Genomic DNA, 57671 nt, shown 5'->3' with positions numbered 1-57671 from the left:
GAGCGCACCGGTATCCGGCCCACCCTCGAGCTCAACGGCATCTGGGGTGGTTACATCGGCGAAGGAGCAAAAACGGTACTCCCTTCAAAGGCGCATGCCAAGATTTCCATGCGCCTGGTACCCAACCAAGATTCGGATACCATCACCAAACTCTTCACCAAGCACTTCGGAAGCATCGCGCCGGATTACGTATCGGTGAAAGTAACTCCTCACCACGGTGGGCAACCGGCGGTAACGCCCACCGACAGCACTGCGTACCGTGCGGCGGAAAAAGCCATCGAAGAAGCCTTCGGGAAGAAGCCCATCCCCACACGGGGCGGCGGAAGCATCCCCATCGTGTCGCTATTTGAAAACGAGCTGGGACTGAAAACGGTATTGATGGGATTCGGGCTTGATAGCGATAACCTGCACTCGCCCAATGAAAAGTACGACATCGCGAACTACCTCAAGGGAATTGAGACCATCCCGCTGTTTCATAAATATTTTGCGGAGCTGAGTTAATTCCGCTACTTTACTCTTTAACGGATAGAAAGGCACCTCTTAAATTATGCTGAGGTCCTTTCCTATTAGCTTTTATGCGCACATCGCATTCATACGGATCGATTTGAATCGACGTCCCCTATAATTGACTTCCTTGTCCCCTCTCGATTTTACGTCGATTCCTACCTTTGTCCACATATAATAACCAATTAATCTATATACTTATGCGTATATTTATATTTTCAATAACGAAGTTATGTAATCTATTTCTACTATTGCAACTTCTGCTATTTACAAGCGCAGCCTACTCACAGGTGACGGTTAGGGGAAGGGTTATCGACGCCTCTGACAATTCTCCCCTCGCAGGGGTAAGTGTCACAGAAATCGGGACCGGAAATGCAATGCTAACCGATGACCAAGGCACTTTCACTTTGGCGGTCAAGGGCGGTCAAAGCACCTTGCGTTTTTCTTTCGTTGGTTACCAATCAAAAGATGTGGCCATCGATGGTCCGGCAAATCTAACAGTCTCCCTAGCTGCTTCCAAAACGGAATTGGACGAAATTGTAGTAGTCGGCTATGGTACGCAAAAAAAGGTAAACCTCACGGGTGCCGTCCAAACGCTCCAACTGGATAGTGTGGTTAACACACCGGTGAGTAACTCTGCCCAATTGATGTATGGTCGCTTTTCAGGGGTCCAGCTCACGCAGGGAAATGGACTTCCTGGAACTGATGGCTCAACCATCAATATCCGCGGGCTGGGGACATTCGGAAATTCAGTGCCATTGGTTGTGATCGACGGAATGCAATTTACTGGGCTTGCCGAGTTCAACAGGTTGGCTCCTGCCGACATCGAAACGATTACCGTCCTTAAAGATGCGTCTGCGGGGGCAATCTACGGCGCACGTGGAGCTAACGGGGTAATCGTGATCACAACCAAACAGGGACAGGCCTCCAAATTCAAGGTGGAATACAACAACTACGTGGGCTTCCAGCGGCCTACAATAATGCCTACCTTTTTAAATGCGATAGCGTATGCGGAATTGATGAACGAGAAGTACGAAAATGAGGCTGATGGAAGGCCCTTCAACCCCCGCTATACGGAAGGGCAGTTGCAGCAAATCCGGGACGGCTCCAATCCAGATCAATTTGCAAATACGGACTGGGCGGCAGAAATAATGCAAGACGCGCCCATCCAGAATCACTACCTTTCCTTGTCGGGAGGCAACGAGAACACCCTTTACAGGATTTCGTTGGGCTATCTAGACCAAGGCGCAATCGTGATAGGTAAATTCAGGTCGAAGCGGTACAACTTCCGAGCAAACGTCCAGTCGGACTTAAAAGACTGGCTTAGCATTAGTAATAATCTTAATGGAACATTGAATAAGTTCGTCGGGCCGTCGGGTGGATCAGGGGTGGTGAATAACATGATTTATTCCTTCCGTAGGAACCCACCTACCATTCCAGCCTATTATTCTCACGGCGGCTATGGGTTTGTTGATGGGGCGTGGCGAAACGTCAACCCGTCATTAGGAACCGAGTTTCAGCCTATGCAAATCGGTGAATTGGGTGATTTCGTTTCACACGACTATAACATCAATGATCGCCTTAGCATGAAAGCAACCTTTAAAGGGTTCAGCTTTGAAAGCGCAGCAACACTTAATCTGAACTTTTTTGACGATTCCAGCTTCCGCCCGACCACGGAACGGAGAGACTACGATGGCAATCTCATCAGTGCAAACGACCTCAACTCGTTATCAAACAGCTTTAACAAGCACTACCGGGTGATGAGCGAAAATCTTTTACGCTATCAGGCTGCCCTTTCGGATCACCGGCTGCAAATCCTTGCGGGCCATTCAGTCATCTATGACCGGAATGATAACTTCAACGGCTCACTGCAAAGTTTCCCTTCCGACAACCTGCATGAATTTAACGCCGGCGGGGTTGCTAACCCCACTGTAGCCGGGGGTGCGAGCGAACAAAGCATGCAATCCTTTTTCGGACGGGTAAATTACGATTATCTTGAAAGGTATTTGTTCGAGGCCAACATACGGCGTGACGGATCCTCTAAATTTGGTCCCGGCAATCGGTACGGTACATTCCCCTCGTTTTCCGCAGGCTGGCGGATATCCGAAGAGCCTTTTATCAAAAACATGTCTTCGTCCGTGTTATCGGACCTGAAACTGCGCGGAAGCTGGGGACGTACCGGCAATAACGGTATCGATAATTACATATACGACCAAACGTATAACGCAGGACTTGACTACGTACTTGGTGACGGTGTTGTTGTCGGTGGCGTTGCCTTGACGAGCCTCGCAAACCCGACTATCCTGTGGGAAACCACCGAGCAATACAACATCGGGCTGGACCTCGCTTTGCTTAATAACCGGCTAACCCTGGAAGCGGACTACTTCAATCGTCGGAGCTACGATATCCTCTACACCAATTTCCCAATTCCCGGCACGCTGGGCGTCAACAGCCTGGCGGCTCAGAATGCTGCGGAAATGGTTAATAAAGGCGTTGAATTGAACTTGAATTATACCGAAAGAAATGGGGAATTTAACTATGCCGTCGGACTCAACATGACACGCTTTGCCAAAAACAACGTAACAAGCTTAGGCTCCGGAGTTCAAACCATTGATGGCAACACCATCACGCGTGCTGGAGATCCCTTTCAAGCTTACTATGGCTATGTGATGGAAGGGATATTTCAAACGGCCGAAGAAGTAGCCGCGGCACCTATTCAGTTCGGTAGTCCACGGACAGCCGCCGGCGACATCCGCTATGCCGACTTAAGTGGACCTGCGGGAGAACCCGATGGCATTATCGATGCGTTCGATCGAACTGTAATCGGCAATCCGTACCCGCTTTGGCTATTTGGTCTCAACGCCAATTTTAACTATAAAGGTATTGACCTTGGTATCTTATTACAGGGTATTGCGGATGTGGACCGCATCCTGATTGGAAATGGCCAACAGCCATTAAATGACGAACGAAGTAATTCGCTTAGCCATTGGACGTCGCGCTGGACTCCTGAAAACCCAAGCACTTCGCTGCCGCGTATGGGAGGGGCTAACAACCATGTGTTGTCTACATTCTATGTCGAAGACGCCTCTTACCTCCGCCTCAAAAACATCGAACTCGGCTACACATTGCCGCGCACACTGTTGCAAAAAATCCAGGTGAGCGGCATTAGGCTTTTTATCTCCGGCCAGAATATGCTGACGTTTACCAAAATGAAAAATTTCGACCCCGAACGTGCTGCCGGCAATACCAACGCACGGAGTGTCCCATTATATCAGGTAATTACGGGTGGCCTTAACGTAAGTTTCTAAATAAAAAGAAAACACCATCATGAAAAGAATATTAACAATCATCATTGCCCTCCCCTTAACGTTTATAGGATGTTCGGAAGGCTTTTTGGACCGACACTCGCTGACCCAGTTGGCCGCCGACAACTTCTGGCAAAATGAAAAGGATGCTTTGCTTGCAATAAATGGCATTTACGACGTACTGCAAACGCGTCAGCTTTACAGCGGCAACCTCAACGGCGATGCCGGCATCCCGATGTACGACAGTTTTACCGACAATTCCTTTAACTTATGGAAATATGAAGGCCCGGGGAATTACGTGGAGGGAAACGTGTCTGCCTCAACAACTGGGATGTTCGAGAATTTCTGGCTGGCCAATTACCGGGGCATTGTGAGAAGTAACCAAGCAATCACAAACCTCCCCAAGATGACCGAAGACCAGATCAGCACGGCAGCAAAGGACAACTTCATGGGACAATCGCTTTTTTTAAGGGCTTTATTCTATTTAAATCTCGTTACCTATTATGAAGACGTGCCGCTAATCACTGAACCCCAAACACTGGAAACAGCACAGGTGGCAAAAACACCCAAACGGCAGGTGCTAGACCAAATCATCGCTGATCTTCAACAAGCTGCCGACCTTCTTCCGACCACACAATCCGCGGATAGGTACGGACACGCCACCAAAGGTGCTGCATACGGCTTGCTTGCCCGAGTGTACCTTCTCGATCAGGATTGGAAAAAAGCCGCCGCCGCGGCGCAAGATGTCATTGCGCTTGGGCAATATGATTTGAGTCTGCCCTACGATGTGCAATTTACGGAAGACGGAGAAAATTCCAAAGATGTGGTTTTCTCCGTACGATTCGTAGAAACCCCGGGCTTCTCAGCCAACGAAACGTTCTCGTCTACCTATGTTGGACAGCCAAAGGTCGATAAACAGCCCCTGCCCAATCTCGTGGCTGATTTTTATTGTACGGATGGCAAGCCAATTACGGTTTCCGATCTGTACAATCCCAGTAATCCAAAAGAAAATCGGGATCCGAGGCTGCTCGCGAGCGTATGGTTTAAAGGTGATATCTATATTACTGATGTAGGAAACGCCTTTAATGGCAATAATGTAACCGGTTATGGCCTAAAAAAATACATACGCACGAGGACATCGGATGCGGGCATTGGCCCTGCTGGAAACGGGGGCCAGGATTTTTACATATTGCGTTATGCAGACGTGTTGCTTATGCGGGCAGAAGCGCTGATCGAAGATAACCAGATCGGTGACGAGGTGTATTCGCTCATCAACCAGGTACGGCAACGGCCAGGAGTAGGTATGCCCACCGTACAGGAAGCAGAGGGCACGGGGCTGTCACAACCGCAACTACGGGACATCATACGGCACGAACGCCGCGTGGAATTCGCTTTTGAAGGGCTGCGGTTCTTCGACCTGATACGCTGGGGAATAGTAAGCGAGGCTTACGAACGCATGGTCGCCGACAACCTGAATGGTTACAATCCGCGATACCAAAACAAGCGCTCGGAAACGTTTCCTATTCCGCTCAGCGAACTGGATGCCAACAAGGCGTTGATACAACACGATGCCTGGAAATAGCATGAAACCACACCTTTTAGCGATGCTGTTGGTGGTGTTGCCCGGGCTTTCTTTCTGCCAAAACGGGCAACACCCCAACATCCTGTTTATACTGAGTGATGACCATAGTGCACCGCACCTAAGCTGCTACGGCGACCCAAACATCCATACGCCGAACATCGATGCGATTGCCCACCACGGTGTGCGGTTCACACAAATGTATACCGGCTCGCCGCAATGCGTGCCTTCCCGGGCTACGCTAATGACCGGCAGGAATGCCGTTGACATCCGGATGACCCGGTTTTCCGCACCGTTGCCGGCGGATATCGTAACGTTTCCAGAGCTACTCCGGTCTGCAGGATATTATACCGGCATCCAGGGCAGGAGTTATCACCTAGACGGTTCCGGCCGGCAATCGCCCGAAGCGGCAGCGGTCTTTGACGAGTTTCAACTGCGGACCTTCCATCGACGGGTCGATTTCCTTCAAACCGGCCCCGACGAAGAAAACCTCAACGTGATGCGGTCATTTCTCGAAAGCGTACCGGATAGCAAGCCCTTCTTTCTGTGGGTCAACTACAGCAACCCGCATCGTCCATACACGGCACCTGCCGAATTTTTACCCGCACCGGGTAGCCTAGTCCTCCCACCCGACTATCCGGACACCGAGAACCTGCGAAAGGATCTTGCGGCCTACTACGGAGAAATCCAACAACTGGACGAACAGGTAGGACTCCTCCTCAACGAACTCCGAGACCGCGGACTCATGGAAAACACGTTGATCATCTTCATGGGCGATAACGGTGCAGCCCTGCTGAGGGGCAAAGGTACACTTTACCAAGCCGGCCTACGTGTACCGCTCATCTTGCGTTGGGACAAGGGCATCAAGCAGGGAACAGTAAGCGATGCCTTGCTGTCCGGTGAAGACCTCGCGCCTACGGTACTTACGATAGCAGGCGTGCCACCCGACAAGCAAATGTCGGGCCGCAGCTTTAAGGAACTGTTACACGGCGGCGACTACGCGGCAACTGATTATATCTTTGCGCAACGGGGTGCTCATGCTGACATGCTGCCGACTTCGACAAACGCATTTGACCTTTCGCGCAGCGTTATGGGGAAACGTTATAAATTGATTTATAATGTGCTGCCTACCCTTTCCTATACGCCGACCGACATGAACGGCCAAGCCTTTTGGAGAGAACTTGTAGCCCTAAACAACGACGGGGCGTTGGACGCGTCCTTCCGTCGATTAATTTTCGCGCGACCCCGTCCCATGTTTGAGCTATTCGATCTGGAAAAAGACCCTTATGAACTAAATAATCTATACGGCAACAACGAATTAGCCAGCCAGCAACAACAGCTTCTGGCGGCACTGAACAAGTGGATGATACGCTACCAGGACTTCGTACCATTGCCCATCGATTTGAATAACGTAAAAAAATGATCCGTTTATTTCTTGCTACGTGCCTCGCACTGACCATCGCTCCCAAAGGCTACGCTGACACACGACCCTGTATGACCAATGTCGCCGGCCGGAATGCCATGAGCCTGAATGGCAAATGGCAAGCCATCGTTGATTGGTATGACCGCGGTGAGCAGCGGCGGATTCACTTGGATGAACCGCCAAAAAACAAAAACAGTTTCAATGAATATAGTTTTGGTGATGCCACCCTGAACATCCCCGCCGATTGGAACTCGCAGCGGCCCAACCTGGAATACTACGAAGGCGTGATCTGGTATAAAAAAGAATTTGAAGTGGCTCCCGAGCCCGGTCAACGGCAATTTATCCATTTCGGTGCCGTAAACTATGCCGCCAAAGTATACCTCAACGGTAGCTTGCTGGGTACCCATGAAGGTGGGTTTACGCCCTTTCAGTTTGAAATAACGGATCAGCTCCACCCGGGGAAAAACAAACTGATCGTCAAAGTGGATAACCGCAGGTCGGCCAATGGCATACCGGCCTTAAACTTCGACTGGTGGAACTATGGTGGTATCACCCGTGATGTCAACCTAATTACAACCCCCGCAAGCTATATCGCCGATTATTTCATCCAATTAAAAAAAGGGAGTAAAGACACGATAGCGGGATGGCTTCAACTCAATGGCGTTACGGGTAGTGAACCCATCACCATTTCCATACCGGATGCCGGCATCAAGCACACCTTCATGGCAGCGGCAGATGGTTACGTGTCTTTCGCATTCCATACGGCAGTGGAACGTTGGTCACCTTCGAATCCGAAACTATACCACGTAGAAATCAACTCGGATCATGATCAAATCAGTGAAAAGATAGGATTCCGAAATATTGACGTAGCGGGCGATGAGTTGCTGTTGAACGGCGAACCGATATTCCTGAAAGGGATCAGTATCCATGAAGAGATTCCTCAACGCAAAAGCCGGGTTGCTTCGGAAGCCGATGCTATGCAACTGCTGCTGCAAGCCCGCGAACTGGGGTGCAATTTCATCCGTACATCACACTATCCACAGCACGAATTCCTAATCCGTAAAGCAGAGGAAATGGGATTTATGCTTTGGGAGGAGATTCCCATATGGCAAGGGGTCGACTTCACCAGCTCCGAAATTACAGAAAAAGCACAAACCATGCTTAAGGACATGATTTCGCGCGATAAGAACAGGTGTGGCGTTATCATCTGGAGCCTATCCAACGAAACTCGGCCAACACCCGATCGGAATCGCGTGCTGCGCGCACTGGCTTCCTTTTCGAGAACGCTGGATCCAACGCGTTTAATCGCTTCTGCCTTTGATCAATTCAAGTATTCAGGTAATAAGATCATCATTGACGACCCGCTGAGTGAAGACCTCGACATCCTGGCCGCAAATAAATACATGGGTTGGTATACCCCGTGGCCTGCCGGGCCCGGAAATATACAATGGGAAACGACTTACAAAAAACCGCTCATCATTTCCGAGTTTGGCGCCGAGGCCGTGTATGGCAATCACGGTACAGCCGATACGGCCAGTTCATGGACAGAGGAATACCAAGCGAAAGTGATGGAAGACAACATCCGGATGTTCCGTTCGAATCCGCAGCTACGTGGTGTATGTCCCTGGGTACTTGCCGACTTCCGAAGCCCCACCCGCATGCACAGCAGCTATCAGAACGGGTGGAACCGGAAGGGATTACTGTCCGAACATGGCGAAAAAAAGAAAGCCTGGCATGTAATCAGGGATTACTTCGCAGATCACTGATGCATAGCAAACCTACCTTATCGGCCCAAAATTTGTTTGCCGACTAACAGGCGTTCTTTCAGGCTATCGTAGCTGATATCCTGTACCGCTACGCCGCCGTCAATGGCTAAGCAGGCGGCAGCAGCGGCACTCTGCCCCAATATCATGAACACCGGCTCCATCCGGATGGAGCCAAAGGCAATATGCGAACTGGACACACATACGGGCACCAACAGGTTTTTGCATTCCTCGCGTTTTGGTGTTATTGCTCCATAGGCAATTTGATAAGGCCCCTTGGTGTGTACACCAATATCTCCTTCATTCTGCACATAACCATCCGCTTTCACATACCGCTGTACATTGTGCGAATCGAGCGTATAAGAACCCATGCCCACAGCATGTGGGACATTCCTTGTACTGAAAACATCGTGTTCGGTCATCACGTAAGCGCCGATCATCCTGCGTGCTTCACGAATATACAGTTGATGTGGCCAATGGCCGTTGTCTATAAATTCATCTTTAGCCAACCCCCACTGCGCCATCTCTTGCCTCACCTCCTCTGGTACGCGGAGATCATTGGCTAGGAAGTACATCAGTCCTTTCTGGTAGTCCTGGTGTGCTTGTATGATCGCTTCCCGGAGCTCATAATCCGCCTCCGGATAATCGTAATTCATGCCGATGAAATCCGTGCTGAATGGCCCATGGTTATTCGTGTCCGTCTTCCGGTTGGGGATGGGGTCAAACTTCCTGAATGTCTGGCGCCACCCTGAAGCAAATACGCGTGCCAGCAGTTCGTAGTGTTCCGGCTGATAATTATCAGGCTTCGCAAAGGGTACACGGTTATCCGGGTGGTTGCTCAGGCACATCCTGAAACAATAGGCTTGGACTTTCTTGTCCTCCGTCCCGTATTCACCGGGAGGTTCGGGCGAGACGCCGAAGACCAGGCCGCTGGTAGAATCGCCGGGTATGTTGAAGGGGCTAATGGGCGCCCTGAACCAATGGCCATGATGGAGCACGCCGACCTGTACGCCGTTCCACCTTTCACCATATATGCTATTGGCCTCCCTGCCCACATGATAACGGACTCCGGCGGCAGCCATCAGATCGCCTTCGTAGGTGGCGTCGATGAATACTTCCCCTTCAAACCGTTTCCCGTTCAGGGTGCGGAAGGCGCGTATGTAACCGTCTTCAACCTCCGACCCACCCTCGCGGTCCAGCCATTCATCCCGATAGACGGTAATATCGTTTTCAGCAATCAGTTCCTCAAATATTTTTTCAGCCACATGGGGTTCAAAAATCCACATGGTTCGGGCATCGCCATCGATCGCGGGAGTTCCCTGCCCGCGATTGCCATACATTTCCTTCAACTGCCAGCGCCAGGCGGCATCTTGCTGATAGTGTAAAAAGACACGGTGGTAAAAGTCTCGGGCAAGCCCCCCGATCACAGATTTATCGCCTGTATCCGTAAAACCAAGCCCCCCTGAGGATAGCCCGCCAAGATGGCGGTCAGGAGACACAATGATGACAGATTTGCCCGCCTTTTTTGCCTCCACGGAAGCGATGACGGCCGCCGACGTGCCGCCATATATGACAATGTCTGCCCGGTACTCCTGGCTGTTGCAAGGAATAGAACCGCAGATCAATGTCAGCGCCAAAAATGGCCCGGATAGTATAATCAATAGCTTCTTCATGATCGCAAAGTAATTGTTAGGGTATATCAAAACTATAAATTGATATAACACTTATGTTAGATGTTATATCGTGTATTGTAAATCGTTCTTTTATTCTATCCCTGTGGGTGACTGCACACGATGTGATTCTCCCTCATAAGGAATAGCTCCATTTCTTGGACTGACCGTATAGCCCCACTTTTCGATGTAATGAGCACGCGGTAATAGCTCATCTCCCGTGGCGCGAAGCAGCTTGTTCAATTCCCTGTCCAAACGCTCCTGAAGCCCCTTTTTCCCGGGGGTATTTACCAGATTATTCAACTGGTAAGGGTCTTGCTGATTATCGTACAGCATCCACGGCCCTTCCAGATTCCGCACGTAAGTATAGCGGGCTGTCCGTATTCCCCTGTATTCGTGGCCGTCTTTATAGTCCGCGAAAGGCGCCATATTCATGATCAGGGCCGCGCGGTCGTCCATCACCTGTTCCCCGGTTATCAGGTCCGACAGGTCGTCTCCCTCCAGCACCTGGGGTTTGTCTACCCCAGCCAAGCCAAGAAGAGTTGGCAGGATATCCGGTGTGTTGATGGGCACGTTGATCTCTTTTCCTTCGACGCCTAACCGGGCAGGATAGGAAAGCAGAAAAGGCACCCTAATTGACTCCTCCCAGGGACGCTGCTTGGTACCTGAACCGGCCCCATGTGACCCCAGCATTTCACCGTGATCGGATGTAAAAACAAAAATCGTATTTTCATGGATACCAGCCGCCTTTATTGTCCGTTGCAGCGCACCAATACAGGAATCGATCGCTGTACAGTTAGCATAATACCCAGCCGCTTCTTCCCTTACCCTTTTTGCCATCCTTTCCGGCACGTTGGGACTCAGTTTAATGGACTCCACAGGATACATTGCTTTATACCTTTCAGGAACCTCATGACGGGGAGTATGGGGAGGTCCGTATGACAAAACCAAGATAAACGGATTATCCGACGCTGACCGACCGTTGATATACGCTTCAGCAGCTTTGGTCTGCGCAAAAACATCATAATCATCCCAGTACCGGGCTGTGGTATCTTCACCTGCATAATAAATCGATTGGTAATATTCATGTGAACATTCGTTCCCCATCCAGAAATCAAATCCCTGCCTTCTTTCCTTGGGGATATAACTCGATCTGCCATGGCCATCGAGGTGCCATTTGCCAATATAAGCTGTCTCATATCCGGCCTCCTTGTAAATCTCAGCCATGGTTAATTCAGCTGCGGGCAGGTATAGGTCGTTCAAAAACATCCCCGTATTTGCCGGGTAGCGACCGGTCAGCAATGCTGCCCGATAGGGCGTACAGATGGGCATCACGGATACCGCGTTAGCGAAATTAACGCTTTTAGCAGCTAATGCATCGATATTCGGTGTCTGCACGTTTGGGTCACCGGCATAGCCGGTTGCCTGGGCGCGCCACTGATCGGCAAATACGTAAATAATATTGGGTCTGCTTTGCGGGCCGATGGGTTCCGACACGCTTTTATTACTATTCAGGAAAACCAGTGGTATCAACGGCAGCAGTATACAGATCGTTCGCTGCCTCATCGCTTTAGTATTCATAATAGGGGGATTTTACGTTCTGTTTCGTGTAAGAAAATGCGAACGTTATCAAACAAAAGAAAAGAAGTAGTCTATTTAGCATGTCACTATAATCAGTTAGCCGTGCAGTCCGCCCTAAGTTCTCCAGATACAAGTCCCTGGCTTGCTGCACGGATAAAAACTTCACCCGTTTTTCCGTTGCTTTGAACGATGGCTACGCATTTCCCGTTGAATGCGTTGCGGTATTGCGCCTGGAAGGGCTCGGTGCTGGCGGGGTTCCCATTATCCACCGCCCGGAGAAAACCACTTCCCTCAACGAAAAAATTAACGGGATGATCCGCATGGGGACACAGGTTTCCCTGCCGGTCCTGCACTTCAACGGTGACATAGATCAAGTCTTCGCCATCCGCAGTCAGGGTGTCCCTATCAGCTGTGAGCACCAAACGGAAGGGTGCCCCCGCCGTTTCCGTCACGACCGAATCCGCGATTTCTCCCTGCACATCATAGGCAATTACTTTCAGTTCACCGGGTTGGTAGACCACATCTTCCCACCGCAAGCGGTAGCGATCGAGCATTTCTTGGGGATTGAACCGTTGCCTCCCCTGGCTTTTGCCATTAATAAACAATTCGGCTTCGGGATAGTTGGTGTAGACATAAACCGGGACGTGCTCGCCCTCCTTTTCAGGCCATGTCCAGTGTGGGAGCACGTGTAGGGTGGGACGATCGCTCCATCGGCTTTTGTAGAGAAAATAGCGATCTTTCGGGATGCCCGCCAAATCCAGGATGCCGAAATAGGAGCTCCTGCTTGGCCAACGGCTGTTATAGGGGGTAGGTTCGCCGAGGTAATCCACGCCGGTCCATACAAACTCTCCCGCCACAAAGGGATGGTCTTCCAAGGCCTTCCATTCCTCATCCGGCAATTGCGACCAATTGCAATGTTCCAAATCATAAGCGGAAGACTGGTTATCTTCCCAGGCTTTCATTGATAAACGCTGAGCGGGGAAATGATAGCTTCCCCGGGAACTGACGGTGGAAGCCGTCTCGCTGCCATAGATGGGCCAGGTGGGCTGGAGCTGCCGGATACGACCGTAGAAAGCAGGCTTATAGTTGAATCCGGGTATGTCCACTTCACCGGCCAACCCGTTGTCGATGGCGGGCTTCCACTGGTTGAAGCCTGCGGTGACCGGCCGATACGGATCTTCGCGATGACAGATCGCGGTGAGAAAGCGGGCGACACGATAGCCTTCGGGCTGTTGCTGCTCGCGCACCTCATTGCCGATACTATACATAATTAAAGCGGGATGATTACGGTCGCGCCGGATCATATCCGTTAAGTCACGTTCGGCCCATTCGTCAAACCACTTACTGTATCCGTTTGCTGTCTTCGGAAGCTTCCATTCATCAAATGCTTCATCAATGAAATAAAAACCCATTTCATCGCACAATTCAAGCATCGCGGGATCATGGGGATTATGCGCCCCCCGGATGGCGTTGCATCCCATTTGCTTGAGCAACGTGAGGCGGTGTCTCAGTGCCGACTTATTGAAGGCGGCCCCCAGCGCTCCGAGATCATGGTGCAGACAGACACCCTTCAGTTTTTCCCAACGGCCATTGACCAGCATCCCGCTGTCTGCCGTAAACCGGATGGTCCGGATACCAAATACGGTTTCCATCACATCGAGGGTCCTTCCTCCCGCCTTGATACGGGAAACCGCTTTATATAGCCTTGGGCTATCCGCAGACCAGAACCGGGGATCTTTTAGCCGCAGTTGCTGTGACACGGTATTACCGGTAACGGGCGAAAGATCCTTTTTCAACGAAGCGACGACCTTTCCCGAGGGGTCGATGATATCGGTTTCCAACCGGATATCAGAGGGAACGGGCGGCTTAGTGGCGATTTCCGTCCGGATATTAACCAACGCTTCCTGATGAGTTATTTCCGGTGTGGTCACCCACACCCCCCATTGCGGGATATGGGTGCGGTTGAGCACGAGTAGCCTGACGGCCCGGTACAGTCCGGCGCCCGGGTACCACCGGGCTGATTCCGGCTCGTTCTCAAGCCTCACCGCCAGCACGTTGGTACTGCCCCACCTTATGTAAGGTGTCAGCTCAAACCCAAAAGATGAGTAACCGTAAGGACGCCCGCCGACCCATTGTCCATTCAGGTAGACCTTGGCGTTGCTCATCGCTCCATCAAATTCAATGAACACCCGTTTATCGCTCGCCGTCCCGGAAAAAGACAACTGCTTGCGGTACCAGCCTACTCCCATATAGGGAAGCCCTCCTGTACGGCCGGTCCGTATGCTGGGCACCCGTTCGCCGTCTTCAATAACCGTGACTTCCTGTTTATCATGATCTTCATCAAACGGCCCGGCAATCGCCCAATCATGGGGTACATCGACCCGGTCCCAGTGACTATCGTCATAATCCAGGCGCGCACCATCGGGCACCTCCCCTTTCATAAAAAGCCAGTCCGTACGTAATGTCTTCACAACCCTCGCCGTGGTATCCTGCGCAGACAACGGGGCCGGACCCGTCAACAACATCACCAAACCGAGCAATAGCATCCGTTTGCTCCCCATCTTCGCCCTATTCATGGTTGGCCAAACCGGTCTTTTCGCTGTTCACTGTATTCTTTATCCTGCAGCAGCCCCAAAAAAGCAGGGTCCTTCAGCTCCGACGCCCATTTTTGCCATTGCTTATGCAAACCGTCGACCGTGGACGCGTGGCCGGTGAATAGGTTATTTTTTTCAGCCACATCATCCCCGATCCGGAACAGCGACGGGGTGTGGCCATCCTGCATGACCAACTTGAAATCTGTACTTCTCAATGCAAGCATTTTTTTATCGAAATTGCGCCAGAAAAACAGACGGCTTCGTGAAGCGGTATCCGCATTGTTCAGTACGGGCAATAAATTGATACCATCCAATTCGTTTTTCGGCGGATGCGTCTGATCGATCGTTGCAACGACCGTCGCCGCGATATCCAGCGAGATGACTGGAGAATGACAAACCGTTCCACGCCTGATGTGATCCGGCCATTGTATGGCAAAAGGCACCCGCAATCCCCCGTCAAAAAAGCTGCCTTTCCCTCCCCGCAGTGGCCCGTTGTCCGAAGCATTCGCGGCTTCCGGACCGCCGTTGTCCGACAGAAAGACAACCATGGTATGGTCAGTTATGCCCAACGCGTCCAGCTCATCGAGTACCTGCCCGATCCCGTCGTCCATCGCGCTTACCATCGCTGCATAAGTCCGCCGCTTTTCATCCGCAATGTGTGTAAACCTATCGAGGTATTTGGACGTGGCCTGAAGCGGTGTGTGCGGCGCATTGTAGGCCAGGTACAGGAAAAAGGGCGCACTGGCGTTGTCTTTGACAAAGCGCACAGCTTCTCTCGACAATGCATCCGTCAGGTATTCGGATTCATCCACGGCATCTGAATTCCGTAAAAGTTTCGTCCGATACCCATCGTATTGGGACCGGGCATCAAACTCACTGTTCAATGTCCATTGTTCGGGGAAATAATGATGCCCACCGCTGAGGAAGCCAAAAAAATCATCAAACCCCCGATTATTGGGATGTAAAGAAGCATGCGACCCCAAATGCCATTTTCCAATCGCCATCGTACGATAGCCGGCGGGTTTTAACAGGTCTGCCAGTGTCTGTTCAGACAGCGGGAGTCCCATATCGGGATCGTTGGGAGCCAAAAGCGGATTCCTTCCAAAACCAAAGCGGTCCTGATACCTACCGGTAATCAATCCGGCGCGGCTCGGGCCGCATACGGCATAGGTGACATATGCATCGGTAAATTTCACGCCATTCCGCGCAATGCGATCGATGTTGGGCGTGGGAATGTCCTCACAGCCATTGAAGCCCACATCTCCGTATCCGAGGTCGTCTGCCAGGATAATCACGACATTCGGATTCATTGCCGTGACCTCGCTGCCCCACCAGTTGTTTCCGGGATCAAATTCAGGTGACAGGAACTCCATACGCTGTCTTTCCAGTTGGGGAAGTTTTTCCGTGATTACCCGCTGCAAATATTGCCGTTCCTTATCCGCGTCGTACTCGGGATCGGGCTGCGGGTAACGGGCGCCGGTCTGCTTCAGGTATCCATCCAATGTGGCGCACAGTTCCATTACTTTCCGCCGATGATGCTTCGCCACATCCGTTAGCTCACGCGGATCGGCATCCAGCTTATACAATTCATCCCGTCCATCCTCATAGTAGTGGATAAGTTTCCAGGGCCCCTGGCGGATGATGGAAGAGGGTTCTCCCCCTTGGTTCCCATAATGTGGGTAATGCCAGATCAGGGGTCGCCCGGAAAGCGTATTGCCTTCAAGCAACGGCAATAGACTCACCCCGTCCTCGTGTTCCTGTGGCTTCAACCCGGCACCGGCCAAATCCAGCAGTGTTGGATAAAAATCCGTACCGATAACCGGTGTATGATAGACTTCGCCGCCCTTCGTCAGGCCGGGAACCTTCATGAAGTAGGGTACCCGGACTCCTCCCTCAAACTGATATCCTTTACCGCCGCGCAGGGGTAGGTTGGAGGTTGAATAGGCATCACCTGCCGAGACACCGCCATTGTCCGAAGTAAAGACCACAATGGTATTCTCCGCCAATCCCTGTTCATCGAGCGCACGCAGTACCACACCGACGGCATCATCCATTGTTTCCACCAAGCCTGCATATATCGGGTTATCCTGAACCTGCCGCATGGGAAGAAAATGCTCCATTTTGAAGCCCTGTTCTGCAATACCACTCCGATCAGCTTTGTCCCGGTACTTTTCCCATTTTTTCCGGGTGGTCTGTATCGGGCCATGCACGGCATAGAATGACAGGAACGCAAACACCGGTTGCCCGGTTTCCTGCGGGTTATTTTCTTTCAGGAACTTGACAGTCTCTGCGGCCAGCCGCATGGATAGGTTTTCGCCGGGCACTGTATTTTCCAGGTTGGGGTTTTCCCAGGGCGAGAAATAGCCCCCGCTGGGACCACCCTTTTCCCAGCCACCCCGGTTGATATCAAAGCCGTGGTCCTCCGGCCACGATCCCCGGCCGCCCAGGTGCCATTTCCCGGCAAAGAATGTCTTGTAACCCGCGGCTTTCATGGCTTCCGGCAGCGTAGTGTATGCATGGCGGAGTGCCGTATCATAGGCGGCTGGAAGCAACTGGTTGTGCCGCCCCTGTTTACGCCAATCCGTCCCGTATGGCGCACCGATATAGTCTGTGATACCGTGTCGGGCGGGGAATTTCCCCGTCATAATACTCGCCCTTGAAGGACTGCAGACCTGACACGCGGAATAACCCTCGGTAAAAACAGCCCCTTCCCGCGCAATACGGTCGATGTTTGGCGTTTCATAATAACTACTGCCCGTACAGCTGAGGTCATGGTATCCCAGGTCATCGGCTAAAATAAACAGGATATTCGGTTGCCGGGGCCGTTTATCTTGCGCGTAATCACACAGGGGGATTAAAATGAATACCAGAAGGAGTAGCTTAACGATTTTAAATTTCATGATAAAGAATTAGGATAGCGATGGTTTTAAGGAGTTTCTATCGTTATCGGTGTCGATCCATTATCGGGGTGCACCGTTTCGGTTGTCCCCCATTCTCCGTTGCTACTTGTAAAGAGGGCCAGTTGACTGCCGTTGATGGATACATATCGGATAGCGCGTATGCCGGATGTCAGGTAATTCGGAATAATAGCTCCCCACTGGCCCTCGCTTGCATTTACGGTGCCATACCAGTTGGTATACGGCTGTGGTATGCCGTCATCTTCCGTAAACGAGGCATACAAGGGCCTATCGTTCATCGCAGTATCTGAATAGAGTACAACGATTTTCTCATCACCCACCGCAGAAATACCTTTCACCGCAGAGGCACCACCAATATCCTCGGTAATGGTGCTGTAATCCAACATGGATATCGTTGATTGGGTCCTGAAGGTGTGGTTGAGGCTGGTGCCCCCTGATCCATTGTTTACCTGCACAAAAAAGTAAACATTCTTCCCTGCTTGATGCTGTTCCTGATTGGTCGGCACTACAGCAAACCACCCTGTATAGTTCCCGGACGCATTGGTGGTGAAGGTCGAAAATTTAGAGCCGGTACCGGTATAATTTTCATTGTTGTCCAGACGGGAGCCTCCAACGGATTTATTGGAAGACGACATGCCAACAATATAACCGGCCGGGGAAGTGCTATTTTGGATAGCCAACAACCATCCCGGCGTCTGTGTCGTTCGGTATGCCTGATCCGAAAGGCCTGTGAAATACCTATAGGTCGCATTCGGAGCCAGCCCGGTCAGTCGTAACCTACACACATAATGGAGCCTTGCAGTTGTTTGTTGGCCGGCGTAAGCGTATTGCGGCAATATCAGTTCATTGGTCAACGGGATAATGCTCATGTTCTCGGGAATTTCCTCGCCTCCGGACCCGTCACCGTAAATGATATTACCGGTAATGGAAGGGGTGGAAACGTGATCGCGGTAAATCCTACCGACTTCCGTGAGTGTGTCGTTTTCCATTGCAGGCACGGTGGGCGGAAAGAAATACGCATAACGCTCGATAAAAGGCTGCGCGTCCAGCCAGGGCAGTGCCAATTCCATGAAGCGTGCATGCGTCTCCGGGGTCGTATTCCGATTTGCATTAAACTCTGTAATCCATATTGGCTTTTTATAGAGATTGTAGATCCGTGTGAGGTAATTTTTAAACCGATTGAACACATTCGCCGGATTGGGCGATGCATTATGAGTACTACTCCAATTCCCCCAATCGTACCAATGCAGGGCCATAAAATCCACCCTCACGGTATCCTGATCGGCTTTGTTCATGAAATTAAGCAGCCATTTGTCTGCATTCCCTTCCTCGGGAGCCGGCGATCCCATCCGATATCCGGTACGTAAAAGCAATTTATGCAGCGACACGGCCTCTGTATAGGGGATATTGGATTGACTGGCATTATCAGGTTCGTTGAACGAGAGCAGGTGGGTTACGGTATCTTTTTCAATATAAGCATCTACCCTACTCGGATTGTTGGCAGCACCCCTGCCCCAAGCCATGGGTACATATTCCCGCGTAGGTGTGGAATGATCTAACGGCCCCCAATCGTAAAACCAGGAGACATTCAGGCTATCTATCAGCGTATTGTTTGTGTTACCCACTCCTTTTTTCAGCACATTTTGCACAGGCAGCACCCGGATGAATGAAACCTTGTTGGCCAATTGGGCCGGAAGGTTTACCGTTACATCACTGCTTCGTGCGACATACGAAAAACCGAATCCGGTACCATCTTCGTGCTCTGCAAATGTAGCCATGAATCCCTGCAGGAGATGGAAAGAGGAAAAATTGTCGTTCATTCCGTCCGGAATCGTGTCTCCGCGAAAAACTGTACGTGACGGAATTCCGGCTTCGTCACCTGTATAATCGTTGTACTGAAAAACCGTTAAAGGAAGGGTTTCGGTGGATTGCATGTCCGCATGCTGCATCGGATACCGTTGGCATGAACTGCCAGCACCGAACAAGCAAAGAAACAGACAGATTGTCCTGCCAGTCCTTCCATGTAGCCTGTATTGTTTCATTTTATTGAATTTAGTTTACAAATTGGTACGGATCAAAATTACGGCACCCAGACAACGAGCATAGGGCAGATTCTTTCAAAATGCGGGTGGAATAGGTCAATCGTTTGGTCATCCTACAACGGCGGTTAAGGGCAAAAACTGAAACGAGCCTCCCCATTTGTGAGCGCCAGACCCCCAAGGGTTCGTTGAAGACGACTTACCTTTGGGCATGAAACGGATAACGATTACAGAATGGGTTATTTACGCAATCATCGTAGGATTATTCATCTTTCTGATTTATATATGATAAATTAGCCCATCAAAACGACCAAATTATGAATCTTAGATCGTGGTATACCATCGCCCTATCGATTGCTCGTATTGTCAAGCTGTTGCTGGCTTCGATGGGCATATGGGGGTTTGTTTATGCCCAAAGCGAACTGGTTTCATCGCTCGCTATCGAGCAAGGGTTGGTGAATAATGAAGTTACCTCACTGTGCCAAGACCGATATGGTTTTTTATGGCTGGGCACGCGCGGCGGGCTCAACCGGTACGATGGTTATGCGTTCAAACTCATCCGGAATCATCCCAAATCGGGCAACAATTTTACCAGCCAATACGTTGAGGTAATCCATGAGGGCGAAAACGGCAATCTTTGGGTCGGCACCAAAACGACGGGGTTAAACCGCTACGACTTATCACACAATACCATATACCACCAAATACCGCCGGATAGCCTGCAGATCAACATCCAAAATATACAGGCCCTGCATGAAACCGATGGCTATCTCTATATCGGCGCATCCAGCGGGTTATTCCGTTATGAACCCGCCACAGATACCTATAGCCCGGTAACAAGAAAACGCAACGTATTGTCTTTGTTGTCGTATGGTGATGGCCTTTGGGTGGGTACAGACCTGGGGCTTTTTTCCTACGAGTTCTCCAATGGGAAATTCAAACAAGTTGTCTGGGATTTAGGAAGCTCCGCACAGGTCACCTCCATCGCGCGGGATCCGGTGTCGGGGTTACTTTATTTAGGGACATGGAAAATGGGTGTACTGGTGCTCGACCCAGCAACGGGCCGCATTGTAAGGCAATACCGGCATGAACCCGGAAATGAATATTCATTAAGCAATAATAACGCCTACCGGGTGTTCATCGATGCGGCACGCAACGTTTGGATCGGAACCTGGGGTGGCGGACTCCACCGCCTCAACATCGAAGGGCAAACCCTGCAACGCTATCGTCTCGATTCCGAGGATGATGGGGCATCCCAGCGTTGCATCGTATTATCCATTATGCAGGACAGGTCTGGCATTCTTTGGATCGGCACAGATGGCGGTGGCATTTATAAAATTGATCCCGGCAGAAAGCGGTTCAATAATATCGAATTTGCGTTCCACACCGATTTCTCCACCATAGATACCTACGTACAATCCATATTCATGAACGAGGAAGGACTTTGGGTCGGCACGAGGGCAAGCGGGGCGTATTTATTCACCAGCCAGGGCGGCTTGAGGAAAATACCCACTCCTGCGGGTGTCAATTCGGTGCGGGGTTTTTTCGAATATGGCGGGGACTTATGGATGTATACCAATCGGGGAATCGTCATTATCAAAGGCAAACGTTATGGGGGAAACCAACGCACGGTAACATCCGACAGGGGAGATCCGGAAAGCCTGAGCGGACCGAAAATAAATTCAATAACCCGCGACCGGCGGGGCACCGTCTGGGTGGGTACACAGGAGTCGGGGCTCAACAAAGTGATCGGCTTCACCGATAGTGGCAGACCCCGCTTCAGGCGGTATTCTGCCCAGCCCGGAAAAGACGGCGCACTACAGAACGAGCGCATAAGCTGTATGCTGTCTGACTCGAAGGGACGATTATGGATGGGCACCTACAACGGCTTACACCTTTATGACCACGACCGCGACCGATTCATCGTTTACCGCCAGCAAAACAACCTGCCTGCCTGCCTGACTAACAATACCGTCCTGTGCATCACAGAAGACCAAAGCGGGGGTATTTGGATCGGCACGCAACACGGTTTCAATAAATTAATTGAAGATGAATCCGGCAAATACACCTTTGAGAATCACTTTGCCCAAAATGGATTCCCGAATGATTACGTTCATGCCATACGGCCGGACAGGCACGGCAACATCTGGATGAGTACAAATAACGGCATCGTCAAATACGATACAAAAAAAGGCGAATTCCAGCATTTCGATACCAGGGATGGTCTAATCAGCAATGTCTTTTCCGAAAACAGCTCCTTCATTTCCAGCCGGGGAGAACTATACTTCGGCAGCATCAAGGGCATTACGTCTTTCTTCCCGGATAGCATTACAATGAACAAACGAGTTCCCCAAGTATACATTACAGGCCTTGCCGTGAACAATGAAGATGTCACTGTGGGCGATACCATCGCTGGCCGCGTAGTGTTATCCAATGCCCCCTTCGCCACCCGTACCATTACGTTATCTTATAAACAAAACATTGTAGCCCTTATGTTTGCAGCGTTGGACTACCATGCACCGGATAAAAATCAGTATGCTTATAAGTTATCGGGATTTGACCAAGATTGGGTATATGCCGGTGACCAACGGCAGGTCACCTACACCAATTTACCGCCGGGCAATTACCGGTTCACGGTGATGGCTTCAAACAGCGACAAGGTATGGAACGAAGAAGGCACGTCCATAGCGATCCGGATCTTACCTCCACCCTGGAAGACTTGGTGGGCTTATAGCATTTATGTAGCGTTGCTGATTGCGTTTCTTTGGTTGTCCCGCCATATCGGTATCAGCAGGATCAAACTGCGCAACAAACTTGAAATCGCAAACTTAAATTACCAACGGGAGCATGAAGTTGCGCAGGTACGGTCAAAGCTATTTACTAACGTGTCGCATGAATTCCGCACACCATTGACACTCATGATGGGGCCGCTGTCCGAACTGTCAGCGGCATCCCAATTGGATGGCGGGACGAGGGGCACGCTAAGCCGCGTGCTGAACCATACCAGGCGCCTGCTGCATCTCGTGAACCAATTGCTGGCCTTCCAGAAAGCGGAAGCCAGTAGCCTTGCGCTCCACGTCAACACGCATGACCTGACGTCAATCGCTAAGTATGTCGCTGACTCATTTGCCGATGAAGCCGAACGCAGGAATATCCGTTTTTCAGTGGACTGCCCCACGCAGCTATACTTTTCATTCGATAAGGAAAAAATCGAAATTGTACTGTACAACCTGCTTTCCAACGCGTTTAAGTTTACGCCTGACGGTGGCCGTATCACCTTGTCAGCAAGCCTGGCAAATGCAACGACAGATGATGCCTCTTGCGAGATCGGTGTGGCGGATAGCGGCAGCGGTATCCGGGAGGAAGATCACCAAAGGATATTCGAGCGCTTTTATCAAGCCGAAAAAGGACATCCCAATAAAACGGCAGGTACGGGCATTGGACTGGCGTTTGTCCGCGAGTTGGTGGGCATGCACGGGGGCCGAATAACCGTCGATAGCTTGCCGGGTGCAGGCAGCACGTTCAACATAAGCCTGCCCGCTGCAGGGGCGGACATCTTGTTTTCGGCAGATAATCCGGTTGATGCCACTGCTGCAAGCAACACAAATAGCAAAAAAAACGGCCGAAAAGCCGACACGCTGACAAAAGACCTTCCCCTGGTCTTAATCGTGGAAGACAATTCCGAAATCAGGGATTATATGGCTTCCATTATTGGTGCGTTTTATAACGTCATTCAGGCTACTGACGGCCAGCATGGTCTGGAAATGGCGTTCAGTACCATTCCCGACCTGGTTATCAGCGATATCATGATGCCATCGCGGGACGGGTTCAGCCTATGCCAACAATTAAGGGATGATCAACGAACGTCCCATATCCCCATCATATTACTTACCGCCCGGCCGGATGACGAGGCATACGTTGAAGGTATCAGCAAAGGCGCGGATGTATACCTGACAAAACCATTCAACCCCCAGGTTCTCAAATCTTATGTAAAGAATTTAATAGCACTCCGGCAACAGTTGCGGGATCAGTTCGCCCGCCACATCAACCTGGATCAGGACCAGACCGATCTCGGTACATTTGAATCAGATTTCATTAAGCGGATCGTTTCCTATACCGAGGAACACTTGGCTACACCGGATTTCAACACCGATGTGTTGGCGGAAATAGCGAATATGAGCCGATCCACATTTTACAGGAAATTAAAAACCATTACAGGTTTATCCGGTTCTGAATTCATCAAACTGATCCGCTTGAAGCGGAGTGCTGTATTGCTGAAATCGGGAAAATTCAATATTACGCAAGCCGCTTACGAGACCGGCTTTAACGACCTGAAACATTTCCGCAGGAGTTTCCAGCAGCAGTTCGGACTTACCCCATCGGCCTACCTTAAACAGCACAAAACAACGGTTGACCTTTAATTTCCTGTGGTGAATAACGATTTTGAACCACCTGCCCCTCATGTTGGTCTGTCCTTCCCCCTCTTGGATATGGGTACACATTACTTTTGGGCGTCCAACATAACATTGACGCATGATGACTCACACCCGTATTTTTTTGACGCTGCTGTTTTTGGTACCGGCGACTTTCCTTGCCCGTGCAACCGATTACTTCGTACATCCCGTAGCAGGAAATGATGCCAACAGTGGATTATCCACTGCCCAGGCTATCCGATCATTGGAAAGGGCATCCCAATTGGTTTTATCGCCCGGTGATCGCTTATTGCTGGCCGCTGGCCAGCGCCATACCGGTTCATTGTCACTGGTGGGCCTTCAAGGACATCCAAACCGCCCGATTACGATAACGTCCGTGGCCTGGCCCGGGGATGACACCAATCAACCGGCGCTTATTGATGCCAAGGGGCACGCGCAGGCACTGCTCGTCCGCGATTGCCAATATGTCCATATCGACTCCTTACGCATCCAGGCGAATGGATATATCCAAAAGAAACCGGGATCGGAAATGCGCTGCGGCATATTAGTAACCGCCACGGCCAACGGCCGCACGGAAGGCATCGTCTTGGCCAACATCCGAATTCAGGATATTTTCCACGAAAATCCCGGCTATAAACGCCCTTCCAGCGAGGTGACGACAGCCAACGGGAGCGAGCCGTATGGTTGGGGAATCCGGCTGATGAGCACCAACGAAACATCGAAGATAGAAAACATCCGCATTGAGGCATGCCGTATTGAAAACATCGAGCATACCGGCATAAAATTAACCGGTGCAAGGGGAAGACATAACATCAGCCGGGTTTGGCTGTATGCGAACCACATCACCCGCACAGGAGGGCCAGGTATCCAAATGTCGAACGTCAAGTTTGTCCATGTGGCTACCAACGAAATCACCTACTCCGGCAGCGCGGATGACAGCCGGAAATGGGGACGCGGCAGCGGCTTGTGGACATGGAGTGCTTCTAATGTGCTTATCGAAAAGAACCGGTTCATGTATGCCAACGGTCCCGGAGATTCTGCAGGAGCGCACATCGACTACAATTGCGATAACGTTGTCCTCCAATATAACTTCAGTGCGCACAATGCGGGTGGATTTTGCGAAATATTGGGTAATACATACAATTGCGCCTACCGCTATAACATCAGCGTCAACGATGGCCATCGCGTAAAGGGAGTAAATGGCGCATTTCAGGAGGGTAAACTGTTTTGGCTCAGCGGATACCAGGGGAATAATACGGAGCGAAAAGGCCCCGTAAACACCTATTTCTACAACAACACGATTTATGTGGGTCAAGACATCGAAACCAAATTTGCGATAGACGGCAGGTCAGATGGCGTGTTGATCGCCAACAATATTTTTTGCATTGAAGGCCCCTCCCTCACCGTATTGGGCGATCAGAACAAGCCGGACACGCCGCTTGAAGGAGGCTTGAACCGTGTCTTTTTCCGCAACAACCTCTATCTGAAATCCGGGAATTGGCCGTCAGATTTACCGATACAAGATCAGTCGCCGTTATTCGGCGATCCGGATTTCACTTCCAAAGGCGGTTTGCTGCCGGCAGACTACCTGCCACGTAACACGAAACTGGTCAAAGGCAAGGGAGTCAAAGTCCCCTATCTCCAAAGCGATGCCATCGGCTTGATGCAGGGATTGCGTAGTACAGAAGATATTGAAGGAAAAATGACTGACAATATACCAAGTTTGGGCGCATTGGAAATCGATTGATGATCACTTTATTATTCTTATTAACAATATAATATAACCGATTAACAATATAATATAACCGACATGAAACGTATCTTATATGGCTTTTTTTTGATTGGATTTGCAACCGGATGCCAGGTCAACGGCGGAGCGCAGCAGGAAGCAACTGCGACGCATCCGAACATCATCGTCATCAACATGGACGACCTGGGTTACGGAGATATCGGAGCGTACGGCGCAACGGCCCTGCAAACGCCCAACATCGATAGGCTGGCCGAGGGAGGTGTGCGGTTTACCAACGGATATGCCACTTCGGCCACCTGTACGCCCAGTCGGTTTGCCCTATTGACGGGCGTATATCCCTGGCGCAATGAAAACGCACGCATCCTGCCGGGTACCGCCCCTTTGCTGATTGATACGGCCCAACTGACCCTGCCGAAAATGCTGAAAGAAGCCGGTTATCATACCGGGGTGGTAGGCAAATGGCATTTAGGTTTGGGAGCCGGGAATGCGAATTGGAATGAACGGATCACACCCGGACCCAATGAAGTCGGCTTCGATTATTCATTCATTATGGCGGCCACACAGGACCGGGTGCCCACGGTATATATCGAGGATGGCAGCACCGTAGGCCTGGACCCCAAGGATCCCATTTTTGTGAGTTACGAAACGAATTTTGAAGGGGAGCCGACCGGACTTGACCATCCGGAATTGCTGAAATTGAAATGGCATCATGGGCACAACAACAGCATCGTAAATGGCATTCCCCGCATCGGGTTTATGAAAGGCGGAACGGCCGCCCATTGGAAAGATGAAGAGATGGCTGACACATTTTTAGCGAAAGCGAGGGCATACATTACCGAGCACAAAGAAAAACCGTTCTTTCTCTATTACGCCATGCAGCAGCCACATGTCCCCCGCACGCCCCACCCACGTTTTGCCGGCACCACCGGACTGGGAAGCCGTGGCGACGCGATTGCGGAAGCAGACTGGTGCGTGGGGCAACTCCTGGAATTGTTGGACGACGAAAACCTGCTGGAACATACACTCATCGTTTTCACCAGTGATAACGGACCGGTTGTAAACGATGGCTATCAAGATGAAGCGGTGGAGAAACTCGGGAACCATACACCAAGCGGTCCTTTCCGGGGCGGCAAATACAGTCTGTATGAAGGAGGTGTCCGTATTCCGTTTATCGTTTATTGGAAAGGTACCGTCAGCCCGAAAGTTTCCGATGCGTTGGTTTGCCAGGTTGATCTGTTGGCTTCATTCGGCAAATTGACGGGATCAACCGTAAGCACCGGTGACAGCGAGGACTATATGGATGTGTTGTTAGGCAGAAGCAATGCGGGCAGAACCTCACTGATCCTCGAAGCATCGGCGCGGACAGCATTACGCCACGGTAACTGGGTAATGATTCCCCCTTATGATGGCCCCGCCATCAACAAACAGGTAAACATTGAACTCGGTAACAATACTGAATACCAGCTGTTTGATATCAAAAGTGATCCGGGACAGCAACGGAATGTTGCCAAGCAACAACAAGACACGTTGAAGAAATTAGTAACAGAATTCCAACGAATCCGTGGAACTGACCAGGGACGTCATGTGAAACCTTTGGTGTTGCAATAGCCGGGTTTCGCGTAGGCAATTTCATCGTTGCCGCTTTTGCTTGGCACTTGTCCAACAATTGCATACCTTTGGATAATGATCCAATTATTGAGAAAAACACACAGATGCCTGTATTTGGCATCTGTTTTATTTTTCTTTATACTCTTTTACCCGCTGTTAGTGTTTTTAGCAAGGGATCCTGAACGGAATTTCCATCGCATAGCCCGATGCCGACGGATCATCGGTTTTCTAAGCTCAACACTTGTCGGTGTCTTTTACCGATTCCGCTACGAAACCCCCATTGATTGGACAAAGCCCTATATCATCTGCGCTAATCACACATCCAACCTGGATATCACGGCCATGGTCTTGCTCTGCCCTTCCGATTTCTCCTTCATGGGGAAAATCGAATTGCTCAATAATCCCGTCACTGGAATGTTTTTTAAAACCATTGATATCCCCCTGAACCGGAAGAGCAACATATCGGCTTTCAAAGCGTTCAAGCGGGCCGATGGCAACCTGCGGAATGGCCGAAGTATGGCCATCTTCCCCGAAGGGCATATCGGCGAAGAGTTCCCACCGCATCTATACGATTTCAAGAATGGCCCCTTCAAGTTAGCCATCGAAACAAGGATACCCATCGTACCCGTGGTGATTCATAATGCCTGGAAAATCTTTTGGGACGACGCGAAGCAGTTCGGTAGCCGGCCGGGCACGGTACAGGTGGATGTGCTTACCCCCATGGCTACCACCCAGCTCCGTATGGAACATGCCGACCAACTGCGGGATGAGGTGCACGCCCTCATAAAAAAACACTGGAACCGAACGGGGGGGCTGTAACTTTTCCTATATTAGCACGTCTTACCACAAAAAAAAGAACATCATATGTCGCAGCAGCCGCTCATTCAAATCACGGATATCGGACGTAAATATGTAATCGGTTCGGAAACCATCCATGCCTTGAAATCCGTGACCCTCCTGATTAATAAAGGGGAGTTCGTTGCACTGATGGGCCCGTCAGGTTCGGGCAAGTCGACGTTGATGAATATCCTGGGCTGTTTGGACACCCCGACACGTGGTGAATACATCCTGAACGGCATCAATGTAAGCGACATGACCGACGACGAGCTGGCCGATGTACGGAACAAGGAAATCGGTTTCGTATTCCAGACATTCAACCTATTGCCCCGCTCCACCTCGCTTGATAATGTGGCCTTGCCACTCATATACGCAGGCTACAACAAGAAAACACGGAGCGAGATGGCACAAAGCGCGCTGGAAAGCGTGGGGCTGGGTAACCGCGTGGACCACAAGCCCAATGAGCTTTCCGGTGGCCAACGCCAACGGGTGGCGGTAGCACGGGCATTGATTAACAACCCCTCCATCATATTGGCCGACGAACCGACGGGCAACCTGGATACCAAGACCTCCATCGAAATCATGGAGCTGCTGGAGGAGATACACGACAAGGGTAACACCATTATCCTCGTAACCCACGAAGAGGATATCGCCCAGCATGCCCACCGAATCGTCCGCATGCGCGATGGACTCATCGAAGACGACTATCCCAACAAAGACATCCGGAACGTATCGCCCAGGCTGGCTGCACTACGCGAAAAGGGCTCCGATTTCGAGAACATCTAACTTTTCCTACCTACGTAGCAGGACGCGTTCTGTGAGCCGGAAAATGGGTGTTACGCTCCTTACCAAATACCATTTTTCTGTAAAAATGACAGCCAGCCAAAACATTAATAAACTACAAAACAACAACTTACACCAATGTTATAAATTATTGATAAAAAATTTAAAAATCATTCTATAAATATTATATTTTTGCGCAAAATTGAAAAGCTTAAATTGAAAGGTTATGTACTGGACATTAGAGTTAGCCTCACATTTGGAAGATGCACCTTGGCCGGCCACGAAAGACGAGTTAATCGACTATGGTATCCGTTCAGGCGCCCCTGTGGAAGTGATTGAGAATCTGCAAGCCCTGGAAGATGACGGTGAGCCCTATGAAAATATAGAAGAGATCTGGCCGGACTATCCGACCAAGGATGATTTCTTCTTCAACGAAGATGAATACTGACAAAATAGCCGCCCCGCACTCATCGTGCGGGGCGGTTTTGTTAAACAAACCCCATAAAAATACGACGCGACATCTTGCATCTTTCAAAACAAAAACCCATATTTGTCGCACAACAGAAATGAACGTTACAAGTGGACATATTACTTGGTGGTGGCATAGCATTTAACGCTGTGGCAACCTCCTATGTAAGTAATAGTTACTGAACTGTATAGCGGCTTGCCCATCACCGGCAAGCCTTTTTTATTGGATACTGACGAGATGAAACCGAGAGGTAAATAGCATCGACACAGCGTGGCGTGATTATTTACATTAAGCTCTCATCAGCCATTGAGGAAAAAATACGTAGATGAAACCGAGATGTAAATAATATTGACACACAGGGCAATCATTGTTTACATCGAGCTCTCATCAGCCGATAAAGAAAAATAATTAGATGAAAAAAATATTAACGCACCTCTTCGAATACAAAACCTTCACGCAGCGTGAAGCATATGAGATATTGACTAACATCGCTTCGGGGAAATACAACAACTCCCAAATCGCCGCATTCATGACGGCCTATGGCATGCGGAGCATCCGCGTGGAAGAGCTGGAAGGTTTCCGCGATGCAATGTACGACCTGTGCCTCCAATTGGAGTTTCCGGGTTATAAACTCATCGACCTCTGCGGTACGGGGGGTGATGGCAAAAACACCTTCAACATTTCCACCCTCGCCTCCTTCGTAGTGGCTGGAGCAGCCTACCCCGTAGCCAAACACGGCAATTATGGCGTGTCATCCGGCTGCGGGTCGTCAAACGTGATGGAATACCTCGGTTACCGGTTCACCAATGACAAGGAAACCATCAGCCGCCAATTGGAGCAAGCAAACATCTGCTTCCTCCATGCGCCGCTTTTCCATCCGGCCATGAAAACGGTAGCGCCCATCCGCCGCGAACTGGGTGTAAAGACCTTTTTCAACATGATCGGCCCGTTGGTAAACCCCACCAACCCCCACTACCAATCCGTCGGGGTATTCAGCCTGGAATTGGCGCGGCTCTATGGCTACCTGTACCAACAAACGGACAAGCGATACACCATCCTCCACGCGCTGGACGGGTACGACGAAGTGTCCCTGACAGGCGATTTCAAGACCATCAGCAATGAAGGGGAACATATCCACAGCATCGAGCAGCTGGGCTTTACACCCATATCGGCAGATCGTATCCACGGTGGGGAAACCGTGGAGGAGGCGGCCCGTATTTTCGCGACGGTACTCCATGGCGAAGGCACGTCGGAACAAAACAATGTGGTCCTTGCCAACGCAGCCGTTGCCATACAGACCATCCATCCGGAAAAGAGTTTTGGCGACTGCTACTACGAAGCCGAAGCATCATTGCTGGGCAAGAAGGCTCTAGAAAGTTTTAAAAAATTAATAGATGGTTAATTCTTTCATTTCGCGCAAAGACGTGGGGTCTAAAAAAGTCCCTTCGCGTGCTTTGCGAAGAACTTAGCGAACTCTGCGTGCACGATCAAATGAATCCAAAAATAAAAATATGTGGCTTAAAACAACCCGATAACATCCGGGAGGTTATCGCCTTGCAACCGGATTACATCGGCCTCATTTTTTACCCCGGCTCCAGGCGTTTTATCGACCAGCTTGATGCCGATTGGGTAATGGGGTTGCATGGCACCAAAAAAACAGGTATTTTTGTAGATGCGGCCATCCATGAAGTGAAAACAGCCATCCAGCGATACGGTTTCCAAGCCGTGCAGTTGCATGGGGCTGAGGCTCCGGCATACTGCGCAACACTGGCAGATTGCGGCGTAGAAATCATCAAGGCCTTCGGCATCAATGAGCGATTCGACTGGACAATAGTAAGGGGATATGAAACGATCGTGGATTACTTCCTTTTCGACACACAAAGCACCCAACACGGCGGCACCGGCAAACGTTTTGACTGGACGCTGCTTGCCGGCTATACGGGCAACACGCCTTTTTTCCTGAGTGGCGGCATCGGTGCTGAAAACATAGCAGACGCACTGCGGCTTGACGACAGCCGCCTCTACGCGTTGGACCTGAACTCACGGTTCGAGACCGCACCGGGCGTCAAAGACATTGCATTATTGAGAAACACGTTACAGACCATCAACGATGAGTAAATACCAAGTAAACGACAATGGCTATTACGGCGATTTCGGCGGCGCCTATATCCCCGAAATGCTATACCCCAATGTGGAGGAACTGCAGCAGCAATACCTGAGCATCATCCAAAGCGATGATTTCCAACGGGAATTTGGCCAATTGCTGCGCGATTACGTCGGCCGGCCGTCGCCCCTGTACCCTGCGGAGCGGCTTTCTGACCGATACGGCGCCAACATCTTCCTGAAACGGGAAGACCTCAACCATACCGGTGCCCATAAGATCAATAACACGATCGGCCAGATCCTGCTCGCGGAGCGGCTGGGCAAGAAACGCATCATTGCCGAAACGGGCGCGGGCCAACACGGCGTGGCCACCGCTACGGTATGTGCGCTCAAGGGTCTGCAATGCGTGGTATACATGGGTGCCATCGATATCGAGCGGCAGGCCCCCAACGTGGCACGCATGAAAATGATGGGCGCCGAGGTCGTGGCGGCCACGTCGGGCAGCAAAACGCTCAAAGACGCCACCAATGAGGCGCTGCGCGACTGGATAAACAACCCCGTGGATACTCACTATATCATCGGCTCGGTGGTGGGGCCCCACCCCTACCCGGACATGGTGGCCCGCTTCCAATCGATCATCTCTGCCGAAACCCGTAAGCAATTGTTCGAAAAGACAGGTCGCGAAACACCGCACTACGTCCTGGCGTGCGTAGGCGGTGGCAGCAATGCCGCGGGCATGTTTTACCATTTCATAGACGACCCGCAGGTGAAACTCGTGGCAGTGGAAGCCGCTGGCAAAGGCGTCGACTCGGGCGAATCGGCTGCAACTACGGTGCTCGGCCGCGAAGGCGTACTGCATGGCAGTCGATCGATCCTGATGCAGACCGATGACGGCCAGGTGGTGGAGCCATATTCCATCTCGGCCGGGCTCGACTACCCCGGTATCGGACCGCAGCATGCCTGGCTGTACAAAACGGGCCGGGCAACCTATGTCAATGCCACGGACGACGAGGCCATGCAGGCCGGCTTGCTGCTTACCCGACTGGAAGGCATCATCCCCGCCATCGAAAGCGCCCATGCGCTAGCCCAGCTGGAGAAAATGACGTTCGCAGCCAACGAGAACGTGGTGGTATGCCTATCGGGTCGTGGCGACAAGGATTTAGACAACTACATGAAGTACTTTGGATTTTAAACAATGAACCGCATCAAGAATTTGTTCGCCGAAAAAGGCGACAGGCGCGTCCTCTCCATTTATTTTACCGCCGGTTACCCGACGCTCGATAGCACATTGGACATCGCCGAAGCATTGGAAAACGCAGGTGCCGATTTCCTCGAAATCGGTTTCCCCTATTCCGACCCGGTAGCCGACGGACCGGTTATCCAGCACAGCTCAGAAGTTGCACTGCGCAACGGCATGACATTGGACGTACTTTTCGATCAACTGAAAGATTTACGCAAGCGGGTCAGCATTCCCGTATTGCTGATGGGATACGTGAATCCGGTGCTGCAGTACGGCGTGGAGGATTTCTGCAAAGCATGCCAATCTGTTGGCGTAGACGGAGCCATTGTACCCGACCTACCCATGTATGAGTATGAAACGCATTACCGATCGGTATTTAACACCCATGGGTTGAGCAACATCTTCCTCGTTACACCACAGACATCCGAAGAACGGATCCGGAAAATTGACGGCCTATCCACCGGATTTATATACCTGTTGTCTTCGTCGGCTACTACCGGCAAGAACCTGGCGGTTTCGGAAAATACGGAAAGCTACTTTTCCCGCATCGCGGCCATGGATCTCGAAAATCCGACGGTCATCGGATTTGGCATCTCCAACCACGACACGTTCGTACATGCTACCGACCACGCCGATGGCGCCATTGTAGGTAGTGCTTTCGTGAAACTGCTGGGCAACGCGGATTACCACGCGAAGATAGCGCCGTTTATACAACAGCTGAAAAAAGGATGAGGATGGACATCAGTCCATCCGCTCCTTCACGATCTTGCCGGCCGGATCGAAAATGACCTCCAGATCGCCGTACCGGCTATCCAGCTCCACCTTATAGGTAATGGAGCCCGCCGTATCAATCTTCTTGGCATCGCCCACCCGGTACCCGTCAAATTCTGCCTTGATTTGCTGCTTAACCGCATCGGGCAATGAATAGGACGACATTTCCTCTTCATGGCGCAACACTTTCCCTTCGGGGCTGATGATTGCCTGGTGGTCACGGCTGAACAAACCATTGTCAAACTCCACCTCGTAGTTCCCATCGCGCTTCTTTTCCCACTCCACTTGCCGTGCTTTCGGGAATTGCTGCTGGAAAGCATTCAGCACCACCGCGGGCACACCGCGCTTTTGCACGCCCTGCGCGGCAGCGGGCAGGTATGCCAGCGACAACACACACAAGCCAAACAGTAATTTCTTCATGGTATTACCTTTTTGTTTCGCCTACAAAAAAAGCGTCCAAAACAGGAAAAACTTTGGAAATTAGGAATTGTTGTAACATCTTCCCAAATTTGACATCCAATGGACAAACACACCGCGTAATTAGGTACGGATAAACGGACCACACGCAACCATTGTTAAACACCGTTTAATCTAAGCGATAAATGAACACAACACTATCCATAACAACTTGGTGGCAGGCACTCGGAGGCACTGAGAAATTCTTTTGGGCGGTCGCCTTGCTGTTTTCGTTCCTATTTGTCATGCAAACGATCTTCGCTTTCATTGGCGGGGGCGACGATGATGGGGCATTCGGCGATTCGGATGAATATGTAGATGGCGACGGGGGCATCGACTACCAATTTTTCACCATTAAGAACTTCATTACGTTCTTCACCGTTTTCGGCTGGGTGGGGCTGGGTTGCCTGAAAAGCGGGCTTCCCATCGGGCAGGTAGTCATTTGGTCAACCGTATCGGGTGTGGCCATCGTATTGATCATGTTCTACCTCTTTTCGCGGATGGCAAAGCTCCGTTCTAGCGGCACCTTGCGCATCCAGAATGCACTGCATAAGCAGGCCGAAACATACCTGCGGATACCGGCCGTACGCAGTGGCTATGGGAAGGTGCATATCCGCGTGCAGGGTTCCCTCCGGGAACTGAGGGCGCTGACCGACGACGAGGACGACATCCCGACGGGGAGACCGGTAACCGTAGTAGGAATCGTAAACGAAAGCATCTTATTGGTAACGGGGAAAACGACTTTTTAATGGTCAATGGTTAATGGTCAATTAACCGTTCCGTTCAGAAAGCTTAGAAAGTATCAACAATTAAGCATTAACAATTAGAACATAAGCCGTATGGAATTTTACCTAATCGCCATTGCCGTTGGCATCATCATCATCTTCGTATTCATCATTTCGCTGTTTAAGCGATACAAACGCTGTCCGTCAGATCGCATTTTGGTGGTCTATGGAAAGGTGGGTAAAAACGCCTCCGACCTTACCCGGGCTGCCAAATGCATCCATGGGGGTGCCGCCTTTATCTGGCCGGTTATCCAAGACTATTCCTTTCTGGACCTCACTCCCATTTCCATCGAGGTAAACCTCACCAGCGCACTCAGCAAGCAGAATATCCGGGTAGACGTACCTTCCAGGTATACCGTGGGGATTTCTACCGAACCGACAGTAATGATGAACGCTGCGGAACGGTTGCTGGGCATGCAACGCCCGCAGATCCATGAGTTGGCCAAAGATATCATCCTTGGTCAAATGCGCCTCGTGGTGGCCATGATGGATATCGAAGAGATCAACAACAATCGGGATAAATTCCTGCACAATATTGCAACGAATGTCGAAGCGGAGCTCAACAAGATTGGTCTTAAGATGATCAACGTAAACGTCACCGATATTAAAGACGAGAGCGGTTACATCGACGCATTGGGTAAAGAAGCCGCAGCGAAAGCCATCAACGAGGCAAAAATCCGCGTGGCTGAGCAGGAACGATTGGGTGACATAGGAAAGACAGAGGCAGAAAAGGAGCGGGATATCAAAGTCGCAGAAATGCAGCGGGACCGTGATACCGAAGTAGCTATTGCCGAAAAAGACAAAGAAGTAAGCATCGCCGGTGCGGCGCGCGACGAAAATATCGGGAAAGCCGAGGCCGAACGTGATACACGCGTGAAAGTGGCCGATGCAAACGCCATTGCCGTACAGGGCGAAAACCTCTCTAAAATACAGATTGCCGATTCTGAAGCGAAGCGCCGTGAACGGGAGGCGGAAGCGTTGAAGAAGGCCGTCGCTGCCGAAAAGGTACAACAGGCATTGGCATTGGAAGAAGCATACAAAGCGGAGCAACGGGCGGAAGACGCCCGCGCCGAGCGCGACCGGGCCGCACAAAATGCGACCATCGTGGTTGCGGCGGAAATCCAAAAGCAAAAAGCCATCATCGAAGCCCAGGCGGAAGCCGAACAGTTGCGCGAGAAAGCGCGTGGCGAGGCGGATGCCATATTCGCCAAATTGGAGGCCGAAGCGAGGGGGGTATACGAGATGCTCACCAAACAGGCGGAAGGCCTCAATGAAATCGTCAAATCTGCCGGCAACAACCCGAAAGACGCCGTATTGCTACTGATTACCGATAAGCTCCCTGAACTTGTAAAACTGCAGACGGAAGCCATCAAAAACATCAAGATCGATAAGGTAACCGTGTGGGACGGTGGAAACGGCTCCGGCGAAGACGGCAAAACATCAACCGCCAACTTCGTCTCGGGGCTATATAAATCCGTGCCTCCCCTCAAAGACATCTTCGACATGGCCGGAATGGAACTGCCCAATTACCTCGGCGAAGCCAAAAACCTGCAGTCTGCAAGTGGTGGGGCTCCCGGAAAAAAGCGCAAGGGTAATGGGCCCGACGACGGCATACAGGATGCCGAAGAAGTGAAATAGCATACAAACCCCGCAACTATATTGAAAACTGCGGGGTTTTTACGTATCTTTGCCCCTACCATGGTAAAAGTGCTCACCATATGGCTGATGCTCGTGTACGCTTTCTCGGCAACGGGAGCCACCGTACACCTCCATTACTGCTGCGGGAAACTGCAGCACTTATCCGTGGAGAACGAGCGTGCCCCCGGCCATGACAGGTGTACGCTTTGCCCCAACCACAACGAAAGCAACGAGCATACGGATTGCGATAGCAGCCAACACTGCGCCACCGATGTGCAGTCGCACGACCATTGCCAAGACATTCAGGTAGATGCCCAGAAAACGACAGGCGACCACCTCCCCAGCAGCGACAAAAACCTACTGAAAATACAGTCGCTGGAGCTCCTTGTATTTACGCTAATCCGCGTGGCGGACTTCCCGCTAGACAGCTATACCGTGGCAGAAGTGGCAAATGCCCTGCCGCATACCGGAACCACGCCCCTCTTCATCAGGCACTGTACCTATCGTATCTGATACATCCAACCATCGCAGCCAATGAGCCGGGCTGGAAAGCTCCGTTCACGGCACCCTGTGCCTTTTGCACGTTATTTTTCACGATGTTTAGGATTAACACCATTTACGACAATGACCCATTTCATTAAAGCAACGATTACGTTATATATACTGCTGGCCATAACCAGTTGGTCGGCCGCAGCCCAAGACAGCACAGCTACATTTACCGTAGCCGGCGTATGCGGCATGTGCAAAGCGCGGATTGAGAAAGCCGCCGATGGCAGCGGGCTGACAAGCGCCCATTGGGACGTGCGCACCCAACAACTCACCCTCACCCACAGCGCCTCATATAGTGTGGAAGCTGCCAAGCAACGCATCCTCGCCGCGGGGCATGACGCAGACGGCCGCACCGCCGTACAGGAAGCCTACGAAAAACTGCCCGCCTGCTGCCAGTACCACGATGAAAAAAACGTGCATAAGACCAGTGGGCAGGATGGGCACGACGACCACACGGTTACCGGCGTGGTCATGCAGGAAAACAACCGCGGCCAGCTCAGCCCCATCGCAAATGCGAACGTGCACTGGCTGGAAAACACTTCGGTCAATGCACGTTCCGACGAATCGGGGGTATTCCGGATTGCACATGAGGCAACCTACAAACAGCTTGTCATCTCCTATGCCGGCCTCCAGCCCGATACGATAGCTGTAACCGCCCCCCATGAAGTGGTGGTGGTAACGGCCAAAGACAACGTATTGGCAGAAGTGACCGTATCCGCACGGCGGCGCTCAAACTACATCGCCGCCCTCAGCCCCACACGGCTTGAAGTGCTGACGGGACAAGAGCTCTTCAAAGCGGCCTGCTGCGATCTGAGCGAAAGCTTCGAAACCAACGCCTCCGTAGACGTGGTGAACAGCGATGCCGTTACGGGCAGCAAGCAGATCCAGATGCTGGGACTCAGCGGCAACTACACCCAACTGACCGTAGAAAACCTGCCCGGGCCGCGTGGATTGGCCACCCCGCTGGGGCTCAATAGTATCTCAGGCACCTGGATCGAGTCCATCCAGATAGGCAAGGGCATTGGATCCGTAGTGAACGGGTTCGAAAACATCGCCGGGCAGATCAACGTGGAACTGAAGAAACCTGGCACGTCCGAGAAACTGTTTTTCAATGCCTATGGCAACAACATGGGGCGCACGGATGTAAACCTCAACCTCTCCCACAATTTCAACGAACGTTGGTCGGGCAGCCTGTTGCTGCATGACAATTTCATGTATAATAAAAGCATGAATTTCAGCAATAACGGTTTCCGCGACTCGCCGGTGGGCAACCTCTTCTCGGGCGTTGGCCGCTGGAAATACGAAGATGGCAAAGGTTTTATCGTACAATTCGGGGTCAAGTTCCTCAGCGACGACCGCACGGGCGGGGAGATCGATTTCAATCCCGCCACGGACAAGCTGACACAGAACCGGTACGGGCTTGCCTTCGATATCGAGCGTTACGAAGCGTTCGCTAAAATAGGCTATGTCTTCCCCCAACATACGCAGCGCAGTATCGGATTGCAGCTCTCGGGCACATCCTACAACCAATCGTCCTATTTCGGCCAACGCACCTATGATGCGGAACAACGGAATGCGTATGCCAACCTCATTTATCAAGACATCATTGGTACGGTGGTACATAAGTACCGTACCGGCCTGAGCATGCAATACGACCGCTATGACGAGCGTTATATGGCCGATCGGTTTGCGCGTAACGAGGTGGTGCCGGGCGCCTTCTTCGAATACACGTATAGTCCATCAGACAAATTCGATGCGGTGGCTGGTATCCGTGGCGACTACAACAACCTATACGGGTGGTTTGCCACGCCACGCTTACACCTGCGCTACCAGCCGGTGGCGGGAACGACTTTCCGGATAAGTGGGGGGCGCGGACAACGGACGGCCAATGTTTTTGCCGAGAACACGGCAGCATTGGCCAGTGCCCGGACCGTCCGCATCGCTGCCAATACAATGGAAAACGCGTATGGCCTAAAACCGGAAGTGGCCTGGAACACGGGTATCAGTTTCGACCAGTCCTTCCGCATGTTCCATCGGGAAGCTTCCTTCAGTACGGAGTTTTTCCGGAATGATTTTACCAACCAGGTAGTGGTGGATTACGAAAACCCGAGGGAACTGGCTTTTTACAACCTCGATGGCCGGTCGTATTCAAATAGCTTGCAAACGGAGTTTCGGTTCATGCCGCTACCCCACTTTGAGGCACGGATGGCCTACCGCTTCTTTGACGTGAAAACCACGTACGGCGACGAGCTGCTGCAAAAGCCACTTGTGGCACGCCATCGGGGGTTTCTCAACCTCGCATACAACACCCATAGCGGCGGATGGCATTTCGACTACACGTTAAACATCACCGGGCAGAAGCGATTGCCATCTACCTCGGCGAATCCGGCCGGTTACCAACTGCCAGACTATTCAAAGGCGTACATGACCATGAATGCGCAAATAAGCAAAACAATGGGCAAGGTGCGACCCTTCGACCTCTATATCGGCGGTGAAAACCTGACAAACTTCTTCCAGCGAAATCCCGTGTTGGCGGCAGACCAGCCATTCAGCGAGTTTTTTGACACCTCGCTGCTGTGGGGGCCACTGACGGGCAGGGTATTTTATGCGGGGGTAAGGTTCAGCATCAATTAACGTTGGTTAAGAAACATTAGGTGGCAGCGCTTCGGGGAAAGACGATCTGAGCACGTGGTAGAGCTGCTGGGTAGGCAGCCCTACCACGTTGGTATACGAACCCACGATTTGCTCAATAGCAACCGCGCCAATCCACTCCTGGATACCGTAGGCGCCAGCTTTGTCAAACGGATGGTAGCGATCGACATAATAGTCGATTTCCCCTTGGGTCAATACCCGGAAGTAAACCGCGGTGACCTCGTGGAATGTAAGGATACGGCCGTTGTATAGCAACGTTACGGCGGTTATCACCTCATGTTTCCTGCCGGACAGACGCGTGAGCATGCGGACGGCCTCGGCCCGGTCTTTCGGCTTGCCGAGGATTTGGCCGTCTACCGTCACGATCGTGTCGGCCGCGATAACCAGCTCATCGGCAACTTTCCCATTAAAAACCATTGCCTTCTTTTCGGCAATATGCCGCACCACACCTATCGGGTCTAGTTGACCGGGGAAATCTTCGTTGACCCCACGCACAATTACCTCAAAAGGGATTCCCATAAGCGACAAGAGCTCCCGGCGGCGGGGCGATTGCGAAGCGAGGATAACCTTCATAGGGCCGACAATTGAGAACCTCCGCCGACACCCCATGTGCCTTGGAGTTTCATTACCTTCTCGATGACATCGCGCACCGCGCCCGATCCACCACTAAAAGGCGAAATATAAGCAGCCATGGCTTTGACGTCGTCCGCTGCATCAGCAGGGCACGTACCGAATCCGGCCACCATCAGGGCGTCCAAATCGGTCACGTCGCCCCCCATACACAACACATTTTCCGCTTCCACCCCCCGGTCTGACATCCAGTCACCCAATACCGCCTTTTTGTCGCCCGTTGCAAGCAACAAATCAGCCAGGTTCAACCCTTGCAGGCATTGGGCGCTTCCGGGGGCATACCCGTTTCCAACCAATGCGACGGGATAATGCTGCGCGGCCGAATGCAAGGCATACCGATCACGATGATGGAACGCAGACCACGGCTCGCCATGCGCAGATACCCATACCTTACCATCCGCGCATACGCCGTCGACAGCAAAAATGAAAGCTTTCACCTGTTTAAACCGATCAAATAATATCATATACCACCTAATATAGGCCAAACTTAAAACAAAATATGCAGCCTAAAAATGTATAATCCAAAAAACATTTTGTAGACAAATCCAGACACCCTGTATGGGTTAATGGAAAAGGTCCGAAACTAGCAACGCCCTACTGCGACACTATTTGGTGTACAGAAAACACTAAGTAAGCCAAAATTACAGTTTGGCACGAGGTTTGATAATACCACCCTGAAAACGCGGATGATGTTTGTGGACGCGGATTCAGCGGAAGTTCTTTTGACAATTCATCGACAAAACTATTGTTGGAAATTAAAAAAAGTACATATCTTTGCATAAAGATTTTAGCCCGGATAACACTGGGGATTTAGGTTGTCTTTTCATAATTTAGGTTTATAATTGGTTAGTAACAAACCCCGGTGCCCATCACCGGGGTTTTGTTTTTTTAGGGCAATGTAGAAAGATCAACCGTTGGCTGCTTACCCTCCGCCGTGCGCTCAAAAAAAGTATCGATCACCGTGTAATCGGCAAAAAAACCACAGTTTCGCAGGAAAAAACGATTACCTGCTTCGCCCCCACCGTAATCCAACCGGTATCCGACCCGGGCCGTATTGTCTGCGGTAAACTTAGCCGCTGTAATTTCGTACCAATTGCCATCCCTATCGGCCACCCATTGGTTCCCAAAAAAGACGCGGCGTTCGTAACGCCCTTGCTGCGGACTGAAATTTTCCAAAAACGAATGGAAACCTTCCAACCATGTATCCGTGTCGGGACGGCTGAAGCTGGCAATCAGCATCCACTCTCCCTTTTCGGGAGCAAAGAACCAAGCAGTATATACGGTATGGTTATTCCCTACGGGCTCGCCACTCAGCAAAAACCGGTACGTATGCCCTGCCTTCCACGGGTAACGGAGGTAACTCTGTCCGCCCGATCCTTCGTTACCAAATTCACCGGTATGCACATCTGCGCCCTTTCGCAATAGCTTAATCTGCTGCGCTTCCGGTATCTCATCCGGATTATCCGTTTCATAGGGGCTCCAAACGGAAAACAATATGCGCCGCTCAATTTCACTATTCACCTGGATACCAAAATAGCCACCCCTGAAACCATTTGCCATGTAATAGGAACCAACCACGTCATCCCCCTCGGGAACGGTGATTTCATTGTAGTACCATTTGATGGCTTTATCGGCAGGGACGCGGTAATTGAGATGCACCGATGGCCCCCTACGGCCCCAATAGAAAAAATCACCGGTATTGTTTTTCACATATGCGGTAGCTGGAGACACTGCACTGCCGTCGATACGGTACCCACCGATTCGCGGGAAATGCACCCCGCCCCGATCAATGCCGCGCAGCGTTACCATCGCGTAACCGGTGTCGGTAACCGCCCAGGTACCGGCAAAAACATCGCCGGAGAAATCGGCCGGTATATGCACTTCCTTGGTCTCGCCGTTGATGGCTACCGACACCCTCGCATCTTCCGAATCGCTTTCCAAGCTCAGCCAAAGCCTAAGTTTACCCTTATCGGCGAACCGGATGTAGCTTTGGAAAAAGTAGGAGGTATCATCCCATCCATTTACCCCACGCTCTCCCAGGAAGCTCGTCTGTCGCGATTCCTGCGGCAGCTGCCAGGTATTGCCACCAATGGGCACGAACTGGGCGTGACTATCCGGCGTAGGGCCGCCATGGGGATGGGCATCCTGTGCGGAGCACGACGACATCAGAAAGAAGGTGGAAACAAACAACGGAATGGCAATAAATTCAATCTTCATAGTGCGTTATCTTTAACGAATGAACCACCAATATAGACGGAAATTACCAGAAGAAGGTGATGAAAAAACATCCCGAAAGAAAACAACCGTTTGTCTCGGGCAAAACAAACGGTTGTTTGATTTTTAACCTTTATTGCTGCCACCGCCTTTGCCAGCCTCGCCACCGGGTTTGGCGATAGACCCACGCATATCGGTGTCGGCCTGGATATTCTGCATCCGGTAGTAATCCATTACGCCCAGGTTGCCGCTACGGAATGCTTCTGCCATGGCCAATGGCACCTGTGCCTCCGCTTCGATGACCTTCGCCCGGGCCTCCTGCGCTTTGGCGCGCATTTCCTGCTCGGAGGCGACAGCCATCGCCCGCCGTTCTTCCGCACGTGCGTTGGCCACTTTGAGGTCCGCCTCCGCTTGGTCGGTCTGCAATTTCGCCCCGATGTTCTCGCCGATATCGATATCGGCGATGTCGATAGACAGGATCTCGAATGCAGTACCGCTATCCAGACCTTTTGCCAAGACGGTTTTTGAGATACGGTCGGGATTTTCCAGTACTTCTTTGTGATTTGCCGCCGATCCGATGGTCGTAACAATCCCCTCGCCCACCCGGGCGAGGATGGTCTCTTCGCCGGCACCACCTACCAGTTGGTTGATATTGGCCCTTACCGTCACCCTCGCTTTGGCAATAAGCTGGATACCATCTTTCGCCACGGCCGCCACGGGCGGCGTGTTGATAACCCGTGGGTTGACCGATAGCTGCACGGCGTCAAACACATCGCGACCGGCCAGATCAATCGCCGTGGCCAGCTTGAAGTCCAACGGGATGTTTGCCTTATCGGCAGAAATCAATGCTTTGATCACATTATTGACATTGCCGCCGGCTAAATAATGGGTTTCGATCTCGTTCGACGTGATATCCAATCCCGCTTTGGTGGAAGTAATCATGGCATTGGTGACCAGTGCGGGGGAAACTTTCCGGAGCCGCATCAGCAGCAGGTTCAACAGATTGATACGGACTCCCGACAACTGGGCTGTAAACCACAGGTTTACGGGAAGGAGATACAGCAGGAAGAAAAAGGCAACAATAGCGCCTACGATAATCAAAATGGGGGTAATACTCGGATCCATGGGTTCAATACGTTTTATAGTGCGTTTATGCTCCTAAAGATACAACTTTTTTGGCTGCGCACTCAAAAAAATTAACCTTTTCCGCCAAAAGCTACGACAGCATGGTTGGCCGACCGATGGATAACGGCATGCCCATGCTGCTTACCGCTTCCGTACCCTGCCCGAACCGGAGGTCCGTACATTCGTCTGCGCATCGCCGGTATACGTGATATTTCCCGAACCGCTGATGGATGCATCCAATTGCCGATCCACATGGATATTCATATTGCCCGAACCCGAAACCTTAAGGCTAGCGGTTTGGCTTTTCAATTCACCGCCATCGAAAACGCCCGAACCACTGATCGATGCATTGCATTGCGTAGCCCTTCCGGTGGCAAGTATACGTCCAGAGCCGCTTATCGATGCGTTACATGCCTCAGTGGCCGCTTCAAACGTTATCCGCCCCGAACCACTCAATGACGCGTTAAGCTCCTTCCCCGAAATAACGTCCGATACCGTAATGCTGCCCGAGCCGGATTGCGATAGTCCATCAAGCCGCTTCGCCGATACGTAGGCGGTAACCTTACCCCAATTGCTGCGCTGCGATTGCCGTTTAAACCGGATCTTCAAGGTACCCCCTTCCACAATGGTTTCGATTTGCCGGATAGCCGCATCGTCCCCTGCTAGGCGGACGGATTCTTTACCATCCAACCGCACTTCGACGACGATGTGCCCGCTATTGGCGACGGCATGAAACCCCGATACATTGCGCGTTTCGTCTCCGAATGAGGGTGATAGCGCTGCATGGGCCAGGCCCACACCTAGAAAGGGCAACAATAATACCAGCCAGCCCAATGATGATAGTCTTGTATTCATAATCGTTACTATTTCCTATAAGACGCATCATAGCGCAATTCGTTGCAAGCAACCTCTTTTTTTATGCCGAATGGACACCAACCCACAGGATACGCTTGGAGAAGCGGGAACAAACCGCTATTTTTAGCACCGACAGAATCGATTCGACAGCAGCTATGGAAATCATACCCGTTACCGGAGAGCAACTGGCCCGGGCGTTCGTAACGATGGCGCCCACGTTGTACAGCGATGATCCACATTACATCCGTCCGTTTGATAACGACGTGCACCGGGTATTCGATCCGGACGCCAATCCGCGCCATCGCACGGGCCATTGCGCCCGGTGGCTGCTCCGCGACGGCAACGGCCGCTTCATCGGCCGTATCGCGGCATTCTATAATAACAGTACGTTCGAGGGGGACGAATTTCCCGTCGGCGGCTGTGGTTTTTTCGAATGCGTGGACAATCAACAGGCCGCCGACCTACTTTTCAATGCCGCAAAGGAATGGCTGCAGGAAAAAGGCATACAGGCGATGGACGGGCCAATCAATTTCGGCAACCGCGAACGCTGGTGGGGCCTTCTTGTAGACGGTTTCCATCCGCCGTGCTATTGCTGCAACTACAACCCGCCCTATTACCAGCGATTATTCGAACGATACGGCTTCCAAGTCTATTTCAAGCAATTCACCTACCGCCGCGAAATCGCCGCCAAGCTATCTAGCAAGGTCAGCGAGAAAGCGATGAATACGCTCCAAGACGCCGGCTATACCTTCAGCCATATACGGGCCGACAGACTTGATAAAGCAGCCGAAGATTTCTGTACGGTATACAACGAGGCCTGGGCGAGGCACGAGGGTGTGGGCCCTATGAGTGTGGGAAACGCCCGCAAGCTCATGCAAAGCATGAAACCCATTGTCGACCCGAAAATCATATGGTTTGCTTACTACCGCGGCCAACCCGTGGCTTTCTGGGTGAATATACCGGACGTAAATCAGCTCATCGTCAAATACATGGATGGAAGACTGACCCTGTGGGGCAAACTGCTGTTCGTCTGGAACCGATGGCGCAAACGCTGCAGGACCATGTTCGGCATCGTATTCGGCGTGGTGCCAGACCACCAGCGGAAGGGAGTGGAGGCCGCGTTGGTAGTAGCCGCAACAAAGGTGGTACAAGATCCCTCGCAAGTACGGTATGAAGAGATACAGATGAATTGGATTGGCGATTTCAACCCTAAAATGATGAACGTAGCCCGGTATATCGGCGGCACCATCTATAAAACGCACCACACCTACCGCTACTTATTTGACCCTACCAAGCCATTCGAAAGGCATCCGATACTTTGACCTTCCGATTCGAACTTGTAACAAGCGTGTGATTCATATCTTGACTTTTCGTACTTTTGCAGGAATCGGGGTAAAGCAAGTTGATTATGAAACGACTAACCTTCAGGGTACACATCTATCTAGGCTTCTCACTCCTGATCGCGATCCTGCTTGTTAGTTTACGCTACCTCACCTTGCTCTTCAACCAGGTAGAGGTGGCCGATACCACACTTGCCAGTATCCGGACCACCTTCATTGTCACCTCGGTATTGGTCTTTGCGCTCATTGTGTGGCTGTTGGTTTATATCACAAAAACCTTTGAACACTACAAGGAAATCGCCTACCGCATCCGCAAATCCAACCGTGACCTCAATAAACTATCGAAAACAAAAGAGGTAGACAATTGGATACTCAGCGGCTTGGCTGCCCTGGATAACCATACGCGTGGTGGGCGTAGCGAAAAAGAAATAGCCACCAATGCGATCCGGACGGTTTGCCAACATGTACAAGCAAAGGTCGGAATGATTTACCTCAAAAGCTTTTCCCGGGAAGAAGTATATGTCCATGCGGGGTCGTATGCCGTTGAGACAAAAAACATTCCTCCTAAGATCATGGATGGCCAGGGATTGGCGGGCGAGAGTATTTCTGCCAAAAAACAACTTGTATTATCGCATATACCCGAAAATTACCTCACCATCACATCCTCTTTGGGAAAAACCGAGCCGAAAAACATTGTCATTCAACCCCTGGTTTACGAAGAGGAAGTGCTCGGCGTAATGGAGATCGGCTTTTTCCGTGAGGTCGACAAAGAAACCCTCCAATTCCTGCAACGGGCAGGCATTTCTTTGGCCGTGGCCAGTAAAGTAGCGCAGGCACATACAACGCTTACCCTCCTCTATGAAGAAACGCAGCAACAGGCAGAAGAATTGGAGGCTCAGCAGGAAGAATTGCGGGTGCAGCAGGAAGAACTTAAACACGCTAACCTAGCACTCGAAGAAAAAGCAAGGTTACTGGAAGAACGCAATATTTCCATCGAGCTAGCCCGCCAATCCATTGCATTGAAAGTGGGCGAACTGGAACAATCGGGCAGATATAAATCGGAATTTCTGGCCAATATGAGCCACGAATTGCGCACTCCGCTCAACAGCATACTTATCCTCGCGAAATTGCTTGAAGACAACAAAACAGGTAACTTACTGCCCGAACAAGTAAAATATGTATCCGTTATCCATAACGCGGGTTCAGACCTGCTCGACCTGATCAACAACATACTCGATTTATCGAAAATCGAATCGGGCAATGTTGAGCTGTTGTGGGAAGACATCACCTTGTCGTCCATCGCCGAAGATATGCTTGACCTTTTCAGCAGTGTCGCAGACAGTAAAGCGATCGAGTTCCGTATCACGGTGAACGAGGGACTACCTGCGCGCATCGCCACAGATGAACAGCGCCTACGGCAAATACTTAGGAACCTGCTCTCCAACGCATTCAAATTCACGAAAGAAAAGGGCCGGGTGGAGTTGCAGTTTACACCGGCGGGCGAAGCGCCCGGCTGGGATGGCGAATTGGCGGGAGGGATAACGGCAGACCAAGCCATCGCGATCGCCGTATCAGACACCGGTGTGGGCATCGCCCAAAAAAAGCAGCAACTGATTTTCGAAGCCTTCAAGCAGGCAGATGGTTCCACGAGCCGTCAATTTGGCGGCACCGGCCTGGGATTGTCCATTTGCAGGGAACTTGCAACGCTCCTTGGGGGTCACATCCACGTGGCTAGTGGAGTGGGCAAAGGCAGCACCTTTACCTTGTTCCTCCCGCTGCGAAACGGGCCCGAAATAGACGCGACCGCGGCTTATACCGAGCCCCTGCCGGATAAGCCGGACAACCAGCCCCATATGCCGGTAGTGCAGGGGGCGCTCCCGCAGCGAGGGGTACAGGAACCTGCCTGGCCAAAGCGCTTGCTGATCGTAGAAGACGACCCGTATTTTGCCGACATCCTGACCACCTATGCCAAGGACCAAGGGTTTGACGCGCTGCTCGCCCGCCAAGGGGATACCGGACTGCAGATGGCCATCGATTTGCTGCCCGATGCCATCATCCTCGACATCATGCTACCTGTCGTCGACGGATGGACTGTGCTCAAGAAATTAAAAAACAATCCGGCAACCCAACACATCCCTGTGCACCTCATGTCGGCCGGCCAATCCAAAGAGAGCGGTATGGAAGCCGAAGCGGTGGGATTCTTAAAAAAACCCATCGATAGGAAATCGCTCGACGAGGTGTTCGCCCACCTGCACAAAATCACCGCATCGCCACTGAAGAAAGTATTGGTTGTGGAAGACCACGAAATCCAAAGTGAAAACCTGAAAGCATTCCTCTTGGATGGCGGGGTAGACGTAAGGCAGGCATTTACCGGTACCGAAGCGCTGGACTTCCTGGAATCGGAGGAACGTTACGACTGCATCGTGCTGGACATTGTCTTGCCCGATATATCGGGGGTCGACCTGCTCGACCAGATTAAGCAGATCCCCCTATATGCAGACATACCCGTGATCATCAATACGGCGATGGAACTCACCACCGAAATAGTGAGCCGTATCTTGCAACATACCCAAACCATGGTATTGAAATCAGACAAGTCCAATCGCCGTATTCTTGACGAGGTTCACCTATTCATCAACAGGCTTAATGACGACAAATCCGTTCCCAGCCGGGTCCAATCGGTTCGGGACGAATCGGAAACCATCCACATGGACGATGTACTCAACGGCAAGCATATCTTGCTAGTGGATGACGATATGCGGAATATTTTTGCATTGAGCTCGGTATTTGCCCCATACAAACTGACCATTGAAACAGCCAATAACGGGCGGGAGGCACTGGACGCGTTACAAAACAACCCCAGCGTCGATTTGGTTTTGATGGATATCATGATGCCCGAAATGGACGGTTATGAGGCGATTACGAGAATCCGGGAGGACAAAAGATTCGTGGAGTTGCCCATCATCGCGGTTACGGCCAAGGCCATGCAAGGAGATCGGCAACATGTACTTGATGTTGGCGCGAGCGATTACATCGCTAAGCCAGTTGACGTCAATAAGTTACTCTCCTTATTACGGGTGTGGTTAAGTTAAGCGATAGGGAATGGTGGTATCGTTCGGAAATCTGGAAGAGCTGATCACGTTGGTCAACAACGTCCATGGCTTCGATTTGAGCGGCTACTCACGCGCGTCCCTCAAACGCCGCGTATCCCGTATCCTAACGATTTATCAAATCGATTTCGCAGGACTGAAAGACAGTCTGGTAAATTCGCCCGGCTTTTTCAACGAGTTTCTCGTTGAAGTAACGGTAAATGTGACGGAAATGTTCCGCGATCCGGCATTTTACAAGACCCTGCGCGAAGAAATACATCCTTACCTCGCCACCTTTCCCCACATCAAGGTATGGAGTGCCGGTTGCGCTACGGGCGAAGAGGTCTACTCCCTCGCCATACTTCTTAGTAAAGAAGGATTATACAGCCGCACATTCATCTATGGCACCGACGTCAATACAGCGGTCCTTGAACGTGCAAAACAGGGCATCATTGACCTGAAAAAAATGAAAGTCTATTCCGACAATTACCTGCAAACAGATTCGGGCGATTCGCTATCCGAGTATTACACGGCGATGTACGACTCCGCCATTGTCCATCACGAATTGCGGAAGAATATCTTATTTTCCACACACAATTTGGTTTCCGATGGCGTTTTCAATGAATTCCAATTGATTACCTGCCGTAATGTGCTCATTTATTTCACGGCGGATCTGCAACATAAGGTGGTTAATCTCCTCTATGCCAGCCTCGCGCTATTCGGTTTCTTATGCTTGGGGGCCAGGGAAACGCTCCCTGCCAACGGGCTGCGGCACAAATTCAGGGTAATCAGCAAAACACATAATATCTATCAGAAAATTGCTTGAGTCAAACCCATATATCGCCAATAAGCTCCGACATACCGGGGTGCTCGTGCTGGGGTGTTCGGCCGGTGGGTTCAGAATGCTTTTAACGATGCTTAAAGCATTGCCAGCAAACCTCCCCGTTGGCGTCTTAGTGGTGATCCACCGGAATGCCAACTACGAAACCCATCTCGAAGCGAACCTTGCTGCCAAATGCCGTATAGTGGTGAAAGTAGCGGAAGACAAAGAGCCCATCCGGCCCGCTACGGCCTATTTTGCTCCCGCCGGGTACCACTTGTTGGTAGAACCCGATCGAAGCCTATCACTGGACACCTCCGAGCCGGTGCATTTCTGCAGACCATCGATCGATGTGACCATGCAGAGCGCCGCAGACGTCTACGGCGCATCCACCGTAGCCATCCTGCTGTCGGGTGCCAACCAAGACGGTGCCGAGGGCATGGAGTCCGTCCGCAAGGTGGATGGACTATGCATCGTGCAGCATCCGCGCGATGCCGAAGTGGAAACCATGCCTGCCGCGGCTATCAGGAAAGGCGCGGTGGACTTGACCCTCACCAACGGCGAACTCATCATCCTCAGCCAAGGGCTGAGCAACCATATTTTTAGGAATTAACCATGGAGAAACTGAAGTTAGTCATCGTAGACGACAAAGAAGAGAATGTACTCAGCCTGAAGGCATTGCTGGCGGATATAGAGAACCTGGATATATGGGGGAGTACCTCCCCCAACGAGGCCCTCCGTTATTGCTGGAACAACGACATCGCTATCGCCATGGTAGATGTGCAGATGCCCGAAATCAATGGTTTCGAGTTTGTTTCATTGCTTCAAAGCAATCCGAAAACATGGCAAATCATGGTGATCATGGTTACGGCCATATCTAAAGAAGACAAATTCCTGCTCAAGGGGCTCCACAGTGGTGCCGTAGACTACCTTTATAAACCGCTCAACTCGGATATCACGGTAGCCAAGGTAAAATCGTTCATGCAGCAGGTATATATCCAGCGAGAGCTGAAACGTAAAAACGAAGAGCTCGAGCGCTCGCACATCGAGCTGGTCAAAGCCAAAAAAGAGGCAGACCAGGCACGCAAGTCAAAAGAGAACTTCCTCGCCAACATGAGCCACGAAATCCGTACCCCCATCAATGGGATAACGGGGATTACCACCATGCTGCGCAACTCGCCCCTCAATGACCAGCAGTCGGAATGGCTGGATTACCTGGAAAACGCATCGCAGCAGCTGTTGCTCATCATCAACGACATCCTCGATCTTTCAAAGATCGATTCGGGAAAAATGAGGCTGGACTATTCACGGACATCGTTACCCAACATCATTGAAGAGCTTACCAACCTATTTAGCTACAAAGCCGAACAGAAAGGCATCACCTTCCAAGCAATCAATGACAGCAAGCTACCCAAGCACATCCTGGCCGATTCGCTGCGGCTTACGCAGATATTGAGCAACCTCATTTCAAACGGCATCAAATTTACGGAGCAGGGCAGCGTGGTGTTGGAAACCAAATTGCTCAACCGTACCCAACAGCGCATCCATATCCAGTTTTCGGTGAAAGATACCGGTATCGGTATAAACAGCAATGCCATCGACAAAATCTTCCAATCGTTCGAGCAAGGCGAAGAAGGCATCACCAAACGCTTCGGTGGCACGGGGCTCGGACTGGCCATTGTGAAACGGTTGGTCATCCTCCACCAAGGGCAAATCCACGCGTACAGCGAGTTGGGCAAGGGCAGTGAATTTGTATTCCAGTGTTGGTTTGATGAGGCCGATTCCGATTCGGCACCAAAATCGGACAAGAAGCAATACACAGACCTACCGGTGCTCAACAATGTCAATGTACTCCTTGCCGAAGACAATGAACTGAATAGCTTCATGGTAACCCACATGCTGAAGACATGGGGGATTGCGGTAGATGCCGTGAAGAACGGGAAAGAGGCATTGGACAAAGTGGAAGACACATCCTATAGCTTGATACTCATGGATGCGCACATGCCCGTTATGAGCGGCTTCGAAGCTATCCGTACCATTCGGAGCGATAGCCGTGCGCACATCCGGCAGATCCCTATCATCTCCATTTCCGCGTCGGTGCTGCAACGCGAACAGCAAGCTGCCTATGCAGCGGGGGCCGACGCCGTGGTCGGAAAACCTTTCGATCCCGTTTCACTTTACCAGTTGATCAAAACGCTCACCGAAGCTAAAGACAAAACGGATGCGTAATGCTAAAATTACAATTTAGTGATAAATACACTTTTGTTCCTTTCCAAATTCAACTACCTTTGAGGCGCAAACAAAACAGCTCGCTGTGCTGTTAGCATAGATAAAATACTATCTGAACATTAGATTTAAAACACAAAATGAAACAGTTTTTTTTAATCCCCGTGGTTGCGGGTGCAGTTCTTGCCGCTGCTTGCGGAGGCAACCAAACAAGTGAAGGATCGACTGAAGCTACGGAGACGGCTACCGAGCAGGAAGCACCAGCTGTAGACATCCCCGGTTTGGCGGATGTGGCTGTAAGCAACGAGATTGCACTGGAAGGTACTGATTTGATGCAGTATGACAAAACGCTCTTCCGGGTTAAAGCGGGTGAGACCGTGAAATTGACATTCAAGAATGTGGGCGAAATGCCCAAGGAGTCCATGGGGCACAACGTTGTTGTATTGCAACCGGGAACGGATTTACCGGCTTTCGGTGGTGAGGCCATCAAAGCGGTTGATACCGAATACATCCCGGCAACGTTTGCATCGTCTATCATTGCCCACACTAAATTGTTGGGACCGGGCGAAACGGATGTGATTGAGTTTACCCTGGATAGCAAAGGCGTCTATCCATTTGTCTGCAGTTTCCCTGGCCACTACGGTGTGATGCAGGGAAAGATTGTCGCTGAGTAACAGGCACGACATACGCAATAAAAAAGAAGACAGTCAACCGGCTGTCTTTTTTTGTACCTTTTTCCATCCACGAACAATTATTACGTACCTTTGGCCATCGAATTGAATAACTTCATCACATGCAGTACGACGTCATTATAATCGGTAGCGGGCCCGGCGGATACGTAGCCGCCATCCGTTGCGCACAATTGGGTTTGAAAACGGCTATCATCGAGAAATACAGTACGTTTGGAGGCACCTGCCTGAACGTGGGATGCATCCCTTCAAAGGCGTTGCTAGACTCCTCCGAACATTACCATAACGCTGCCCACCAGTTCGGTGCGCATGGTATCAACCTTAGCAACCTTGCGGTAGACATGAAGCAGATGATCGCCAGGAAAGATGAAGTCATCACGCAAAACGTTGCCGGGATCGCGTTCCTGTTCAAGAAGAATAAAATTGACAGCTTCGTGGGCATCGGCTCGTTTGTCGATAAAAATACGGTGAAAATAGCCGGGGCCGAAGGAAAGGCCGAGCAGATCACTGGCAAGAACATCGTCATCGCTTCGGGGTCCAAACCCACCGCCCTTCCTTTCCTCCCTATCGATAAAAAACGGATCATCACTTCTACGGAGGCACTGACACTGACCGAGGTACCAAAACACCTGATTATCATCGGGGGCGGGGTCATCGGGCTCGAACTGGGTTCCGTGTACGCACGTTTGGGCGCTAAGGTGTCTGTGGTGGAGTACGAGAAAAACATCATCCCGACCATGGATGGCGGACTAGGTAAGGAATTGCAGCGCATATTGAAGAAATCGCTTGGCATGGAGTTCTACTTGGGCCACAAGGTAACCGGAGCCACCGCCAAAGGGAAGAAGGTAACCGTCAATGCGGAAAATGCAAAGGGCGAAGCCGTTACATGGGAAGGCGACTACTGCATCGTTGCCGTAGGCCGCACAGCCTATACCGAAGGGTTGGGGTTGGAAAACATCGGCATCACGCTGGAAGAACGGGGTAAGAAGATACCCGTAAACGAACACCTTGAAACATCCGTACCCGGAGTATATGCAATCGGTGATGTGGTGAAGGGAGCCATGCTGGCCCATAAGGCCGAAGACGAAGGGGTATACGTAGCCGAGCGCCTTGCGGGCCAACAGCCCCACATCGACTACAACCTCATTCCGGGCGTTGTATACACCTGGCCTGAAGTAGCCAGCGTAGGCAAAACCGAAGAGCAACTGAAAGCCGACGGCCGCGCCTATAAAACAGGGTCATTCCCTTTCAAAGCCAGCGGCCGTGCCAAAGCCAGCGGCGATACGGATGGCTTCGTAAAGGTGCTAGCCGACGCCAGCACCGATGAAGTGCTGGGCGTACATATGATCGGCCCCCGCGCCGCAGATATGATTGCCGAAGCCACCCTGGCGATGGAATACCGGGCCTCTGCCGAAGATATTGCCCGCATCTGCCATGCCCATCCCACCTATACGGAGGCTTTCCGCGAGGCATCGCTCGCTGCGACAGATAACCGTGCCATCCATATGTAAAATACACATGAAACCTGCCCTGTCAGCGTCTGGCACAAAAGGCGATGAACATGCAGGTTCCCATGAGGCCTATAAAGAACAAACTATTTTCGAATGAATTTCCATACCCGAAAATGGGTCAAGCCCGAAGACCTGAACCCGAACGGAACCCTCTTCGGAGGGACGTTGCTCCGATGGATAGACGAAGAGGCGGTCATTTACGCCATCGTCCAGTTGGGCAATCCATACGTGGTCACCAAATTCATTTCCGAAATTAACTTCGTGAGTTCGGCCCGCCAAGGCGACATTATCGAACTCGGCATCACCGCGACGCACTTTGGCTACACCTCTATTACGCTGACCTGCCAAGTGCGCAATAAAATCACGCGCAAGAGCATATTGACAATAGATAAACTGGTTTTCGTCAATCTCGACAAAGAAGGGAACCCTACGCCGCACGGCAAGACAGAAATCACCTACGCTTACGCCGGGAACAAACCGTAAAGATCAATCTTCCCGACGTAATTTCCGCTCAACGAAAAAGGGAGCAAAAGGAATCAGCGAAGCCAGAAAGAAGGCAGCTACGCGCCCGATTTTCCACTTATAACGGTCTGTACACGCCCATAGCAAGTACACATACGCGATGAACAGGATACCGTGCGCCCAGCCCACGTATTTCACGCCCAACAGGGCCCATTCGTAGTCGGTGGTGCGTTTCAACACCGAAAAGGCAACCAACACCACCATGGATATCCCTTCGATAAGGGCAATGTTACAGAACCATTTGAGGGTTTGTTTCGTTGTAACCATCTTTGATCGTTTTTGTGGCCGCAAGATAGCCAATTATCCCGGCAGGTTAGCGTCGCCACCACCCTTTGACCGAAATGTGACGGAGGGGTTAGTCCTCGGTCCCGGGTCAATCGCTTACGGCCGCGACTTTAGGATTTTCTTAAAAAAATTTATGTAAGTTTGTAGCCACCTTACATGTTCGGGATAGCAACAGAAACGTGAATCAATCTCAAGAAAGCAACTAAGATATATGAACTACGACATCATTGTAATCGGGAGTGGACCGGGTGGTTATGTGGCCGCCATCAGGGCTTCCCAACTTGGATTTAAAACCGCCATTGTAGAACGGGAATCATTGGGGGGCATCTGTCTCAATTGGGGCTGTATTCCCACCAAAGCGTTGCTCAAAAGCGCACAGGTATTTGAATACCTCAACCATGCCGCTGATTACGGCATCAAGGTAAATGGTGGCGAAGCCGATTTCGATGCGATCGTGAAGCGCAGCCGCGGCGTAGCCGACGGCATGAGCAAGGGAATCCAGTTCCTGATGAAGAAAAACAAGATCGATGTGGTTATGGGTACGGCCAAAATAAAAAAAGGCGGCCAAGTGGAAGTCAAAGGTTCAGACGGGGACACCAAAACATACACCGCAACGCATACGATATTGGCTACGGGCGCGCGGTCGCGCGAGCTTCCCAACCTAAAGCAGGATGGCAAGCGCATCATCGGGTACCGCCAAGCGATGAGTTTGGAAAAGCAACCCGAATCGCTCGTTGTTGTCGGATCCGGTGCCATCGGCGTTGAATTTGCTTATTTCTACAATGCCATTGGCACGAAGGTAACCGTGGTGGAGTACCTCGACCGCATTGTACCCGTAGAAGATGAAGAAATCTCCAAGCAACTGGAGCGCAGTCTGAAGAAAGCGGGTATCAACATCCTCACGAGTGCCGAAGTGCAGTCGGTGGATACCTCGGGCAAACGATGCAAGGTACAGATAAAAACAGCCAAAGGAACCGAAACCATCGAAGCTGAAACCGTGTTGTCGGCCGTTGGCATCACCCCCAATATCGAAAACCTGGGCTTGGAGGAGGCCGGTGTCAAAACGGATAAAGGCCGCGTGGTGGTAGACGACTTCTACAAAACCAACGTAAACGGCGTTTACGCCATCGGCGATATCGTAAAGGGCCAAGCGCTGGCACATGTCGCTTCGGCCGAAGGCATTACCTGCGTGGAGAAAATAAAAGGGCTGGATATATCGCCGATCGATTACAACAACATTCCCGGTTGCACGTACTGCACACCCGAGATTGCATCGGTGGGCTTTACTGAAAAAGCTGCCAAGGAGGCCGGATACGAAGTCAAAGTAGGCAAATTCCCCTTCTCCGCATCGGGCAAGGCAAGTGCTGCCGGGGCGAAAGACGGTTTCGTAAAGGTGATTTTCGACGCCAAATACGGTGAGTTCCTCGGAGCCCATATGATCGGAACCAATGTGACGGAAATGATCGCCGAAGTGGTGGTAGCCCGCAAGTTGGAATCCACGGGGCACGAAATTATCAAAGCCGTGCATCCGCACCCGACCATGAGCGAGGCCATTATGGAAGCCGCCGCGGATGCATACGGCGAAGTGATCCATTTATAGTTGTTTTGTCGTAAGTCTTTTTTAGTCGTTAGTCATAAGTCAACCAGAACAGCACTTACGACTAAAGACTTACGACTAAAGACTTACGACAAAGACTTACGACAAAGACTTAAACCTGATTAACCAACCGCGATTTGAACGTCACCTTTACCGGTTCCGGCCGTTCTACGGCATCTATCTGTTCGAAAAGTAATTCCGCCGCCTTTTTCCCTTGCTCGCCGGGAAACTGCTCGATGGATGCCATGGGCGGATTTTCCATGTACTTCCAGAGCGGGTAGTTCGCGTAGCTAATGAAATGGATGTCTTGGTTAAGGGTGACCCCCCGTTGGCGGACCACCTTCATCACGTCCAATGCTACATAGTCATTGAACGAAACAACGGCCGACGGGCGTTTCGGCAAGGCCAGCAATTGGGATATCGCTGTCTCGTTGCCTTCGGCGGTAAGGTCGGTATGAACCATGTATTCCTCCTTGAACGGGATACCACCTATGCTGAGCCCTTTAAGATATGCCCGTTTACGTTCGATGCTTGCAGGGAGCAGCGGTGGGCCGTTGATGAGCGATATGGCATGGTGCCCGCAGGAGACGAACACATCAATGGCTTCCAGCATGCCCGTTTCCAGATCGCTTACCACCTTATTGATATTTTCCAGATCGGGCACGCAATCGAAAAAGACGATGGGAATACCGGCACTTTCCAATAGCTCTATGAAAGGATACGCACGGGTATTCTTTCCGATTGACATGAGAACCCCGTCCACCCGGTGCGCTTTCAGTGTCTGGAGGATACGAAGTTCGCGGTCCGCATCGTCGAGCGACTGTCCCATGATGACCGTATAATTTTTTCCGCTGGCTACGTTTTCAATTTCACTGATGGCTGCCGAAAAAAAAGGCTCCGACAGACTGGGCAATACCACGCCTATGGTAAATGTTTTACGTTGCTTGAAAAAAATGGCGGTTTGATTAGGCTCATAATTCAACTCCTCGGCCACCTTTTTCACCCGCATGGTCGTTACCAACCCGATACTCGGATGGTCATTCAGAGCGCGTGATACCGTAGACGGTGAAATTTTCAACCGCTTCGCAATTTCCTTGATCGTTGCCGGTTTACCTTCCTTCATCAGCTTCCCCTTTTTATGGTCAGTTCCAACCATCGTTGGAAAGCGCAATATACGAATTATTGGCAGAAGGAAAACACGTGCGGGAGGTTATTCCAGGGAAATCGCTTTTAAAAATACGCGGCGAGCAGGCTGCTTCGGAAATCGTCATCCAGGGCAGCGCGTTGCCTCTTTTTAGGCTTACTTAACTTTGATTCG

The 57671-nt window shown here is 51.2% G+C and carries 41 protein-coding genes (1 of these 41 running past the window's edge); 28 read left to right on the top strand and 13 right to left on the bottom strand.

The window, feature by feature from the left end:
- The 5 genes from ACEVG1_RS15695 to ACEVG1_RS15675 form a co-directional block, all read left to right on the top strand.
- Nucleotides 1-501, top strand: partial view of a dipeptidase gene (locus ACEVG1_RS15695; RefSeq protein WP_374744662.1) — the 3' portion only. The gene continues 867 nt to the left of window position 1, outside the view; 501 of the gene's 1368 nt are visible here — the last part of the coding sequence; its start codon lies off the left edge, out of view; the stop codon is at nucleotides 499-501.
- 203 nt (nucleotides 502-704) lie between these two features.
- Entirely contained in the window at nucleotides 705-3812 is a 3108-nt protein-coding gene (locus tag ACEVG1_RS15690) for a SusC/RagA family TonB-linked outer membrane protein (protein WP_374744661.1), read from the top strand.
- A 19-nt stretch (nucleotides 3813-3831) separates the two neighbouring features.
- Nucleotides 3832-5391 (top strand): RagB/SusD family nutrient uptake outer membrane protein, encoded by a 1560-nt coding sequence (locus ACEVG1_RS15685; RefSeq protein ID WP_374744660.1) that lies wholly within the window; start codon nucleotides 3832-3834, stop codon nucleotides 5389-5391.
- Nucleotide 5392: 1 nt separating this feature from the next.
- Nucleotides 5393-6811, top strand: a complete 1419-nt coding sequence (locus ACEVG1_RS15680; RefSeq protein WP_374744659.1) for a sulfatase — start codon at nucleotides 5393-5395, stop codon at nucleotides 6809-6811.
- On the top strand, nucleotides 6808-8577 hold the full coding sequence (locus ACEVG1_RS15675) for a glycoside hydrolase family 2 protein (RefSeq protein ID WP_374744658.1): 1770 nt from the start codon (nucleotides 6808-6810) through the stop codon (nucleotides 8575-8577). Before ACEVG1_RS15680 ends, ACEVG1_RS15675 begins: the two co-directional genes overlap by 4 nt.
- 17 nt (nucleotides 8578-8594) lie before the next feature.
- Here the strand turns inward: ACEVG1_RS15675 and ACEVG1_RS15670 are convergent, their stop codons facing one another.
- The 5 genes from ACEVG1_RS15670 to ACEVG1_RS15650 all read right to left on the bottom strand — a co-directional run bounded on the left by ACEVG1_RS15670 (nucleotide 8595) and on the right by ACEVG1_RS15650 (nucleotide 19379).
- Entirely contained in the window at nucleotides 8595-10247 is a 1653-nt protein-coding gene (locus tag ACEVG1_RS15670) for an FAD-dependent oxidoreductase (RefSeq protein ID WP_374744657.1), read from the bottom strand.
- Nucleotides 10248-10337: 90 nt separating this feature from the next.
- The gene (locus tag ACEVG1_RS15665) at nucleotides 10338-11825 is read right to left on the bottom strand and encodes a sulfatase (RefSeq protein WP_374744656.1); all 1488 of its coding nucleotides are present in this window, start codon (nucleotides 11823-11825) and stop codon (nucleotides 10338-10340) included.
- Between the two features lie 92 nt (nucleotides 11826-11917).
- Nucleotides 11918-14401: a beta-galactosidase GalB gene (gene galB / locus ACEVG1_RS15660; RefSeq protein ID WP_374744655.1), complete on the bottom strand. Its 2484-nt coding sequence runs from the start codon at nucleotides 14399-14401 to the stop codon at nucleotides 11918-11920.
- The gene (locus ACEVG1_RS15655) at nucleotides 14398-17319 is read right to left on the bottom strand and encodes a sulfatase-like hydrolase/transferase (protein ID WP_374744654.1); all 2922 of its coding nucleotides are present in this window, start codon (nucleotides 17317-17319) and stop codon (nucleotides 14398-14400) included. Before ACEVG1_RS15655 ends, galB begins: the two co-directional genes overlap by 4 nt.
- Nucleotides 17320-17345: 26 nt before the next feature.
- Nucleotides 17346-19379, bottom strand: a complete 2034-nt coding sequence (locus ACEVG1_RS15650; RefSeq protein WP_374744653.1) for a glycosyl hydrolase — start codon at nucleotides 19377-19379, stop codon at nucleotides 17346-17348.
- Nucleotides 19380-19693: 314 nt separating this feature from the next.
- Between ACEVG1_RS15650 and ACEVG1_RS15645 the strand changes: the two genes are divergently transcribed.
- The 10 genes from ACEVG1_RS15645 (at nucleotide 19694) to trpA (ending at nucleotide 33331) form a co-directional block, all read left to right on the top strand.
- On the top strand, nucleotides 19694-23797 hold the full coding sequence (locus ACEVG1_RS15645) for a two-component regulator propeller domain-containing protein (RefSeq protein WP_374744652.1): 4104 nt from the start codon (nucleotides 19694-19696) through the stop codon (nucleotides 23795-23797).
- A 112-nt stretch (nucleotides 23798-23909) separates the two neighbouring features.
- A complete protein-coding gene (locus tag ACEVG1_RS15640) occupies nucleotides 23910-25556 on the top strand; it encodes a right-handed parallel beta-helix repeat-containing protein (RefSeq protein WP_374744651.1) in 1647 nt (548 codons plus the stop codon).
- Between the two features lie 63 nt (nucleotides 25557-25619).
- Nucleotides 25620-27167, top strand: a complete 1548-nt coding sequence (locus ACEVG1_RS15635) for an arylsulfatase (protein WP_374744650.1) — start codon at nucleotides 25620-25622, stop codon at nucleotides 27165-27167.
- A 159-nt stretch (nucleotides 27168-27326) separates the two neighbouring features.
- Nucleotides 27327-27986, top strand: coding sequence for a lysophospholipid acyltransferase family protein (locus ACEVG1_RS15630; RefSeq protein ID WP_374744649.1), 660 nt, complete (start codon nucleotides 27327-27329; stop codon nucleotides 27984-27986).
- Between the two features lie 45 nt (nucleotides 27987-28031).
- Nucleotides 28032-28790, top strand: coding sequence for an ABC transporter ATP-binding protein (locus ACEVG1_RS15625; protein WP_374744648.1), 759 nt, complete (start codon nucleotides 28032-28034; stop codon nucleotides 28788-28790).
- Nucleotides 28791-29013: 223 nt separating this feature from the next.
- Nucleotides 29014-29235, top strand: a complete 222-nt coding sequence (locus tag ACEVG1_RS15620) for a DUF2795 domain-containing protein (RefSeq protein ID WP_017258669.1) — start codon at nucleotides 29014-29016, stop codon at nucleotides 29233-29235.
- 433 nt (nucleotides 29236-29668) lie between these two features.
- Nucleotides 29669-30658, top strand: a complete 990-nt coding sequence (gene trpD, locus ACEVG1_RS15615; protein ID WP_374744647.1) for an anthranilate phosphoribosyltransferase — start codon at nucleotides 29669-29671, stop codon at nucleotides 30656-30658.
- Nucleotides 30659-30747: 89 nt separating this feature from the next.
- Complete coding sequence (locus ACEVG1_RS15610; protein ID WP_374744646.1) at nucleotides 30748-31374, top strand: phosphoribosylanthranilate isomerase; 627 nt, start codon at nucleotides 30748-30750, stop codon at nucleotides 31372-31374.
- Nucleotides 31367-32551 (top strand): tryptophan synthase subunit beta, encoded by a 1185-nt coding sequence (gene trpB / locus ACEVG1_RS15605; RefSeq protein ID WP_374744645.1) that lies wholly within the window; start codon nucleotides 31367-31369, stop codon nucleotides 32549-32551. The genes ACEVG1_RS15610 and trpB overlap by 8 nt, the downstream gene beginning before the upstream one ends.
- A gap of 3 nt (nucleotides 32552-32554) precedes the next feature.
- Nucleotides 32555-33331 carry a tryptophan synthase subunit alpha gene (trpA, locus tag ACEVG1_RS15600; RefSeq protein ID WP_374744644.1) on the top strand — a complete coding sequence of 259 codons (777 nt, stop codon included), beginning with the start codon at nucleotides 32555-32557 and terminating at the stop codon, nucleotides 33329-33331.
- Between the two features lie 9 nt (nucleotides 33332-33340).
- On the opposite strand, the gene ACEVG1_RS15595 is transcribed toward trpA, so the two are convergent.
- The gene (locus ACEVG1_RS15595) at nucleotides 33341-33790 is read right to left on the bottom strand and encodes a PepSY-like domain-containing protein (RefSeq protein ID WP_374744643.1); all 450 of its coding nucleotides are present in this window, start codon (nucleotides 33788-33790) and stop codon (nucleotides 33341-33343) included.
- 182 nt (nucleotides 33791-33972) lie between these two features.
- On the opposite strand from ACEVG1_RS15595, the gene ACEVG1_RS15590 reads away from it, so the two are divergent.
- The 4 genes from ACEVG1_RS15590 (at nucleotide 33973) to ACEVG1_RS15575 (ending at nucleotide 39432) form a co-directional block, all read left to right on the top strand.
- Nucleotides 33973-34575, top strand: coding sequence for a hypothetical protein (locus ACEVG1_RS15590; protein WP_374744642.1), 603 nt, complete (start codon nucleotides 33973-33975; stop codon nucleotides 34573-34575).
- A gap of 90 nt (nucleotides 34576-34665) precedes the next feature.
- Nucleotides 34666-36249 (top strand): flotillin family protein, encoded by a 1584-nt coding sequence (locus tag ACEVG1_RS15585; RefSeq protein WP_374744641.1) that lies wholly within the window; start codon nucleotides 34666-34668, stop codon nucleotides 36247-36249.
- A 60-nt stretch (nucleotides 36250-36309) separates the two neighbouring features.
- On the top strand, nucleotides 36310-36762 hold the full coding sequence (locus tag ACEVG1_RS15580; RefSeq protein WP_374744640.1) for a hypothetical protein: 453 nt from the start codon (nucleotides 36310-36312) through the stop codon (nucleotides 36760-36762).
- Nucleotides 36763-36873: 111 nt separating this feature from the next.
- Nucleotides 36874-39432 carry a TonB-dependent receptor plug domain-containing protein gene (locus tag ACEVG1_RS15575; RefSeq protein WP_374744639.1) on the top strand — a complete coding sequence of 853 codons (2559 nt, stop codon included), beginning with the start codon at nucleotides 36874-36876 and terminating at the stop codon, nucleotides 39430-39432.
- A gap of 6 nt (nucleotides 39433-39438) precedes the next feature.
- On the opposite strand, the gene ACEVG1_RS15570 is transcribed toward ACEVG1_RS15575, so the two are convergent.
- The 5 genes from ACEVG1_RS15570 to ACEVG1_RS15550 form a co-directional block, all read right to left on the bottom strand.
- Nucleotides 39439-40023: a nucleoside triphosphate pyrophosphatase gene (locus tag ACEVG1_RS15570; protein WP_374744638.1), complete on the bottom strand. Its 585-nt coding sequence runs from the start codon at nucleotides 40021-40023 to the stop codon at nucleotides 39439-39441.
- Nucleotides 40020-40544 carry a KdsC family phosphatase gene (locus tag ACEVG1_RS15565; protein ID WP_374744637.1) on the bottom strand — a complete coding sequence of 175 codons (525 nt, stop codon included), beginning with the start codon at nucleotides 40542-40544 and terminating at the stop codon, nucleotides 40020-40022. Before ACEVG1_RS15565 ends, ACEVG1_RS15570 begins: the two co-directional genes overlap by 4 nt.
- 424 nt (nucleotides 40545-40968) lie before the next feature.
- Nucleotides 40969-42297, bottom strand: a complete 1329-nt coding sequence (locus ACEVG1_RS15560) for a DUF3472 domain-containing protein (RefSeq protein ID WP_374744636.1) — start codon at nucleotides 42295-42297, stop codon at nucleotides 40969-40971.
- 123 nt (nucleotides 42298-42420) lie between these two features.
- Entirely contained in the window at nucleotides 42421-43419 is a 999-nt protein-coding gene (gene floA / locus ACEVG1_RS15555) for a flotillin-like protein FloA (protein ID WP_374744635.1), read from the bottom strand.
- A gap of 141 nt (nucleotides 43420-43560) precedes the next feature.
- Nucleotides 43561-44274, bottom strand: a complete 714-nt coding sequence (locus ACEVG1_RS15550; protein ID WP_374744634.1) for a head GIN domain-containing protein — start codon at nucleotides 44272-44274, stop codon at nucleotides 43561-43563.
- 155 nt (nucleotides 44275-44429) lie between these two features.
- On the opposite strand from ACEVG1_RS15550, the gene ACEVG1_RS15545 reads away from it, so the two are divergent.
- The 8 genes from ACEVG1_RS15545 (at nucleotide 44430) to ACEVG1_RS15510 (ending at nucleotide 54432) form a co-directional block, all read left to right on the top strand.
- Entirely contained in the window at nucleotides 44430-45596 is a 1167-nt protein-coding gene (locus tag ACEVG1_RS15545) for a hypothetical protein (protein WP_374744633.1), read from the top strand.
- Between the two features lie 86 nt (nucleotides 45597-45682).
- Complete coding sequence (locus ACEVG1_RS15540; protein ID WP_374744632.1) at nucleotides 45683-48706, top strand: response regulator; 3024 nt, start codon at nucleotides 45683-45685, stop codon at nucleotides 48704-48706.
- 10 nt (nucleotides 48707-48716) lie between these two features.
- A complete protein-coding gene (locus ACEVG1_RS15535) occupies nucleotides 48717-49529 on the top strand; it encodes a protein-glutamate O-methyltransferase CheR (RefSeq protein ID WP_374744631.1) in 813 nt (270 codons plus the stop codon).
- A gap of 40 nt (nucleotides 49530-49569) precedes the next feature.
- Nucleotides 49570-50136, top strand: coding sequence for a chemotaxis protein CheB (locus tag ACEVG1_RS15530; RefSeq protein ID WP_374744714.1), 567 nt, complete (start codon nucleotides 49570-49572; stop codon nucleotides 50134-50136).
- A 2-nt stretch (nucleotides 50137-50138) separates the two neighbouring features.
- Nucleotides 50139-51752: a response regulator gene (locus ACEVG1_RS15525; protein WP_374744630.1), complete on the top strand. Its 1614-nt coding sequence runs from the start codon at nucleotides 50139-50141 to the stop codon at nucleotides 51750-51752.
- 137 nt (nucleotides 51753-51889) lie between these two features.
- Entirely contained in the window at nucleotides 51890-52423 is a 534-nt protein-coding gene (locus tag ACEVG1_RS15520) for a plastocyanin/azurin family copper-binding protein (RefSeq protein WP_374744629.1), read from the top strand.
- A gap of 119 nt (nucleotides 52424-52542) precedes the next feature.
- A complete protein-coding gene (gene lpdA / locus ACEVG1_RS15515) occupies nucleotides 52543-53949 on the top strand; it encodes a dihydrolipoyl dehydrogenase (protein ID WP_374744628.1) in 1407 nt (468 codons plus the stop codon).
- Between the two features lie 93 nt (nucleotides 53950-54042).
- On the top strand, nucleotides 54043-54432 hold the full coding sequence (locus tag ACEVG1_RS15510) for an acyl-CoA thioesterase (protein ID WP_374744627.1): 390 nt from the start codon (nucleotides 54043-54045) through the stop codon (nucleotides 54430-54432).
- 3 nt (nucleotides 54433-54435) lie between these two features.
- On the opposite strand, the gene ACEVG1_RS15505 is transcribed toward ACEVG1_RS15510, so the two are convergent.
- A complete protein-coding gene (locus tag ACEVG1_RS15505) occupies nucleotides 54436-54738 on the bottom strand; it encodes a DUF3817 domain-containing protein (protein ID WP_374744626.1) in 303 nt (100 codons plus the stop codon).
- 229 nt (nucleotides 54739-54967) lie between these two features.
- Here ACEVG1_RS15505 and lpdA (ACEVG1_RS15500) point away from each other — a divergent pair, with 229 nt between their 5' ends.
- Entirely contained in the window at nucleotides 54968-56356 is a 1389-nt protein-coding gene (lpdA, locus tag ACEVG1_RS15500; protein ID WP_374744625.1) for a dihydrolipoyl dehydrogenase, read from the top strand.
- A gap of 109 nt (nucleotides 56357-56465) precedes the next feature.
- Here the strand turns inward: lpdA (ACEVG1_RS15500) and ACEVG1_RS15495 are convergent, their stop codons facing one another.
- Entirely contained in the window at nucleotides 56466-57476 is a 1011-nt protein-coding gene (locus tag ACEVG1_RS15495; RefSeq protein WP_374744624.1) for a LacI family DNA-binding transcriptional regulator, read from the bottom strand.
- Nucleotides 57477-57671: the final 195 nt, after the last annotated feature.

Source organism: Parapedobacter sp. 2B3 (assembly GCF_041925275.1).
GTDB classification, from domain to species: domain Bacteria; phylum Bacteroidota; class Bacteroidia; order Sphingobacteriales; family Sphingobacteriaceae; genus Parapedobacter; species Parapedobacter pyrenivorans_A.
This window is presented reverse-complemented; position numbering and strand designations above follow the sequence as displayed.

What these genes read in the sequence shown, in the direction of transcription:
- ACEVG1_RS15540 (WP_374744632.1), top strand. Translation starts at nt 45,683, where the DNA reads ATGAAACGACTAACCTTCAGGGTACACATCTATCTAGGCTTCTCACTC.
- ACEVG1_RS15635 (WP_374744650.1), top strand. Translation starts at nt 25,620, where the DNA reads ATGAAACGTATCTTATATGGCTTTTTTTTGATTGGATTTGCAACCGGA.
- trpA (WP_374744644.1), top strand. Translation starts at nt 32,555, where the DNA reads ATGAACCGCATCAAGAATTTGTTCGCCGAAAAAGGCGACAGGCGCGTC.
- ACEVG1_RS15690 (WP_374744661.1), top strand. Translation starts at nt 705, where the DNA reads ATGCGTATATTTATATTTTCAATAACGAAGTTATGTAATCTATTTCTA.
- ACEVG1_RS15685 (WP_374744660.1), top strand. Translation starts at nt 3,832, where the DNA reads ATGAAAAGAATATTAACAATCATCATTGCCCTCCCCTTAACGTTTATA.
- ACEVG1_RS15550 (WP_374744634.1), bottom strand. Translation starts at nt 44,274, where the DNA reads ATGAATACAAGACTATCATCATTGGGCTGGCTGGTATTATTGTTGCCC.
- ACEVG1_RS15655 (WP_374744654.1), bottom strand. Translation starts at nt 17,319, where the DNA reads ATGAAATTTAAAATCGTTAAGCTACTCCTTCTGGTATTCATTTTAATC.
- ACEVG1_RS15525 (WP_374744630.1), top strand. Translation starts at nt 50,139, where the DNA reads ATGGAGAAACTGAAGTTAGTCATCGTAGACGACAAAGAAGAGAATGTA.
- ACEVG1_RS15510 (WP_374744627.1), top strand. Translation starts at nt 54,043, where the DNA reads ATGAATTTCCATACCCGAAAATGGGTCAAGCCCGAAGACCTGAACCCG.
- ACEVG1_RS15545 (WP_374744633.1), top strand. Translation starts at nt 44,430, where the DNA reads ATGGAAATCATACCCGTTACCGGAGAGCAACTGGCCCGGGCGTTCGTA.
- ACEVG1_RS15595 (WP_374744643.1), bottom strand. Translation starts at nt 33,790, where the DNA reads ATGAAGAAATTACTGTTTGGCTTGTGTGTGTTGTCGCTGGCATACCTG.
- ACEVG1_RS15520 (WP_374744629.1), top strand. Translation starts at nt 51,890, where the DNA reads ATGAAACAGTTTTTTTTAATCCCCGTGGTTGCGGGTGCAGTTCTTGCC.
- ACEVG1_RS15675 (WP_374744658.1), top strand. Translation starts at nt 6,808, where the DNA reads ATGATCCGTTTATTTCTTGCTACGTGCCTCGCACTGACCATCGCTCCC.
- ACEVG1_RS15495 (WP_374744624.1), bottom strand. Translation starts at nt 57,476, where the DNA reads ATGAAGGAAGGTAAACCGGCAACGATCAAGGAAATTGCGAAGCGGTTG.
- ACEVG1_RS15570 (WP_374744638.1), bottom strand. Translation starts at nt 40,023, where the DNA reads ATGAAGGTTATCCTCGCTTCGCAATCGCCCCGCCGCCGGGAGCTCTTG.
- ACEVG1_RS15585 (WP_374744641.1), top strand. Translation starts at nt 34,666, where the DNA reads ATGGAATTTTACCTAATCGCCATTGCCGTTGGCATCATCATCATCTTC.
- ACEVG1_RS15535 (WP_374744631.1), top strand. Translation starts at nt 48,717, where the DNA reads ATGGTGGTATCGTTCGGAAATCTGGAAGAGCTGATCACGTTGGTCAAC.
- ACEVG1_RS15575 (WP_374744639.1), top strand. Translation starts at nt 36,874, where the DNA reads ATGACCCATTTCATTAAAGCAACGATTACGTTATATATACTGCTGGCC.
- ACEVG1_RS15580 (WP_374744640.1), top strand. Translation starts at nt 36,310, where the DNA reads ATGGTAAAAGTGCTCACCATATGGCTGATGCTCGTGTACGCTTTCTCG.
- lpdA (WP_374744625.1), top strand. Translation starts at nt 54,968, where the DNA reads ATGAACTACGACATCATTGTAATCGGGAGTGGACCGGGTGGTTATGTG.
- ACEVG1_RS15560 (WP_374744636.1), bottom strand. Translation starts at nt 42,297, where the DNA reads ATGAAGATTGAATTTATTGCCATTCCGTTGTTTGTTTCCACCTTCTTT.
- floA (WP_374744635.1), bottom strand. Translation starts at nt 43,419, where the DNA reads ATGGATCCGAGTATTACCCCCATTTTGATTATCGTAGGCGCTATTGTT.
- trpB (WP_374744645.1), top strand. Translation starts at nt 31,367, where the DNA reads ATGAGTAAATACCAAGTAAACGACAATGGCTATTACGGCGATTTCGGC.
- ACEVG1_RS15650 (WP_374744653.1), bottom strand. Translation starts at nt 19,379, where the DNA reads ATGAAACAATACAGGCTACATGGAAGGACTGGCAGGACAATCTGTCTG.
- lpdA (WP_374744628.1), top strand. Translation starts at nt 52,543, where the DNA reads ATGCAGTACGACGTCATTATAATCGGTAGCGGGCCCGGCGGATACGTA.
- ACEVG1_RS15680 (WP_374744659.1), top strand. Translation starts at nt 5,393, where the DNA reads ATGAAACCACACCTTTTAGCGATGCTGTTGGTGGTGTTGCCCGGGCTT.
- ACEVG1_RS15620 (WP_017258669.1), top strand. Translation starts at nt 29,014, where the DNA reads ATGTACTGGACATTAGAGTTAGCCTCACATTTGGAAGATGCACCTTGG.
- ACEVG1_RS15625 (WP_374744648.1), top strand. Translation starts at nt 28,032, where the DNA reads ATGTCGCAGCAGCCGCTCATTCAAATCACGGATATCGGACGTAAATAT.
- ACEVG1_RS15670 (WP_374744657.1), bottom strand. Translation starts at nt 10,247, where the DNA reads ATGAAGAAGCTATTGATTATACTATCCGGGCCATTTTTGGCGCTGACA.
- ACEVG1_RS15565 (WP_374744637.1), bottom strand. Translation starts at nt 40,544, where the DNA reads ATGATATTATTTGATCGGTTTAAACAGGTGAAAGCTTTCATTTTTGCT.
- ACEVG1_RS15645 (WP_374744652.1), top strand. Translation starts at nt 19,694, where the DNA reads ATGAATCTTAGATCGTGGTATACCATCGCCCTATCGATTGCTCGTATT.
- ACEVG1_RS15590 (WP_374744642.1), top strand. Translation starts at nt 33,973, where the DNA reads ATGAACACAACACTATCCATAACAACTTGGTGGCAGGCACTCGGAGGC.
- galB (WP_374744655.1), bottom strand. Translation starts at nt 14,401, where the DNA reads ATGAATAGGGCGAAGATGGGGAGCAAACGGATGCTATTGCTCGGTTTG.
- ACEVG1_RS15665 (WP_374744656.1), bottom strand. Translation starts at nt 11,825, where the DNA reads ATGAATACTAAAGCGATGAGGCAGCGAACGATCTGTATACTGCTGCCG.
- ACEVG1_RS15505 (WP_374744626.1), bottom strand. Translation starts at nt 54,738, where the DNA reads ATGGTTACAACGAAACAAACCCTCAAATGGTTCTGTAACATTGCCCTT.
- ACEVG1_RS15640 (WP_374744651.1), top strand. Translation starts at nt 23,910, where the DNA reads ATGATGACTCACACCCGTATTTTTTTGACGCTGCTGTTTTTGGTACCG.
- trpD (WP_374744647.1), top strand. Translation starts at nt 29,669, where the DNA reads ATGAAAAAAATATTAACGCACCTCTTCGAATACAAAACCTTCACGCAG.
- ACEVG1_RS15610 (WP_374744646.1), top strand. Translation starts at nt 30,748, where the DNA reads ATGAATCCAAAAATAAAAATATGTGGCTTAAAACAACCCGATAACATC.